The 57,671-nt window shown below is 42.2% G+C and carries 57 protein-coding genes and 1 tRNA gene (2 of these 58 running past the window's edge); 25 read left to right on the top strand and 33 right to left on the bottom strand.

Translation table 11 applies throughout. The features are described 5' to 3' along the window. Positions 1-850, top strand: the 3' end of a protein-coding gene (locus tag BFP75_RS00870) for an amidophosphoribosyltransferase (RefSeq protein WP_099542751.1). It extends 1,049 nt beyond the left edge of the window; only the last 850 of its 1,899 coding nucleotides appear in the window; its start codon lies off the left edge, out of view; it ends in the stop codon at positions 848-850. Between the two features lie 646 nt (positions 851-1,496). Here BFP75_RS00870 and BFP75_RS00875 read toward each other — a convergent pair. Then, the gene (locus tag BFP75_RS00875; protein ID WP_099542754.1) at positions 1,497-2,105 is read right to left on the bottom strand and encodes a superoxide dismutase; all 609 of its coding nucleotides are present in this window, start codon (positions 2,103-2,105) and stop codon (positions 1,497-1,499) included. 118 nt (positions 2,106-2,223) lie between these two features. Between BFP75_RS00875 and BFP75_RS00880 the strand changes: the two genes are divergently transcribed. The 4 genes from BFP75_RS00880 to BFP75_RS00895 all read left to right on the top strand — a co-directional run bounded on the left by BFP75_RS00880 (position 2,224) and on the right by BFP75_RS00895 (position 10,783). Then, on the top strand, positions 2,224-5,319 hold the full coding sequence (locus BFP75_RS00880; RefSeq protein WP_099542757.1) for a UvrD-helicase domain-containing protein: 3,096 nt from the start codon (positions 2,224-2,226) through the stop codon (positions 5,317-5,319). Between the two features lies 1 nt (position 5,320). Next, a complete protein-coding gene (gene kbl / locus BFP75_RS00885) occupies positions 5,321-6,514 on the top strand; it encodes a glycine C-acetyltransferase (protein ID WP_099542759.1) in 1,194 nt (397 codons plus the stop codon). A gap of 112 nt (positions 6,515-6,626) precedes the next feature. Next, positions 6,627-7,967, top strand: coding sequence for an OmpA family protein (locus tag BFP75_RS00890; RefSeq protein ID WP_099542761.1), 1,341 nt, complete (start codon positions 6,627-6,629; stop codon positions 7,965-7,967). 77 nt (positions 7,968-8,044) lie between these two features. Beyond that, complete coding sequence (locus BFP75_RS00895; RefSeq protein WP_099542763.1) at positions 8,045-10,783, top strand: PD-(D/E)XK nuclease family protein; 2,739 nt, start codon at positions 8,045-8,047, stop codon at positions 10,781-10,783. Position 10,784: 1 nt separating this feature from the next. Here BFP75_RS00895 and BFP75_RS00900 read toward each other — a convergent pair whose 3' ends face one another. Further along, positions 10,785-11,495, bottom strand: a complete 711-nt coding sequence (locus BFP75_RS00900; protein ID WP_099542766.1) for an SDR family oxidoreductase — start codon at positions 11,493-11,495, stop codon at positions 10,785-10,787. A 105-nt stretch (positions 11,496-11,600) separates the two neighbouring features. Between BFP75_RS00900 and BFP75_RS00905 the strand changes: the two genes are divergently transcribed. The 3 genes from BFP75_RS00905 (at position 11,601) to BFP75_RS22225 (ending at position 13,898) form a co-directional block, all read left to right on the top strand. Beyond that, complete coding sequence (locus BFP75_RS00905) at positions 11,601-12,920, top strand: sugar porter family MFS transporter (protein WP_099542768.1); 1,320 nt, start codon at positions 11,601-11,603, stop codon at positions 12,918-12,920. Positions 12,921-13,097: 177 nt separating this feature from the next. After that, the gene (locus tag BFP75_RS22220) at positions 13,098-13,598 is read left to right on the top strand and encodes an ion channel (protein ID WP_240531653.1); all 501 of its coding nucleotides are present in this window, start codon (positions 13,098-13,100) and stop codon (positions 13,596-13,598) included. Beyond that, positions 13,599-13,898, top strand: a complete 300-nt coding sequence (locus BFP75_RS22225) for a hypothetical protein (RefSeq protein WP_240531654.1) — start codon at positions 13,599-13,601, stop codon at positions 13,896-13,898. A 43-nt stretch (positions 13,899-13,941) separates the two neighbouring features. Here BFP75_RS22225 and BFP75_RS00915 read toward each other — a convergent pair. After that, positions 13,942-14,015 (bottom strand) — tRNA-Ala (locus BFP75_RS00915). Positions 14,016-14,066: 51 nt separating this feature from the next. Continuing rightward, positions 14,067-14,864 (bottom strand): universal stress protein, encoded by a 798-nt coding sequence (locus BFP75_RS00920; protein ID WP_099542770.1) that lies wholly within the window; start codon positions 14,862-14,864, stop codon positions 14,067-14,069. A 51-nt stretch (positions 14,865-14,915) separates the two neighbouring features. On the opposite strand from BFP75_RS00920, the gene BFP75_RS00925 reads away from it, so the two are divergent. From BFP75_RS00925 to BFP75_RS00935, 3 genes are read left to right on the top strand one after another with little or no spacing between them, the layout of a single operon-like run. Next, a complete protein-coding gene (locus BFP75_RS00925; RefSeq protein ID WP_099542772.1) occupies positions 14,916-15,416 on the top strand; it encodes a GNAT family N-acetyltransferase in 501 nt (166 codons plus the stop codon). Positions 15,417-15,422: 6 nt separating this feature from the next. Then, positions 15,423-16,757, top strand: a complete 1,335-nt coding sequence (locus BFP75_RS00930; protein ID WP_099542775.1) for an MATE family efflux transporter — start codon at positions 15,423-15,425, stop codon at positions 16,755-16,757. A gap of 21 nt (positions 16,758-16,778) precedes the next feature. Beyond that, positions 16,779-17,543 (top strand): enoyl-CoA hydratase/isomerase family protein, encoded by a 765-nt coding sequence (locus BFP75_RS00935; protein WP_099542777.1) that lies wholly within the window; start codon positions 16,779-16,781, stop codon positions 17,541-17,543. Positions 17,544-17,841: 298 nt separating this feature from the next. On the opposite strand, the gene BFP75_RS00940 is transcribed toward BFP75_RS00935, so the two are convergent. Continuing rightward, entirely contained in the window at positions 17,842-18,489 is a 648-nt protein-coding gene (locus BFP75_RS00940; RefSeq protein ID WP_099542780.1) for a 2OG-Fe(II) oxygenase, read from the bottom strand. A gap of 151 nt (positions 18,490-18,640) precedes the next feature. On the opposite strand from BFP75_RS00940, the gene BFP75_RS00945 reads away from it, so the two are divergent. The 4 genes from BFP75_RS00945 to BFP75_RS00960 are packed head-to-tail and all read left to right on the top strand — an operon-like array spanning position 18,641 to position 20,455. Further along, the gene (locus BFP75_RS00945; RefSeq protein WP_240531655.1) at positions 18,641-18,901 is read left to right on the top strand and encodes a hypothetical protein; all 261 of its coding nucleotides are present in this window, start codon (positions 18,641-18,643) and stop codon (positions 18,899-18,901) included. After that, positions 18,898-19,164, top strand: coding sequence for a type II toxin-antitoxin system RelE family toxin (locus BFP75_RS00950; RefSeq protein WP_099542782.1), 267 nt, complete (start codon positions 18,898-18,900; stop codon positions 19,162-19,164). Before BFP75_RS00945 ends, BFP75_RS00950 begins: the two co-directional genes overlap by 4 nt. A 50-nt stretch (positions 19,165-19,214) precedes the next feature. Further along, positions 19,215-19,664, top strand: a complete 450-nt coding sequence (locus BFP75_RS00955) for a 6-pyruvoyl trahydropterin synthase family protein (RefSeq protein WP_099542784.1) — start codon at positions 19,215-19,217, stop codon at positions 19,662-19,664. A gap of 29 nt (positions 19,665-19,693) precedes the next feature. After that, on the top strand, positions 19,694-20,455 hold the full coding sequence (locus tag BFP75_RS00960; protein ID WP_206073452.1) for a UDP-2,3-diacylglucosamine diphosphatase: 762 nt from the start codon (positions 19,694-19,696) through the stop codon (positions 20,453-20,455). A gap of 23 nt (positions 20,456-20,478) precedes the next feature. On the opposite strand, the gene BFP75_RS00965 is transcribed toward BFP75_RS00960, so the two are convergent. Genes BFP75_RS00965 through BFP75_RS00985 form a run of 5 tightly spaced genes read right to left on the bottom strand, consistent with a single transcriptional unit; the run spans position 20,479 to position 24,708 of the window. After that, positions 20,479-21,747 carry an MFS transporter gene (locus BFP75_RS00965; RefSeq protein WP_099542787.1) on the bottom strand — a complete coding sequence of 423 codons (1,269 nt, stop codon included), beginning with the start codon at positions 21,745-21,747 and terminating at the stop codon, positions 20,479-20,481. A 3-nt stretch (positions 21,748-21,750) separates the two neighbouring features. After that, positions 21,751-22,146 (bottom strand): VOC family protein, encoded by a 396-nt coding sequence (locus BFP75_RS00970; RefSeq protein ID WP_099542789.1) that lies wholly within the window; start codon positions 22,144-22,146, stop codon positions 21,751-21,753. Beyond that, positions 22,143-23,831, bottom strand: a complete 1,689-nt coding sequence (recJ, locus tag BFP75_RS00975) for a single-stranded-DNA-specific exonuclease RecJ (RefSeq protein WP_099542792.1) — start codon at positions 23,829-23,831, stop codon at positions 22,143-22,145. Before recJ ends, BFP75_RS00970 begins: the two co-directional genes overlap by 4 nt. 49 nt (positions 23,832-23,880) lie before the next feature. After that, positions 23,881-24,237 carry a four helix bundle protein gene (locus BFP75_RS00980; protein ID WP_099542794.1) on the bottom strand — a complete coding sequence of 119 codons (357 nt, stop codon included), beginning with the start codon at positions 24,235-24,237 and terminating at the stop codon, positions 23,881-23,883. A gap of 42 nt (positions 24,238-24,279) precedes the next feature. Further along, positions 24,280-24,708, bottom strand: coding sequence for an OsmC family protein (locus BFP75_RS00985; RefSeq protein ID WP_099542918.1), 429 nt, complete (start codon positions 24,706-24,708; stop codon positions 24,280-24,282). Between the two features lie 58 nt (positions 24,709-24,766). Here BFP75_RS00985 and BFP75_RS00990 point away from each other — a divergent pair, with 58 nt between their 5' ends. Then, positions 24,767-25,369 carry a carboxymuconolactone decarboxylase family protein gene (locus tag BFP75_RS00990; RefSeq protein ID WP_099542797.1) on the top strand — a complete coding sequence of 201 codons (603 nt, stop codon included), beginning with the start codon at positions 24,767-24,769 and terminating at the stop codon, positions 25,367-25,369. A 246-nt stretch (positions 25,370-25,615) separates the two neighbouring features. Here the strand turns inward: BFP75_RS00990 and BFP75_RS00995 are convergent, their stop codons facing one another. From BFP75_RS00995 to BFP75_RS01005, 3 genes are all read right to left on the bottom strand, one after another. Further along, positions 25,616-26,743, bottom strand: coding sequence for a DUF819 family protein (locus BFP75_RS00995; protein WP_099542799.1), 1,128 nt, complete (start codon positions 26,741-26,743; stop codon positions 25,616-25,618). Between the two features lie 37 nt (positions 26,744-26,780). Next, a complete protein-coding gene (gene rsmI, locus BFP75_RS01000; RefSeq protein ID WP_099542801.1) occupies positions 26,781-27,452 on the bottom strand; it encodes a 16S rRNA (cytidine(1402)-2'-O)-methyltransferase in 672 nt (223 codons plus the stop codon). A 61-nt stretch (positions 27,453-27,513) separates the two neighbouring features. Next, on the bottom strand, positions 27,514-28,197 hold the full coding sequence (locus tag BFP75_RS01005; protein ID WP_099542804.1) for a hypothetical protein: 684 nt from the start codon (positions 28,195-28,197) through the stop codon (positions 27,514-27,516). 106 nt (positions 28,198-28,303) lie between these two features. Here BFP75_RS01005 and BFP75_RS01010 point away from each other — a divergent pair, with 106 nt between their 5' ends. From BFP75_RS01010 to arfB, 7 genes are all read left to right on the top strand, one after another. After that, a complete protein-coding gene (locus tag BFP75_RS01010) occupies positions 28,304-28,948 on the top strand; it encodes a thymidine kinase (RefSeq protein WP_099542806.1) in 645 nt (214 codons plus the stop codon). Beyond that, positions 28,941-30,047, top strand: a complete 1,107-nt coding sequence (gene alr, locus BFP75_RS01015; protein ID WP_099542809.1) for an alanine racemase — start codon at positions 28,941-28,943, stop codon at positions 30,045-30,047. Before BFP75_RS01010 ends, alr begins: the two co-directional genes overlap by 8 nt. A gap of 78 nt (positions 30,048-30,125) precedes the next feature. Then, a complete protein-coding gene (gene mscL / locus BFP75_RS01020) occupies positions 30,126-30,533 on the top strand; it encodes a large conductance mechanosensitive channel protein MscL (protein WP_099542812.1) in 408 nt (135 codons plus the stop codon). A gap of 278 nt (positions 30,534-30,811) precedes the next feature. Continuing rightward, positions 30,812-31,801: an aspartate-semialdehyde dehydrogenase gene (locus BFP75_RS01025; RefSeq protein ID WP_099542919.1), complete on the top strand. Its 990-nt coding sequence runs from the start codon at positions 30,812-30,814 to the stop codon at positions 31,799-31,801. Between the two features lie 89 nt (positions 31,802-31,890). After that, positions 31,891-34,047 (top strand): prolyl oligopeptidase family serine peptidase, encoded by a 2,157-nt coding sequence (locus tag BFP75_RS01030; RefSeq protein ID WP_099542920.1) that lies wholly within the window; start codon positions 31,891-31,893, stop codon positions 34,045-34,047. A 180-nt stretch (positions 34,048-34,227) separates the two neighbouring features. After that, entirely contained in the window at positions 34,228-35,217 is a 990-nt protein-coding gene (locus BFP75_RS01035; protein ID WP_099542921.1) for an ABC transporter ATP-binding protein, read from the top strand. 305 nt (positions 35,218-35,522) lie between these two features. Then, positions 35,523-35,924 (top strand): alternative ribosome rescue aminoacyl-tRNA hydrolase ArfB, encoded by a 402-nt coding sequence (gene arfB, locus BFP75_RS01040; protein ID WP_099542814.1) that lies wholly within the window; start codon positions 35,523-35,525, stop codon positions 35,922-35,924. Positions 35,925-35,966: 42 nt separating this feature from the next. On the opposite strand, the gene BFP75_RS01045 is transcribed toward arfB, so the two are convergent. The 15 genes from BFP75_RS01045 to pdxA all read right to left on the bottom strand — a co-directional run bounded on the left by BFP75_RS01045 (position 35,967) and on the right by pdxA (position 50,209). After that, the gene (locus tag BFP75_RS01045) at positions 35,967-37,295 is read right to left on the bottom strand and encodes a GntP family permease (RefSeq protein WP_099542817.1); all 1,329 of its coding nucleotides are present in this window, start codon (positions 37,293-37,295) and stop codon (positions 35,967-35,969) included. A gap of 1 nt (position 37,296) precedes the next feature. Next, positions 37,297-39,018 carry an IlvD/Edd family dehydratase gene (locus BFP75_RS01050; protein ID WP_099542818.1) on the bottom strand — a complete coding sequence of 574 codons (1,722 nt, stop codon included), beginning with the start codon at positions 39,016-39,018 and terminating at the stop codon, positions 37,297-37,299. 59 nt (positions 39,019-39,077) lie between these two features. After that, positions 39,078-39,539 (bottom strand): GreA/GreB family elongation factor, encoded by a 462-nt coding sequence (locus tag BFP75_RS01055; protein WP_240531656.1) that lies wholly within the window; start codon positions 39,537-39,539, stop codon positions 39,078-39,080. Continuing rightward, on the bottom strand, positions 39,517-40,116 hold the full coding sequence (locus BFP75_RS01060; protein ID WP_099542820.1) for a hypothetical protein: 600 nt from the start codon (positions 40,114-40,116) through the stop codon (positions 39,517-39,519). Before BFP75_RS01060 ends, BFP75_RS01055 begins: the two co-directional genes overlap by 23 nt. A gap of 403 nt (positions 40,117-40,519) precedes the next feature. Continuing rightward, positions 40,520-41,632: an NAD(P)/FAD-dependent oxidoreductase gene (locus BFP75_RS01065; protein ID WP_099542821.1), complete on the bottom strand. Its 1,113-nt coding sequence runs from the start codon at positions 41,630-41,632 to the stop codon at positions 40,520-40,522. Beyond that, positions 41,629-43,020, bottom strand: coding sequence for an alpha/beta hydrolase family protein (locus tag BFP75_RS01070; RefSeq protein WP_099542822.1), 1,392 nt, complete (start codon positions 43,018-43,020; stop codon positions 41,629-41,631). Before BFP75_RS01070 ends, BFP75_RS01065 begins: the two co-directional genes overlap by 4 nt. Positions 43,021-43,114: 94 nt before the next feature. Further along, positions 43,115-43,519 (bottom strand): DUF3592 domain-containing protein, encoded by a 405-nt coding sequence (locus tag BFP75_RS01075; protein ID WP_165776512.1) that lies wholly within the window; start codon positions 43,517-43,519, stop codon positions 43,115-43,117. Between the two features lie 86 nt (positions 43,520-43,605). Beyond that, positions 43,606-43,929 (bottom strand): HNH endonuclease, encoded by a 324-nt coding sequence (locus BFP75_RS01080; RefSeq protein WP_099542824.1) that lies wholly within the window; start codon positions 43,927-43,929, stop codon positions 43,606-43,608. A 2-nt stretch (positions 43,930-43,931) separates the two neighbouring features. After that, entirely contained in the window at positions 43,932-44,828 is an 897-nt protein-coding gene (locus BFP75_RS01085; protein WP_099542825.1) for a restriction endonuclease, read from the bottom strand. 282 nt (positions 44,829-45,110) lie between these two features. After that, positions 45,111-46,463 (bottom strand): acetyl-CoA carboxylase biotin carboxylase subunit, encoded by a 1,353-nt coding sequence (accC, locus tag BFP75_RS01090; RefSeq protein ID WP_099542826.1) that lies wholly within the window; start codon positions 46,461-46,463, stop codon positions 45,111-45,113. 83 nt (positions 46,464-46,546) lie between these two features. Beyond that, positions 46,547-47,041, bottom strand: a complete 495-nt coding sequence (gene accB, locus BFP75_RS01095) for an acetyl-CoA carboxylase biotin carboxyl carrier protein (protein WP_099542827.1) — start codon at positions 47,039-47,041, stop codon at positions 46,547-46,549. Positions 47,042-47,073: 32 nt separating this feature from the next. After that, a complete protein-coding gene (locus BFP75_RS01100) occupies positions 47,074-48,066 on the bottom strand; it encodes a beta-ketoacyl-ACP synthase III (RefSeq protein ID WP_099542828.1) in 993 nt (330 codons plus the stop codon). Between the two features lie 239 nt (positions 48,067-48,305). After that, entirely contained in the window at positions 48,306-48,503 is a 198-nt protein-coding gene (gene rpmF / locus BFP75_RS01105; RefSeq protein WP_099542829.1) for a 50S ribosomal protein L32, read from the bottom strand. An 8-nt stretch (positions 48,504-48,511) separates the two neighbouring features. Further along, positions 48,512-49,039, bottom strand: a complete 528-nt coding sequence (locus tag BFP75_RS01110; RefSeq protein WP_099542830.1) for a YceD family protein — start codon at positions 49,037-49,039, stop codon at positions 48,512-48,514. 117 nt (positions 49,040-49,156) lie between these two features. Continuing rightward, positions 49,157-50,209, bottom strand: a complete 1,053-nt coding sequence (gene pdxA / locus BFP75_RS01115) for a 4-hydroxythreonine-4-phosphate dehydrogenase PdxA (RefSeq protein ID WP_099542831.1) — start codon at positions 50,207-50,209, stop codon at positions 49,157-49,159. Positions 50,210-50,267: 58 nt separating this feature from the next. Between pdxA and BFP75_RS01120 the strand changes: the two genes are divergently transcribed. Then, entirely contained in the window at positions 50,268-50,858 is a 591-nt protein-coding gene (locus BFP75_RS01120) for a riboflavin synthase (protein ID WP_099542832.1), read from the top strand. Positions 50,859-50,899: 41 nt separating this feature from the next. On the opposite strand, the gene BFP75_RS01125 is transcribed toward BFP75_RS01120, so the two are convergent. From BFP75_RS01125 to BFP75_RS01140, 4 genes are read right to left on the bottom strand one after another with little or no spacing between them, the layout of a single operon-like run. Then, positions 50,900-51,271, bottom strand: a complete 372-nt coding sequence (locus BFP75_RS01125) for a DUF2237 family protein (protein ID WP_099542833.1) — start codon at positions 51,269-51,271, stop codon at positions 50,900-50,902. Further along, positions 51,256-51,825 (bottom strand): hypothetical protein, encoded by a 570-nt coding sequence (locus BFP75_RS01130; RefSeq protein ID WP_099542834.1) that lies wholly within the window; start codon positions 51,823-51,825, stop codon positions 51,256-51,258. The genes BFP75_RS01125 and BFP75_RS01130 overlap by 16 nt, the downstream gene beginning before the upstream one ends. Next, positions 51,822-52,907: an acyltransferase family protein gene (locus BFP75_RS01135; RefSeq protein WP_099542835.1), complete on the bottom strand. Its 1,086-nt coding sequence runs from the start codon at positions 52,905-52,907 to the stop codon at positions 51,822-51,824. Before BFP75_RS01135 ends, BFP75_RS01130 begins: the two co-directional genes overlap by 4 nt. A 9-nt stretch (positions 52,908-52,916) precedes the next feature. Then, complete coding sequence (locus BFP75_RS01140) at positions 52,917-54,728, bottom strand: sodium:solute symporter family protein (RefSeq protein WP_099542836.1); 1,812 nt, start codon at positions 54,726-54,728, stop codon at positions 52,917-52,919. A gap of 69 nt (positions 54,729-54,797) precedes the next feature. Here BFP75_RS01140 and BFP75_RS01145 point away from each other — a divergent pair, with 69 nt between their 5' ends. Continuing rightward, positions 54,798-55,535: a sulfite exporter TauE/SafE family protein gene (locus BFP75_RS01145; RefSeq protein WP_099542837.1), complete on the top strand. Its 738-nt coding sequence runs from the start codon at positions 54,798-54,800 to the stop codon at positions 55,533-55,535. 527 nt (positions 55,536-56,062) lie between these two features. Here BFP75_RS01145 and BFP75_RS01150 read toward each other — a convergent pair. Further along, a protein-coding gene (locus BFP75_RS01150; RefSeq protein WP_240531657.1) for a M14 metallopeptidase family protein crosses the window boundary here: on the bottom strand, positions 56,063-57,671 show its 3' portion. Its footprint extends 971 nt past the window's final position; only the last 1,609 of its 2,580 coding nucleotides appear in the window; its start codon lies beyond the right edge, outside the window; the stop codon is at positions 56,063-56,065.

A 57,671-nucleotide genomic window follows, 5' to 3' on the forward strand; every position in this document is an offset into this window, starting at 1 on the left:
TCTTAAGGCCATAGACCATGATCTTAAAAATACCGTTTTCTCCTATATCCCTAACACAGCGGAAACATCTTTCTTTGGCATGGTCAAAGAAGCCCAAAATTATCTTAACAAGAAAAAAGAAGAACAGATTCTTTCCATAGGTGCCAATATTACAAGTGAAGAGTTACATGAAATTCTAGAGGTAAGGCCCAGAATTGAAAAAGTTGCCATTAAGGATGCCAAACTTAGAACCTTCATTACACAGGATGACAGTAGGGATGATTTAGTGGCCCATGTATATGATATCTCCTATGGGTCCGTCAAACAGGGCGATAATTTGGTGATTATAGACGATAGTATCGTTAGAGGTACAACTTTAAAGAAAAGTATCCTAAAAATCCTTGATAGGCTTTTACCTAAAAAAATAATTGTGGTTTCTTCGGCACCACAGATTAGATACCCGGACTGTTATGGGATCGATATGGCCAAACTTGAAGACTTTATAGCCTTTAGGGCGGCTTTGGCACTTCATGAAGAAAACAACACATGGCAAATTATAGAGGATGTCTATAAAAAATGTGTCGAACAGGTTACAACAAGGGACAAGGATATTATCAATTATGTAAAGGAAATTTATGCTCCCTTTAGCGCGGACCAGATTTCCAAGAAGATTGGTGAACTGTTAAGCCCCAGTGATATTAAAGCAGAAGTTCAAATAATCTATCAAGGTATTGGCAGTCTTCACCAAGCCTGTCCTAAAAATTTGGGTGATTGGTATTTCACCGGCAACTATCCAACACCGGGAGGTAATAGGGTCGTCAATAGAGCTTTTATAAATTTTTTCGAGGGAAAGAACGAAAGGGCTTATTGATGGAAAAGATTCTTTCAACCTAATAACTATGCGTTTCATCGACAAAAGATGTATTTCATCGATGTAATGATTGTTCAGGTAGCACTAACCTTACTTTTAAGCTTGCCATAGCATAAGTAGGTTAAGTTCATGGTAAGATTTGGGGCAAAAAAGGTGGAGGACTCTCCACCTTTTTTATTTCCTGCCATTTACAAATTATCCGACTTTCCCTTGCTGTAGGATAATAATACAACTTTGGCATTTCAACTAAGGTTTAGGCCGTTCAACCAATTCCTTTTTATTTGGACCTTCTTTAGATATATCTTTGGAGGACCATAGCATAAGTAGGTTAAGTTCATGGTAAGATTTGGGGAAAAAAGGTGGAGCTATGCTCCGCCTTTTTTATTTTGACCGCATATCAATTACATACCGTTCAAGAAATCAGGTCTCTAGTAAGGAGAAAAGAAAATTTTTTAACATTTCTTTTTTTATTTCCCACAATACCAGTAATTTAGTCTTGCCATAGCATAAGTAGGTTAAGTTTATGGTAAGATTTGGGACGAAAAGGGTGGAGGTTTCTCCGCCCTTTTCTATTATATGCACAAAAAAACCACTTACAGATCTCTCTATAAGTGGTTCTTGATTTAACTTCTGTATTCTTTTGAGACTATTTATTGGCTTCGTACAATTTTGAAACCTCGCCCCAATTGATGATATTGAAAAATGCATTGATATAATCCGGACGTTTGTTTTGGTAGTTTAGGTAATATGCATGTTCCCACACATCCAATCCCAAAATAGGATACCCCCCACAACCTACACCGGGCATTATGGGTGTATCCTGATTAGGTGTGGAACAAATTTCCACTTTACCACCTTTATGGACACATAGCCAGGCCCAACCAGATCCAAATCTAGATCCCGCCGCATCACTGAATTTATCTTTAAAACCTTCAAAGGAACCAAAAGCACCATCAATTGCTTTTGCTAAATCTCCAGAAGGTTTTCCCCCTCCGTTTGGGGAAAGTATAGTCCAAAATAAAGAGTGGTTAAAAAAACCTCCTCCATTATTGCGGACTCCCATATTGTTCATATCCAGATTGGATAAAATATCCTCGATTGATTTGCCATCCAGGTCTGTTCCTTCAATTGCTGCATTTAGCTTTGAAGTATACCCATTATGATGTTTGGTATGATGTATTTCCATTGTCCTAGCATCTATATGAGGTTCCAGGGCATCATATGCATAGGGCAAATTCGGTAATTGAAAAGCCATAATTTATTTGTTTTTAAGATTAATATTAATATCCCAAATTTAAGGATTTTAACATTTATATTAACCCAATTATTTGTTAAGAACTGTTTCATTATCCTTATTTTGCGGATAAAAATAGGTGCAAAAAAGTACGTTTAGGATATACAATGCCTCTGCAGGTTCTGGTAAGACCTATGCGCTCTCAAAGGCCTATCTTAAAATTGTTCTTTCCAGCCCCTATAGTTTTAAAAGAATTTTGGCCATTACGTTTACCAATAAGGCGGTAAACGAAATGAAATATAGAATTCTGGACAGCCTTGATTCCTTCTCCAGGGTCAGTTTATTGGATAATGCGCCCCCGCTCTTTCTTGAACTTAAGGAAGATCTGGATTTAAGTATGGAAGCTTTGAGGGATTTATCTAAGCTCCGTTTAAAGGAAATACTTCATAATTATGCTTTTTTTGATGTTTCAACCATTGATAAGTTTACGCACAGGGTTATTAGGACTTTTGCCAAAGACCTAAAACTATCCCAGAATTTTGAAGTGGTCCTTGATATGGACTTGTTGCTTTCCGAAGCGGTTGCCCGCGTTTTGTCAAAAGCCGGTGAAGACCCGGAACTCACCAAAATCCTAATGGATTTTGCCATGGAAAAAATAGACGAGGATAAAAGTTGGGACATTGGATATGACCTGTTGAAAATTGGAAAACTCCTAAAAGACGAAACCAACACCTATCACCTTCAACGATTTAAAGAAAAGAAACTGTCCGATTTTATTTCATTACAAAACCACATCCAATCGCTCATTTCAATCAGTGAAAAAGAAATTCGACGTATTGCTAAAGACACGCTTTCCTTTATAAGCGCTAGTGGAATTGAAGAATCCAATTTTCCAAGACAAACACTTCCTAACCATTTTAGAAAAATTCTGGACGGGATCCTTAGTCCCAATGTCCTTTACAACAATAAATTGGAGGAAAATTTGATAGAAGGCAAAATATTAAAAGTCGGTTTGGGGAATCCATCGGAAGAATTTGCAAAAACCATTTTACAGAAATTCTTGAATATTAAAGAAAATATCTTTCAAAGAGGTTTTCTGGCCAATATTTACGTCAACCTTGTTCCCCTAACGCTTTTAAACACTATTGAACAGGAGTTAAAGCAAATTCAAACCGAGAAGGACCAACTTTCCATTTCAGAATTTAACCAAATCATTTCAAAGGAAATTAAGAATCAACCTGCCCCGTTCATTTATGAGCGATTGGGCGAGAAATACAAACACTATTTTATAGACGAATTTCAGGACACTTCTGAAATGCAGTGGAACAATTTGATTCCCTTAATAGCAAATGCCCTGGAAGGTACGGATGACCAGGGAAGGTCAGGCTCCTTGTTCTTGGTGGGGGACGCCAAGCAGGCCATATATCGCTGGCGTGGTGGTCACGCTGAGCAATTTTTGGATCTGGCAACAAAAAAGAACAATCCCTTTTCAATTGAAGGGGAAACCCACCAATTGCCTAAAAATTATCGGAGTCAAGACGAAATCATCAGGTTCAACAATGAATTTTTCCAGAACGTTGGCGGTCTTTTGGATAATCCAACGTATCAAGCATTTTTTAAGGCAGGGAATCAACAGGAAACGAACAATAAATCAGGTGGATACGTCAAACTAAGTTTTTTACAGGAGGAGATGGACACAGCCTATGGTGAAAAGGTTCTGCAAGCCATCGAAAACTCGTTAAAAGCGGGATTCCTATATGGGGATATCTGCATCTTGGTTCGGAAAAAGAAACATGGTGTGGCCCTTACAAATTTTTTAATGGACAAAGAGGTTCCGGTCATATCTTCGGATTCCTTATTACTCTCCACCAGCCCTAAAGTTCAGTTTTTGATTTCATTGGTCAGGTTTATGTTAATATCAGATGACCCAGCAACCAATTATGGGATTCTGGATTATTTGTCCGGTTCAGAAGAGAACAAGCATGACTTTATCCGTTTTCACTTAAACGACCTACCACAGTTTTTAAGTACCGAGTATACGTTTGATATCGAAAAGATCAAAGGTCGGTCACTGTTGGATTCCATGGAACACGCCATTAAGGTTTTTGATTTGGCGAAAGAATCTGATGCACATCTTATGTCTTTCATGGATTTTGTTTTCGATATGGAACAGCAATACGGCACGGATGCCCAATCCTTATTGAACAATTGGGAACTTAAATCAAATACCTTAAGTATTGGCGCACCTGAGGATTCCAGGGCAGTGCAGGTCATGACCATCCATAAATCCAAGGGGTTGGAATTTCCAGTGGTCATTTTTCCCTATGCAAACACCAACATATATGAGGAAATAGACCCAAAACTTTGGATGCCGGTTAATCCTGAACTATTTCTAGGGTTTGATGAATTGTTGATCAGCAAAAAGCAGGAAGTCAAAAACTACGGGGAAATTGGGGCCAGACTCTTTGAGCAAGAGCACCAAAGGCTTCAATTGGATGCTTTGAACCTATTATATGTGGCCCTGACAAGAGGGGTAAACGCCCTCTACATCATCAGCTGTCAAGACTTAAAGAAAGATGGGGATTATAAACCCGAGTACTATTCCGGACTATTTATTAAATATCTGATGGATAAAGGTCTTTGGAACCAGGATGTACTTGAGTACGAATTTGGAAAAATGAACCCGCCCAAAAGGCGTCAAATTAGGGAAGGTAATACCAATACGGTTCCCTATCTTTATTCCTACAAAGATAGGGATTCCTTCAAAATAAATACCAAGGCCGGAATGCTTTGGGATACGGAAAGGGAAATCGCATTGGAACAAGGAAATGTATACCATCATATCCTACAGCATGTTAACTCCAAAAAAGACTTGGGAGCTGCTTTGGAAAAGGCCTTGCAGAAAGGAGTTTTAAGTGGGTCTTCCTTTGAATACGTACGTGAAACACTTATTAAACTAATAGGTCATCCGGATCTGAACGAATTTTATGGGGAGGATATCATCGCCTATAATGAAAAAGAACTACTATTATCAAATGGGTCCATCTTAATACCGGACCGCGTTGTCCTCATGGGAAATAGTATCAGTATCATTGACTATAAGACAGGGAAAAAAAGTCCCAAATACAAAGAACAATTGGAATCCTATGCAAATGCATATCAAGACATGGGATACAGGGTAAAAAATAAAATCATTGCTTATATTAACGAGAATATAATTGTAGAATTTATTTAATATGTACGGAAAAATAAAAGCACATTTAGAGGAGGAACTAAAACAAATAAAAGAAGACGGACTTTATAAAAAGGAACGAATTATAGTTTCCCCGCAGGACGCGGTAATCAAAATTTCCACTGGGGAGGAGGTCATTAATTTTTGCGCCAATAATTATTTGGGACTTTCATCCCATCCAGATGTAATTCAAGCGGCCAAGGATACTATGGACACCCACGGCTTTGGAATGTCATCCGTGAGGTTTATATGTGGTACACAGGATATTCACAAGGAGCTCGAACGTAAGATAGCAGAATTCTACGGGACAGAAGACACCATTTTATACGCTGCCGCCTTCGATGCCAATGGCGGGGTGTTTGAACCACTTTTGGGCCCCGAGGATGCCATCATATCAGATTCCTTAAACCATGCCTCCATTATTGACGGGGTCAGATTGTGCAAGGCCCAAAGATATAGATATGCCAACAGTGATATGGAAGACCTTGAATCGCAGTTAAAAAAAGCCAATCAAGAAGGAGCTCGTTTTAAAATAATTGTTACCGATGGTGTGTTTTCCATGGACGGTTTGGTAGCCCCATTGGATAAAATTTGTGATTTGGCCGATGCATATGATGCCATGGTCATGATAGACGAATGCCACGCTGCCGGATTTATAGGTCCAAAAGGGATTGGAACCTTAGAGGAAAAAAATGTAATGGGAAGAATCGATATCATAACCGGCACTCTAGGAAAGGCCTTGGGAGGGGCAATGGGTGGATACACAACCGGCAAAAAGGAAATCATTGAGATTTTAAGGCAGCGCTCCAGACCCTATCTTTTTTCGAATTCCCTTGCACCAGCCATTGTAGGTGCATCCATTAAGGTGTTCGACATGTTGGCCAATGACACCTCGTTGCGGGATAAGCTTCAATCCAATACCGATTATTTTAAACTAGGCATGAAAAAGGCGGGCTTTGACATTATAGACGGGGATTCAGCAATTGTTCCTGTAATGTTATATGACGCAAAGCTTTCGCAACAAATGGCGGAAAAACTGTTGAAAGAAGGCATTTACGTAATTGGCTTCTTCTATCCCGTTGTTCCAAAAGGAAAGGCCAGAATCAGGGTGCAGTTATCCGCTGCACATGAAAAGGGACACCTGGATACAGCAATTAATTCGTTTATTAAAGTAGGCAAGGAGTTGAATATCGTTTAAATGCGCGTTTTATACTATTAAATGAGTTAAAAAAACAAGAAATTGATTTTGTTAATAATATTTAACAACTTACATTTGCAGCTAATAAACACTTAAACTTAAAAATTTGAACATGAAACATCTTAGCAAATTATTGGTTGTTGCCCTACTTGTAGTAGGATTTAACAACATACAAGCGCAAGACGAGAATAATCCTTGGCAAGTGCAGTTCGGGGCAAACGCCATCGATGTATATCCAACTGGTGACGTAAGCTCTTTTGGTAATGAATTCTTTAATGTTACCGACCATTGGAACATTCTTCCTTCTATTTCGTATGTAGGAGTATCTAAAAGTATTGGTGATGGTTTTTCTATTGGAGCTAGAGGTTCCTTAAACAAAATCAGCAAACTAGGTGATGTTAGCGTTGATGATCTATCTCACTATGCTATAGATGGTACAATAAAATATAACCTGACGAAAGAAACCGTCATCCAACCTTTTATTGAAGTAGGTGGAGGTTATACTTGGGTTGATGAGATTGGTGCCGGTACCGTTAATGGTGGTTTGGGACTTAATTTCTGGTTTACAGAAAACCTTGGTCTAACTTTGCAATCAACGTACAAACATGCTTTCGAAGATTACGGAGTAAAACATTTCCAACACTTGGCCGGTATCTCTGTCAAATTTGGAGGTACTGATACTGACGGCGATGGAATATACGACAAAGACGATGCTTGTCCAGAAGTTGCTGGTCTAGAGGCGTTCAACGGATGTCCAGATGCTGATGGTGACGGTATAGAGGATAGCAAAGACAGTTGTCCTAATGAAGCTGGTTCCAAAGAAATGAACGGATGTCCAGATGCTGATGGTGACGGTGTTGCCGATAAAGATGATGCTTGTCCTAATGAGGCTGGCTTAGCAGCGTTGGCTGGTTGTCCAGATGCTGATGGTGACGGTGTTGCGGATAAAGACGATGAATGTCCAAACGAGGCAGGTCCATCTGAAAACAAAGGATGTCCATGGCCAGATTCTGATGGCGATAGCGTTCTTGACAAAGACGATCAGTGTCCAGAAGTTGCTGGTACTGTAGCAAACGCTGGATGTCCAGAAGTAACTGAGGAAGTTCAAAAGCAATTGAACGATTACGCCAGAACTATTTTGTTCGATACAGGTAAGTCTTCTATCAAGGCTGAGTCTACTTCAGTAATGGTGGATATAATCCAAATCTTGAACGAGTATCCAACTGCTAAATTTACAGTTGAAGGTCACACTGACAGTGTTGGTAGTGCTAAATTGAACCAAAGTCTTTCTGAGTCCAGAGCTCTTTCCGTAAAAGAATTCTTAGTAGACAAAGGAATTGAGGAGTTCAGATTATCAGCTATAGGATACGGTGAGGATAAGCCAATGGCAACTAACAATACAGCTGCTGGTAGAGCTCAAAACAGAAGGGTAGAAATTAACTTAGTAAAATAAGTTAGCCCAAATAAACATTAAGTGTTTTAATACATAAAAAGCTCCGCAATATGCGGAGCTTTTTTATTTTTATAACTATGGTTAGTTTTCTGGAAGAAGTAATTGAAGAACTATACAACGAAAAAGTTGAGATAGAAAAATGTATCTATGTACTTCCAAGTAAAAGAGCAGGTACATTTTTAAAAAAGATACTTTCTAGGAAAGTAGGTAAAACCATAATTTCTCCGGAAATATACAGTATTGAAAGGTTCATTGAAAAGATAGCTGGTTTGTCCTATGCTTCACAAACACAACAACTATTCGAATTATATAAAGCCTATCTCCAAGTTGGAACTTATGAAAAGGAAGCCTTTGAATCCTATTTAAACTGGGGGCAAACTTTACTGCAGGATATTAATGAGATAGATAGGTATCTTATCGACCCTAAAAAACTATTTTCTGGATTGGCCGCAATTCAAGAAGTGAATCATTGGTCACTTCGGGAAGATAAGACTGCCCTGATGAAAAATTACCTCCACTTTTGGAATCAGTTGCATGATATTTACCAGACATTCAATGCAAATCTTTTAGCAAAGCAATTAGGGCATCAGGGGCTTGTATATAGAAAAGCATCTGAAATGATGCCAAATTATCTGCAGAAAGAAGGTAGAGCCCATATTTTTATAGGGTTTAACGCACTAAATACGGCAGAAAGTAACATAATACAGGAAATTCTAACCGACCCTAAATCTAAAATCTTTTGGGACCTCGACGAATACTTTCTTAAGGACAAATTACATGATGCAGGACTTTTTCTAAGAAAGCACATAACCAATTGGAAGTATTTTAGTTCAAACTCGGTAAAAGGCACAAGTAATCATTACACGCAATCTAAAAGTATACATATAATAGGTACCCCTAAAAACATAGCCCAAACCAAATATGTGGGTAAAATTCTACATCAAATAGAGAATGAAAACCCCCAACAGTTACAAAAAACAGCCGTAGTCCTAGGGGACGAATCGCTACTAAATCCCCTTTTGAACAGTATCCCGGAAACAATCAACTCCGTCAATATAACCATGGGACAAAAATTGGAGTTATCGGGCTTATCCTCTTTTTTCTTGAACCTAATTGACCTACATCTTTCAAAATCAAACAAGGGCTGGTTCTATAAGGACTTTACGACACTTTTAAATAATCCGTTTACGGTAATTCTTTTTCAAGGCGAAACACTGGACGTGGGAGAATTGACATCCCTTATTTATGAAAAAAATTGGATCTATATTTCAGATAAGGAACTTTTAAAATTTCCTAGTTCCTCTCAGCAAACATTAAGCAAGTTATTTTTCAAATACCGATCACCGCTCTTATTTGTTGAACAATGTTCATCACTGATACTACATCTTAAAACGATTTTCGAAAAAAAAGAAGATTATTTAGCCCTTGAACAACTTTTCAAGATTCATACAATTCTGAATCAAATAAAAGAATTGATGGTTGAATATGAATATATGAATTCCTTAAAAAGCTTTAGGAACCTCTTTCGTCAATTAATTTCGTCCGAAACGCTAGATTTTCAAGGTGACCCTATGGATGGACTTCAAATCATGGGAATGTTGGAAAGCAGGAACCTGGATTTTGAAACGGTAATCCTGACCTCAGTCAATGAAGGAATACTACCATCAGGGAAATCGAACAACTCCTTTATACCATTCGATTTAAAAAATGAATTCGGGCTACCCACCTTTAAGGAAAAAGATGCCGTATATACATATCACTTTTACCGTCTTTTACAAAGGGCAAAGAATATTTATTTGATCTATAATACGGAACCAGATGTTCTAGAAGGAGGTGAAAAAAGTAGACTGATCACCCAATTGCTTACGGATGAAAACAGAACGGACATCACTGAAAAAATAGCGACACCAAAAATTCAGGAACTGGACAATCGTCCAAAATCAATACATAAGGGTCAACAACTTATTGACCTTTTGGACCAGTATGCCAGTAAGGGCTTTTCCCCCAGTTCACTAAGTAATTACATTCGAAATCCTGTCGATTTTTACAAACAGAATCTCCTAGGCATCAATGAAACGGAAGATGTTGAGGAGAATATTGCCGCCAATACGATGGGTACCGTAATTCATGATACGCTTGAGGAACTATACACCCCATTTTTAGATAAAGAAATAGACCATGAGCAACTTATAAAATCAAAGGAATCCATAAAAGCAATCGTGCATAAAAATTTTCAGAAAACCTACGTTTACGGAGCCTATGCCAGTGGCAAAAACCTAATTGCCTATAATGTTGTGGTACGCTACATCGAGAATTTTTTAAATAATGAAATTGAAGAACTTAAGACGCACAGCACAAAAATTATCGGTTTGGAAAAGAAACTTAATATTCAAATAGTCCTGCCCAATTCAAACAAACCAGTAATACTTAAGGGAAAACTTGACCGGATAGATATTTGTGATGGTGTGACCCGAATTATCGACTATAAAACCGGAAAAGTAGAAAAGCGACACCTTGAAATAATCGATTGGCAAAATCTAACCGAATCCTATGACTACAGCAAGGCCTTTCAATTACTCTGCTATTCCTATATGTTCCTTAACCAAACGCCTACGGAGGCAATAAATGCAGGAATATTCAGTATAAAGAATTTGAAAGAGGGATTGATGCTTTTTTACAAAAAATCATCTCCCCGTGACACAAAAAAGAACCCTGTCATAGACAGGGAAGTTATGCAGGAATTTGAAAAATTACTGTATGGTTTAATGGAAGAGATCCTAAATCCAACTATTCCCTTCCTGGAAAAGGAAATATAGCTTACTTTTTATCGGGTCTCGTAGGCCGTACCTCAATTTTACTGGGCAACGTCCTTGGATGCATTTTTAATAGATCCAACACAAGTTGCCCTATATCCTCCGGTTGTATCTTCCAAGCATCGGAATCATCAGGGATATGATTGTTGAAATGTGTAGCCACGGAACCTGGCATTATGGTCGTGACTTTTATATCGTATTTTCGTAAATCCAACATGGCGGCCTGTGTAAAACCAACCACCCCAAACTTGGAAGCATTGTATCCTGCCCCGGATGCAAAAAAATTGGTTCCTGCCAAACTGGCTAGGGTAATATAATACCCCTTGGTCTTTTTAAGTTCCTCGACAGAGGCTTTTAAGGTGTGAAATACCCCATTAAGATTGGTATCGATCATTTGATGCCATTGGTATTCTGTCATTTCATCTACTGGCGCAAAATTCCCAACACCTGCATTGGCAAGTACTATGTCCAGTTGGCCCCACTTTTCAACAATTTGGTTGACGGCATTTAACTCATCCTCAATCTTGCAAACATCGGAAACAATGCCAAATGCACGATCAATGTCAAGGCTTTTGAGGCCCTCTTCAACACTGGTATTCGATCTACCGCTTATGGCCACTCGCATGCCTGCGTCCAACAGGGTTTTAGCAACGCCCAATCCAATTCCTTTTGTTCCTCCGGTGATATAAGCCACCTTGCTTTTCAAGTCTTTCATCTTTTTTTTACAAAATTATAAATCCATTTGCTTTAAAGTAGCGGATATGGGTAAACATTTAACGATTTTGATTTACTATATTTAAAGGTTTTAAAATTTAAATACATGAACAAAATTGTACTGTGGTCCATTACCGCTGCCTTAGCGGGTTTTTTATTCGGTTTTGATACGGTAGTCATTTCGGGAGCCGATAAAAAATTGCAAGCCCTTTGGGAAAGTTCCGATGTCTTCCATGGATGGGTAGTTATGTCCAGTGCGCTTTGGGGAACCGTAATCGGTGCTATTTTCGCAGGAATCCCTACGGATAAATGGGGGAGAAAAAACACCTTGATAGCCATTGGATTATTGTACAGTATCTCGGCGATCGGGTCGGCCCTGTCTAATGACCCATTAACCTTTGCCATATTTAGATTTATAGGAGGGATAGGAGTGGGTGTTTCAACCATTGCGGCCCCTGCCTACATTTCAGAAATCTCACCGGCCAACAAGAGAGGGAAATTGGTAGGCTTCTATCAGTTTAGTCTCGTCTTTGGAATACTCATTGCATTTTTATCAAATTTCCTATTAAGTGGAATTGGAGAAAACGATTGGCGATGGATGGTGGGCGTAGAGGCGTTCCCAGCTATAATTTACACAATATTTATATTTACCGTACCAAAAAGTCCCAGATGGTTGTTGATGAATGGCAAAAAGGAGGAAGCAGGGAAAATACTTCAAGTAATCAACCCTAACCGAAGCGTTGAAGAAATGATTGAAGAAATTCAAAAAAACAATGTGAGGCCCGAAAGCCATGAACATATATTCATGAAGAAATATCGTTTCCCGCTAATTCTGGCTTTTCTTATTGCCTTTTTTAATCAAACGTCCGGTATTAATGCATTTTTATACTATGCCCCTAGAATATTCGAGGAAGCTGGTCTGGGTGAGAGTACGGCACTTCTTAGTAGTGTTGGAATTGGGGTAACCAATTTGATATTTACTTTAATCGGTATTAATCTTATTGACCGATTGGGAAGAAGGCAATTGATGTACATTGGGTCTATTGGCTACATAATTTCACTTTCCCTGGTTGCTTGTGCCTTTTTCTTTGGATGGGAAGGAATGGCAGTTCCCATTTTCCTATTCATTTTTATAGCTGCACATGCCATTGGACAAGGTGCCATCATCTGGGTTTTTATTTCTGAGATTTTTCCCAATCACTTACGAGGTAGTGGACAGTCTTTCGGATCATCCGTACATTGGGTATTGGCGGCGGCCATTCCAGCAGCGGTACCATTTCTTTTTTCCAGTATAGGAGCTGGAGCGGTATTTGCCTTTTTCGCTTTTATGATGGTCTTACAGCTCCTTTTCGTAAGATTCATGATGCCGGAAACAAAAGGCGCGACCTTAGAGGAATTAAGCAATATCCTTATTGGAAAGAAATAAACCAAGGATTCTAATATTTAACGGAAAAGGTATAACCTACGAAGATTGAAACTCTATAAAAAAGAAAAATATAGCGATCTAGGGCTGGATACCAAATCTCCTGCCAGTAGGTATAGGGCCCTTAACAAAGATGGTTGATTCAATGTTAGAAAAGAAAACGTATCCTTTTCTGAAGGAATGAACATTTTCCACTCGCTGGTTTCAATGTCATGGCTTCAATTTTTTTCTGTCCTAGGTCTGGGGTATTTCATCATCAATTTGGTCTTTGCTTCACTGTATCTAACCATTGGTACAGAGCATCTCACCGGAATTTATGGAACCACCAAAATGGACCAGTTCATTGAAGCTTTCTTTTTTAGTGCACAGACAATAACTACTTTGGGATATGGCCAGATAGCACCATTAAACCTAGCTGCGAACATTGTAGCTGCAACGGAATCTTTATTGGGGCTATTATTGTTTGCCCTGGCAACCGGACTTATGTACGGTAGGTTTTCCAAGCCCTTTGCCACAATTAAGTACAGCTCTATAGCTGTCATTGCACCATACAAGGATATCAACGGTTTTATGTTCAGGGTAGTGAACCCTAAAAAGAACCAATTACTGGAAGTAGAGGTGAACGTAAACCTTTCCCTAAAAAGGGAAAATTCGGATTTGCGCGATTTTTACTTCTTGTAATTGGAGCGTTCACAAGTAGTTTTCTTTCCTACCATGTGGACCATTGTGCATCCTATATCCGAAAAAAGTCCTTTACATAAATTTAAAAGCGAAGATCTTCTTGAAAAGGATACAGAGTTCATCGCTGTCATTAAAGCCTTTGACGAATCTTTTTCGCAATCCGTCTATTCCCGTTCTTCCTATAAAGCCTATGAAATTAAATGGGGAGAGAAGTTCACCTATCTGGCCAAAAGGGATCTCAAAGGAATATCCATTTATGTTGGAAGGATTGATGAAACCTTTGAAGTGGATTTAAACTAAACCATCTTTATATAAAAAAAGCCACACCATAGTGTGGCTTTTGTGGAGAATACCGGATTCGAACCGGTGGCCTCTTGCCTGCCAGGCAAGCGCTCTAGCCAACTGAGCTAATCCCCCTTTTTGAGCGTCGCAAAGGAAATACTTTTTCGCAACGTATCAAAATACATCTTAATCTTTCTTGGTACTCAGGATCAATACTGGAATGGGTACGGAAAATTCCGATTTTAAAATGGTGCTTTTTTCCCATAATTTCTTAAAAAAGCCACGCTTTCTTCTAAAAACACAGAGCAGATCTGGATGTTTGGACTGAAAATGCTCTAAAACTCCCAAGTATGTAGTGGCGTTTTCAGTTATGGTCAAATGGGAGCTAATATCCATCAGAGCAGTATTGATTTTGAGGTCGTCATCAGTATAGCCCGGTGTCTTTACCAATAACAAATTGACTTTCGACCTATGCTTTTCAGAAATAGTGATCAAGGAATTCAAAATTCTCTTACGCTTTAGTATGCCAGACCTAAAAGCCACCAAAATACTTCCAAAAGGCTTGTATTTTGTGCCTTTTGGGACTACCAAAGTTGGAATATTGGTCTGTTTAATGATTTTTCCGGAAGTAGGTCCAAGATAAACCTCCTCCTGAATATCGTTACTTCTAGGAGCCAGAATAATTAGATCTATGCCCAGTTCATTATCTATTTCCAAAAGCCCGTCTACCAAATCTCCTTTGAACGAGGCTATTTTTATATCTATTTGTTTAGTATCTATCTGGGCAATGACCCCTTTCAGTCGCTCCTTACCGCTCTCCGCAACAATTTCAGATACATTTGCCAAGGTGCCGGCCTTTGACATCACATTAAACACTTCCATCACATAGACCTCCGCTCCAAAATCTGTGGCAAAGTCTACGGCATATTGTAAGGTTTCGCTGGCATCAGGAGATGTGCCTATGGGAACAAGGATATTCTTCATGGTTGTTTTGTTGTTTATTCCTCTAAATTTACAATTTTAATATTTCGAATGATGATTCAGAAAGCAAAGATATCTGAAATTCCCGATATTCTTTCCATGACAAAAGCCTGTAGACTGGACATGGAATCCAAAAATATTTTTCAATGGACAACGGAATATCCGTCCGAAGAAAATTTCCTTACAGATATAGAAAGGAAGGAGTTATATGTATTAAAAAAGAAAGATGAAATCATTGGATGCATTGTCATTTCCAGCCTTATGGATGAGGAGTACCGGCACGTAGCCTGGCAGTCCCCAAATACCAAAAACCTGTACATACATAGATTGGCGGTTCATCCTGCTCAGCAACGAAAGGGATATGCCCAACAACTCATGGATTTTGCAGAGGACTTTGCAAGACAACACAATTTTATATCGATCAGGTTGGATACCTTTAGTCAAAATAACAGGAACCAAAGGTTCTATGAGGCAAGAGGCTATAAAAAATTGGAGGATATTTACTTCCCAAAACAGAGTTCCCATCCCTTCCATTGTTATGAACTTGTAGTATAAACCATTTTGAAATCTAACGTCTCCTTAAAACGAATCAATAGTTTGGCCATCCCTGCCACCGTTGCCGGGATTGCAGAACCTTTACTTTCCATAACCGACACGGCCATTGTGGGCAATATACCTGTAGACGGACTGGAATCACTCGCCGCGGCCGGAATCGTAGGATCCTTTTTATCCATGCTTATATGGGTGTTGGGGCAGACCAGAAGTGCCATTTCCGCCATTATCTCCCAATATCTTGGGGCGGGAAGATTGGAAGAGGTAAAAACCTTGCCCGTTCAGGCTATTTTTTTAAATATCGCCTTGAGCGTTCTAATTTTATTGTCCACTGTTTTTGTGATTCGTGAAATTTTTGAGCTTCTAAATGCATCGGGGAAAATCCTCGAATATTGTATCAGCTATTATTCCATACGGGTTTGGGGCTTTCCCCTTACCCTGTTCGTATTTGCGGTAATGGGTATCTTTAGGGGCCTTCAGAACACCTATTGGCCCATGGTCATTGCCATTACAGGGGCGGTACTCAATGTAATCCTGGACTTTTTGTTGGTCTACGGGGTTGAAGGAATCCTTGACCCTATGTATTTGGACGGAGCGGCATGGGCGAGCCTTATCGCACAATCCGTTATGGCCATAATGGCCCTTTGGCTTCTTTGGAAAAAGACCGAAATAAGTCTGGTGCTGAAATTTCCAATACATCCGGAACTGGGGCGTTTGGTGGTTATGAGCCTCAATCTTTTTGTACGTGCCTTGGCATTGAACACCGCCCTTATTTTGGCGGTACGGGAGGCGACCGCTTTAGGCGATAAATTCATCGGTGCACATACGATTGCCATCAATCTTTGGCTTTTTTCGGCATTTTTTATCGATGGATATGGTGCCGCCGGTAACATTATGGGTGGCAGGCTTTTGGGAGAAAAGAACTATGCCGACTTATGGCTTTTGGCAAAGAAAATTGTGAAATATGGAATCTATGTAAGCTTGGTCCTTATGGCAGTATCCTTCTTGTTCTATAAACCTATAGGCCGACTCTTCTCCAACGAGGAGCTGGTTTTGAACGCTTTCTATGGGGTATTTTACATCATCATAGTAGGATTGCCGATAAATACAATCGCCTTTGTTCTTGATGGCGTGTTCAAGGGGTTGGGCGAAATGAAATACCTGCGAAATACCTTGCTCATTGCCACTTTTTTGGGATTTGTGCCGATGTTGTTCCTGGGAAGGTTTCTAAATTGGGGCCTTGCGGGCATTTGGATAGCATTTACGGTTTGGATGTTGATCCGGGGAGGGGCCTTGGCCCTTAAATTCCGAAGAAAGTTTCGACCCCTATTACAAAACCATTAATTTTGACATAAACAGTATATCATGGGAACCGTTAGGCAAAATGGAAGTTTATATACCAGTATCAACGGCAAGGTGGCTACCATTGAGTTTGGACATCCGGCAAGTAACTCTTTTGTAGCCGAATTGTTGGATAGGCTTGCCAAGGAGTTCAGTAAACTTTCTGGGGACAAGAATATCCATGTAATCATCTTAAGATCCGAAGGGGAAAAGGCCTTTTGTGCCGGGGCTTCCTTTGATGAACTAATGGCCGTTTCCAACTTGGAGGAAGGGAAGGAGTTCTTTAGCGGATTTGCCCATGTAATCAATGCCATGCGAACCTGTAAAAAAGTAATCGTTGGTAGGGTACAGGGCAAAACCGTGGGCGGGGGCGTTGGGCTGGCGGCGGCTTGTGATTATGTCTTCGCACATGAGAATGCCTCTATAAAACTTTCTGAATTGAGTATAGGAATTGCGCCTTTGGTCATAGAACCTGCCGTGGAACGAAAAATTGGTGCAGGAGCATTGACGGAATTATCATTAGCTCCAACCGAATGGAAAAACGCATATTGGGCACAGGACAAAGGACTGTTTGCAAAAGTTTTCGATTCATTTCCCGAAATGGACAAGGAACTCGACTTTTTTACCCAAAAATTGGCTTCTTACAACCCAGATGGGCTAATGGAATGGAAAAAGGTCTTGTGGAAAGGGACCGATCACTGGGGCCGGTTATTGATTGATCGTGCTGCCATTACCGGTAGTTTGGTGCTTTCTAATTTTACTCGAAACGCACTTTCAAAATTCAAATAATAAGCAATATGTTAAAGTATACTCCGTTGTTGTCCTTAACAATTTAACTTCATGGAAATTCTACAGTTTTTAAACGGGGACCTTATCTTTCCCACTCTTGCCCTCTTTGTCGTAGTTGTATATTTTGTGAACAGAATACGGACAAGGCGCAGGTTCAAACGATAGCCCTGGCTAATCCTCAATTCCAGTATTCCTGGAAAAATTCCCAATCAACCAGGAACAGGCCCGCGGTTTTTCATCAAAAACAGCACATAACCAATTTTGAACTTGTATTGGAACTTGAATTTGAAACTTGAGCTTACGAACGTGTCTTCAGCCAGCCCGTTATGCTTAACCTTTGTCTGGTGGCCGGCTTAACTTCGTGTTCTATTTTTTGGCTCTCGAATATGACCGTCCTTCCCGGCATGGGATAAATGGATTTGGCATATTCCTTTCCGTTTTCATCCTGTAGGTACAGTACCAGCTCCCCTCCATGTTCGGGCAACCAGTCATCCTCGTTTAGATAACAAACCACGGAAAGCCTTCGGCAGTCGTCATTTTGAAAGGTATCCAAATGTCTTTTGTAAAACTTGCCTTCCGGATAGACCGCATAATGAAATTCCTTTTTTAGGATTCCCAGGAAACAGGTTTTGTTCAAATACGTTGAAAGCTCGTTGATCCTATTAAAAAATCCGGATTGGACGGTGTTAAGTTTGGCTTCGTCCATCCAAAGAATAAAATCGCCCCGTATTTCCGTTTTAATGACCTCATTGATTCGGTTACCAATAGCGGCCTTTTTAAAATGGTCCTCTTCGTATTTATGGAGAAGATCTGTCCTTAAATCTAAAATGGTCTCTTGGGGAAAGAAATTATCCAGAATACTATAGCCATCCTTTAAGATATCTTCGATCAACTGCTCGAAAAGCGGATTCTCCTCAAAATCAAGTTGTTCCACCAAGCTGGCCATTTCAAAATTTTTTAAAAGCCGACAAATGTAGTTCTAAAAGCGATCGGTTTTACAAATTGATTAATTGCTATTTTCAAAATAGTATCGAAAAATATTTTATATTAAATATATATGATATATATTTGAATAACCCGATTAACGCCACCACATTATGAGTAGTATTAAGAAACTTATTGAAGTTGATAAGTCTCTTGTTACAAAATTGAAGATTTTATCAGCTTTTGAAAACCTTAGTGTTAAAGCTCTTATGGAAAAAGCCATAAAAGAGTTTGTCTCAAAAAAGGAACTTGAAAGAATTGATAATCTTTCAGAAGAAGAAAAGGAGGATTTAGGTCTTTTATTCTTGATGCAACAAGCAGACAATGAAGATTTCGCCACAGAAGAGGCATTTTTTAAAGCTCTTGATGAATGAGAATTAAATATTTAAAGTCCGCAGAGAAAGATGTCAGAAAAATTAACTCAAAGAAAGTTCGTGCCTCAATAAAAAAAATTCTACTTCTAATTAAAGAAGTAGAATCATTAAAAGAAATACCGAGCCTAAAGAAAATTTCAGGACATCCAAGTGCCTTTCGAATAAGGGTTGGAGATTATAGAATTGGACTTTATTACTTGGAAGAAACCATTATTATAGCCAGAATCGTAAAGAGAAACGATATTTATAAAGTGTTTCCATAAACAAAAATCCTTGTTTTGATTCGTTACTTTTGTAATCAAGTTATTGAAAAATGTCTGCAATAAGGATTACCAAACAGTTCAATTTTGAGACCGGTCACGCGCTGTATGGCTACGATGGCAAATGCCGAAATGTGCACGGTCATAGTTACAAACTTTCCGTGACGGTCATAGGAAAACCCATTACGGATACCTCCCATGTAAAATTGGGCATGGTGATTGATTTTGGTGATCTTAAAAAAATCGTGAAAGAGGAAATAGTGGATAAGTTTGACCACGCCACGGTTTTCAACAAAAACACGCCGCATGTAGATCTGGCCAATGAGCTTACGGAAAGGGGGCATAACGTGATTTTAGCCGATTATCAGCCTACCAGTGAAAATATGGTCATGGACTTTGCAAAAAAAATTAAGGCCAGACTTCCCAAAAACATCGAACTATTCTCCCTGAAGCTTCAGGAAACGGAGACCTCCTTTGCGGAATGGTACGCCAGTGACAATTAAGGGGCAAACATTTCCTATCTTTATCTGCGATGACCAGTATACATCTACCCAAAGGCAAAAAAGTTTACTTCGCAAGCGATAATCATTTGGGTGCCCCCAATACCGAAACGAGCTTTCCAAGGGAGCAAAGATTCGTGAAATGGCTGGATGGGATTAAAACCGATGCCGGTGCCATTTTTTTGCTTGGCGACCTATTCGATTTTTGGTTCGAGTATAAAACGGTAGTACCAAGAGGTTTTACAAGAACTTTGGGGAAACTGGCAGAACTTTCGGACTCCGGGATTCCCATCTACTATTTTGTGGGAAACCATGATCTTTGGATGAATGGTTACTTTGAGGAAGAACTCAATATACCCGTGTATCATAAACCCAAACAATACCTCATCAACGATGTGTCTTTTTTTATTGGTCATGGGGATGGTTTGGGGCCCCATGATAAAGGGTACAAGCGTATGAAAAAGGTTTTTACAAACCCTATCGCCAAATGGTTTTTTAGATGGTTGCATCCCGATTTGGGTGTGAAGGTCGCCCAATACTTTTCCGTAAAGAATAAATTGATATCGGGTGATGATGATGCCAAATTCTTAGGGGAGGACAAGGAATGGTTGGTACAGTATGCCAAACGTAAACTGGAAACCCAACATTACGACCATTTTATTTTTGGACATCGGCATTTACCTTTGGAAATTAAGTTGAACGAAACTTCAAAATATACCAATATTGGGGATTGGATCAATTATTTTACATATGCGGTTTTTGATGGACATGAATTGGAACTTAAGAAATTCTAGTAACCATTTTCTATCTTGGCCCATCAATCATTTTCATGCTCCTCTACATCTTTTGAAAGATCCAGTTTTCTAAAGGATGGCCATGCGAAAGCGGTAATTCCCACGGTCAATAAGGTCATACTACCACCAAAAATTACAGCAGTGACCGTTCCCATGAGCTTGGCGGTAACTCCGCTTTCAAAAGCTCCAAGTTCGTTGGAAGAGCCTACGAACATAGAGTTTACGGAGGCTACCCTGCCACGCATATTATCAGGTGTTTTTAATTGTAATATCGTTTGGCGGATAATCATCGAAATTCCATCTACGGCGCCACTCACAAAAAGGGCAATCACGGAAAGCCAAAAATAGGTAGACATTCCAAAAACAATAATACATATTCCAAAACCGAAGACTGCCCACAACAATTTCTTACCGGCATTTTTATGCAGGGGAAACCTGGTGGACCCCAACATAGTAATCGAAGCTCCCACAGCGGGTGCGGCCCTAAGAATACCAAATCCCTCCGATCCCACATTTAGAATATCTTGGGCAAAAATAGGCAACAGGGCCACCGCACCTCCAAAGAGTACCGCAATCATATCCAAGGTCAAGGCGCCCAAAATTGCCTTGGTATTGAATACAAACTTTAAACCCTCCTTTAGACTTTGAAATACAGGCTCTCCAATCTTCGGGTTCATGATCGGTTTTCTGGAAATTTGCAACAAGGTTATCAAAGCCAGCACGGAAAAACCGAAAATGACGCACATAGACCAATGCACCCCTATAAAACTAATGGAAAAACCAGCCAATGCGGGTCCTAAAACGGATGCCAATTGCCATGTAGAACTACTCCATGTGGCCGCATTTGGATAGATTTTCTTGGGCACGATAAGCGCGATAAGTGAGAAAATCGTAGGGCCCAAAAAAGCCCGCACCAAACCGCCCATAAAAACAAGGGCATAGATTCCATACAAAATGGTCTTGGTTTCCCACGTTTCTTCCAAACCGGGCCAACTCAATACGAATAATCCAAAACTGATTACCGAAAAGCCCAAAATACACTTCACCAAAAGGTTCCGTTTTTCTTTCTGATCTACGATATGCCCGGCAAACAATGCCATTCCCACAGCGGGAATTACCTCCATTAAACCAATAATGCCCAAGGACAACGGGTCTTTGGTCAAGGAATAGACTTGCCATTCGATAACGATGAATTGCATGGACCATGCAAAAACCATGGCAAAACGCACTAGTAAGAAAATATTGAATTCCTTAAACCGTAAGGCTGCGTAAGGGTCAATGTTTTTGTTCATACCCTAAACCGTAATTTCTATTTTATTTCCTTCTGGGTCCACTACCAAACTTTCGTAATATCCATCCCCGGTAGTTCGTGGCTCTCCAAGCACCTGTATTCCAGTTTGTTTCAAATGTTCGGTAAGGCTATCCACTTTTTCCTTGGAACCAACGGAAATCGCAAAGTGTATCAACCCTAAGGATTCCTCTGTCACATCGTGTTTCAATATTTTCTCAGATACATCAGGTCGATGCATTAACTCCAATCTTGGACCGCCATGAAAACTCAAAAAATAGGATGAAAAGCCCTTTCTTTCATTGACATATTTGCTCCCAGAAGTAGCACCGAAAAAATCCTCATAAAAATTTCGCATACGCTCAAGATCCATTACCCAAATGGCCAAATGTTCTATCCTCATTGAATATCACGAAGTTTAAGTTGTAAACTAATATTTCCCTGCCACTCGTTTTCATCGATGGAAAATACCGCATTAAAAGGTCTTCTACCGGTAACTTTTGAAAGTTTATCCCCCAAATTAAAACCGATCCCATCAATCTTATAACTATCCTCTTGCGTCACCGAAACCTTTAAATGTGCCCCTTCCTGTCCTACTGTTCTCGCATATCCTGTGTCCGTTAATTTTTCACCCATAAAAACGGGTGCCATGTTTCCAGGGCCAAATGGCGCAAACTGTTTTAAAATGCGCATGAGTTTAGGTGTGATGTCCTTTAATTCAATAATGGTATCGACCAAGATTTCCGGCGTTAATAAGGTGGGATCTATACTATTCTTGACCACTCGCTCAAACTGTTCCTTAAAAGCCTCGTATTGTTCCTCTAATAGGGTAAGACCTGCAGCATATTTATGACCACCGAATTGCTCGATACAATCAGAACAGCTTTCCAAGGCATTGTACACATCGAAACCTTTAACCGATCGGGCTGATGCAGCCAATTTATTACCACTCTTGGTAAAGACCAACGTAGGTCTATAATAGGTTTCTGTCAATCGGGAAGCTACAATTCCAATAACCCCTTTGTGCCAATGCTCTTGAAAGACCACTGATGTGAACCGGTCTTCCTCCTTGTTGTTCTGAATCTGAAGAATGGCTTCCTGGGTAATTTCCTGGTCCAAACCTTTTCTATCGGAATTATACTTTTCTATTTCCGAAGCAAATTTGCTCGCCTTGGAAATATCCGTTTCGGTAAGAAGGTTTACGGCATGTTGGCCATGCTCCATTCTACCGGCGGCATTGATTCTAGGGGCAATGATGAATACGACATCGGTAATGGTAAGTGTCGATTTGTTTAGATGTTGAATAATGGCCTTAAAACCCTCCCGTGGGTTTTGGTTGATAACCTGTAGGCCATAAAATGCCAAAATCCGATTCTCTCCAGTTATCGGTACGATATCGGCACCAATCGCAGTAGCCACTAAATCAAGATAATACGCTAAATCATCTATAGTTTCACCTCGTTGGGAACCTAAAGCCTGTACAAGTTTAAATCCTACCCCGCAGCCACAAAGTTCATCATAAGGGTAGGTACAGTCCTCCCTTTTGGGATCCAATACCGCAACCGCAGGGGGTAAAACCGAATCTGGTCTGTGGTGGTCACAGATGATAAAATCGATTCCTTTTTTGGAGGCATATTCAACCTTCTCAATCGCCTTGATGCCACAATCCAAGGCAATGATCAAGGAGAATCCGTTATCCTCGGCAAAGTCGATGCCCTTATAAGAAACCCCGTAACCCTCATCGTATCTATCGGGAATATAGGTGGCCACATTTGGATAGTAGGAAAGTAGATAGGAAGAGACAAGCGCCACAGCCGTTGTTCCGTCCACATCATAATCCCCATAAATTAGAATATTCTCGTTTTCGGAAATGGCGTTTTCTATTCGGGCCACGGCCAAGTCCATATCCTTCATCAAAAAAGGATCGTGCAAATCCTCCAATTGCGGGCGGAAAAATTTTTTGGCCTCCTCAAACGTGGAGATTCCGCGCTGAAGCAATAAATGTGCGACAATATCATCCACCCCCAAAGCCTCGGCTAAAGAGTCGATTTTAGATTGTTCGGGTTTTGGTTTTATTCTCCAGCGCATTTTCTTAAGCTCAAGTTCAAACTCAAATATTAAGTTCAATAGGGTCTTGTTATTGTTTTTTGTTCTTGATAATAGTAGCAATAATTCTTACAAGTTGCTCTACTTCGTTCAACAATTTACTCCTCATGGAGTTGTCTCCGTATTTCACCCTGTCCAAGATTTTTAAATTAACTCGGGATTCCTTCAATTCCTTTAGAGTAATCGATACTTTGTCGATATAATCTTTATCTGAGTTTGTTCCCTGTGCTTCGCCAAAATTCAATGCAGAACTACCACCAGATCTCAACAGTTGGTTACCATAATATTGACCTGTCATATCTGAGGGCATATCTTTGCAGAAGAAAACGATATCCGCCGCAAAACATACAAGTCTATCTTCCAAATCAAACTTTTTATCGGGATTCATGTAAATTCAGTTGAGCTTGAACTTGAATCTTGCACTTGATATTCAACTATGGTGAAATATAGTTTTAATATCCAATACAGCAAACCTCCGGAACATCTCCATTACCCCACAATATTTCTCCACCGAAAGATCTACCGCGCGTTGTAGTTTTTTCTCATCAAGGTTAGGGCCGTGAAAATGGTATTCAATAACGACCTTGTCATAGTATTTGGGATGTTCGTCAGTAAGGTTGGCGATGGTTTCGATGTGAAAATCGATTACCTCCAGTTTCATTTTTTTGATAAGTGCGGCAACATCCAGGCCCGAACACCCGGCCAATCCGGATAGCATCAGCGCCTTGGGTCTTACCCCACTACCATCGCCGCCGTCTTCCTTGGCGATATCTATCCGTATAGTTTGCCCTGAGGGATTATTGCTCTCAAAGGCCATGTTTCCCAACCATTTGGTGGTGATGTGATTTGTTGTACCCATAATTTTTTGTTTCTTGTGGAATACAAAAATACCATAATTAACCTCCAAAAAATAGCCTATGGCACTTGTAAATCCCTTAGACCCCAACCACGACCCCGAAACAAAAAAATTGGCCGAATTCTTCAATGAAACCTTGGGGTTTTGCCCTAATTCCGTATTGACCATGCAGCACCGGCCTGCGATATCAAAAGCCTTCATAAACCTCAATAAAGCGGTGATGGCGAATGAAGGCAGGGTCACTTCTGCCCTAAAACGGATGATTGCATGGGTCAGCAGCAATGCCACAGGTTGCAGGTATTGTCAGGCCCATGCCATTAGGGCCGCCGAACGTTATGGCGCAGAACAGGAACAACTAGACAATATATGGGAATACCGTACCCATTCCGCTTTCTCCGATGCAGAACGGGCCGCATTGGATTTTTCACTGCAAGCCTCCCAAGTACCCAATGCCGTGGATGCCAAAATAAAAGAACGACTTTACAAATATTGGGACGAAGGCGAAATTGTGGAAATGCTAGGGGTGATTTCCCTGTTTGGCTACCTCAACCGATGGAACGATTCCATGGGAACCTCCATTGAGGATGGAGCCGTGGATAGTGCTGACCAATATTTGGGAAAACACGGTTGGGAAAAGGGTAAGCACGATGGGTCAAGGTATTAGTTGTTGGTTGTTGGTTGTTGGTTGTTGGTTGTTGGTTGTTGGTTGTTGGTTGTTGGTTGTTGGTTGTTGGTTGTTGGTTGTTGGTTGTTGGTTGTTGGTTGTTGGTTGTTGGTTGTTGGTTGTTGGTTGTTGGTAAAAGATATGGATTTTCTGTCTCTTCTATTAGCTTTTCATAAATATTACTAATAAGTGAATCCACTGATAAAGGCAATCGACAAGTCTATCTATAAATCGAAGGTTCCCAAATTACACCACAAACCTCTTAAACAACCAAATTGTCAACATCCCCCAAAAGGTGCCCGTGGCCATACTTAAAATGGCCAATACAATGGCATGGGGCATCCACTTAAGGTTATAGGCGGCCGTAACAGCGGGCGCCGTGGCGATACCCCCTACGTTGGCCATACTGGCAATGGGCACCCAGGCCATATTCACGTTCAATGCTTTGGCCACCAGGACCATAATAATAAAATGACCCAAAAGCCACACGCATAAAAAACCGAAAAAAGGAAGATTAAAACCTAGCGTGGCAATCTGTAATTTCAATCCCAATACCGCCATCACCACGATAATCAAGATTCCCCCCGCCTTTAGGGCGAATCTATAGTTCCATTTCAGTATAAAATTGCTCAACGCCAACCCTATAAAGGAAAGTAGCACCACTTTTACAATGAAGCTGTCAATAAGGTAATTGTTTACAACCACAATGATTAACAGCACCAAGGCACATAACCATGGGTTCCATTTGCTTCCCTTTTCCAAACGGATATCTTCAGGAATGGCAACATCCGATACCCGAAACCACTTATTTAACCAATCGCTTTTTTTAATGGTTTGGAACATGAGAATTGTCCAAACGTTCACTAGAATATTATCCATCACAAGAACGGTCAAAAAGATATTCTCCGGGCATTCTACCAATTCCTTCAATACGAGCTGACTCGTACTTCCCCCGATCCAGCTACCCACGATGGGCGGTATGCCCATCCAATAGTTTTCCGTTACCAAGGTCTTTGAAATCAAGTCGGTTTCAGAAAAAAGTAACATAAAGACTATCGGGAAAATGGCAATGAAAAAGGAGCCCGCTAGAAAAACCAATATTGGCTTATAGCCTATGGACTTCAACTGTCCCAAGGACAAACTACTCATCACGGCGATGATGGCCAAGGGAATGAAATAATCCCTACTAAAGTCATGGATATCGGCCTGGGAATAGTCTACGTTGAAGATATACGAAATAACGGCTGGGATAATGTAGGCTAGCAAAATGGCAGGAACCCAATCGAACAAGGATTTTATATGCCTATTTTCCCATCGGTCCAAAAAATAGACTGCAATTACGGTTAAACCGGAAATAACCCATGGTGCCCACATGGGTTCAATTTAAGCTAAATTTTTATGTATTATATGATTATTTTCTACCCCCCACCACAATCACTATTTCTCCCTTTGGAGGCTTTTCGGTATAATGTTTTAGAACTTCTTCCGCTGTTCCCCTCACCGTTTCCTCGTACATTTTAGTAAGTTCCCGGGATACGGAAACCGGCCTATCCGCCCCAAAGTATTCCACAAAATTGGTCAATGTCTTTTGGAGTTTATGTGGGGATTCATAAAAAATAAGGGTACGTGGTTCCTCGGCCAAAAGGGTCAATCGAGTTTGTCTTCCCTTTTTGACCGGTAAAAAGCCTTCAAAAACAAACTTGTCATTGGGCAAGCCACTATTCACCAAAGCAGGTACAAAGGCCGTTGCTCCTGGAAGACAATCCACTTCCACATGGGCTTCTATACAAGCCCTGGTCAATAAAAAACCGGGGTCCGAAATGGCCGGGGTGCCGGCATCGGAAATCAAGGCAATGGAATCCTCTCCCTTTAATCTGTTAACGATCGCTGTTACCGTTTTGTGCTCATTGTGCATGTGATGACTTTGCATGGGCGTGGAAACCCCAAGATGCTGTAAAAGCTTTCCACTGGTACGGGTATCTTCGGCCAAAACCAAGTCAACCTCCTTTAAAACCCGAATGGCCCTTAGGGTAATATCCTCCAAGTTGCCAATGGGAGTTGGCACAATATATAGTTTTCCCATAGTCCCAAAATTAAAGACCCAACACCAAGTGTTGGGCCTCTTCAATAAATAAATTCCGTATTTATGAAAATCTGCGTTCTATCAGTTCCATAAAACGTATTTCATATTCTTCCTTTCCTTCCCAATTATCATAATCTGGCTTTACCATATTTTTAATGAAGGAAATCGATCGCTCATGGCTGTCTATAGTACTCAATTGGGACAATACCCTATTGTAGTCCTCCGTACTTCCATGGAAAAGATGCTTTATAAACCCAAGCTTGCTGTTCAAGTCCACTTTGAGCTCCTTGGTTACCAAACTATCGTTCAAGGATTTAGGTATATCCTGTTTCTTGGTGCTTGCGGGGGGCATAAACAGTTCTTTATCGTTCTTCATCAGGTCAGGTCTGGCCATAAACTCCGTTAGCACCTCTTCCAAGCTATCTGAGTTGGGCATTTCAGAAACCATATCTTTTATGGTATCCATCCCTGGAGTCATGATGTCTTCCTCATGTGGGTTACTTTCAGGAACAGAGGTATTGGCACTCATCACTGCCTTGGCCATTTTTTCAAACTTTTCCGCAATAACGTTTTTTGAAACGTCTACTTGAATATCGTTCAGTTCCTCCTCGATAAACTTAAGTACTGCAATTTTCTCGTAAAGCTTTTTGGCGGCCTCATACAAACCCGTGATGTCCTTAACCTCCCTGGAAGTAATAATGTCCGTGGACATTCTGATAAGATCTTCCCTTAATTTTTCCTTCATAACTACAAATTAGGTTATTCCGCGCTAATCCCGCGCCTTTTTTTAATAACTTTAAGATTCTATGAATAGAACGGAAAAACCTCTTATTTTCGTTTAAAAATACAAAATGTTTCTCGAAAACACCGTTAATCACCAAGAACAATTCGGCTGGATCGAGGTCATTGCCGGCTCCATGTTTTCGGGTAAAACCGAGGAATTGATACGCAGGCTAAAAAGGGCCCAGTTCGCCAAGTTGAAAGTAGAGATTTTTAAGCCCATGGTAGATACGCGGTATGATGACGACATGGTGGTTTCCCACGATGCCAACGAAATTAGGTCTACCCCGGTGCCAGCCGCCGCCAACATTCGTATTTTGGCTGACACCTGTGATGTGATTGGTATTGACGAGGCACAGTTTTTTGACGATGAGATCGTAACGGTTTGCAACGACCTTGCCAATAAAGGCATTCGGGTAATCGTTGCCGGATTGGACATGGATTTTAAGGGAAACCCGTTTGGCCCAATGCCGGCACTTATGGCCACGGCCGAATATGTGACCAAAGTACACGCCATCTGTACGAGAACGGGCAATTTGGCCCATTACAGTTTTCGTAAATCCAACAACGACAAGCTTGTTCTGTTAGGCGAAACAAACGAATATGAACCCTTAAGCCGTGGTGCCTTTTATAAGGCCATGCTCAAGGAAAAAGTGAGGCATATGCAGGTGGATTCAGAGGAAATTAAAAATTCTAATAAAAAACCGAATGCCTAAGGCCCAAGAGACCGTTCTGGAAATAGACTTGAAGTCGCTGGAACATAATTATCGTTTTTTGCGCTCCCAATTAAAACCGGAAACGAAATTTTTGTCCGTGGTGAAGGCCTTTGCCTATGGCAACGATGCGGACCAAATCGCATTGAAATTACAGGAGTTGGGTACGGATTATTTTGCTGTGGCCTATGTAAAAGAGGGCGTTGCCCTGCGTAAAGCGGGGATTACGAAACCGATTTTGGTACTCCACCCGCAGGCCGTTAATTTTGAGACGCTTATCGCGTACCAGTTGGAACCAAGTATTTATTCTTTTGGGGTCCTAAAGCAGTTCATTTCGGTCTTGGAGCAGAAAGAAAGCGCTCCGTATCCTGTTCATATCAAGTTCAATACCGGATTGAACCGATTGGGATTTGGAGAAAAGGACCTTAAATCCCTTTTGGAGCTATTGGAAAATCAGGATACTTTGGAAATTGTTTCCCTATTTTCCCATTTAGCCGCTACGGAAGACCCTAAAGAAGAAGTGTTCACCAGGAACCAAATTGCGCTGTTTGAGAAAATCAGTACGGAAGTATCCAATCAACTTAAAATACAACCTATACGACATATCCTAAACACTTCCGGAATCCTTAATTATACGGAATCCCAGTATTATATGGTTCGTAGTGGCATAGGATTGTACGGTTATGGAAATGACCCCAAGTTTGATACAAAATTGAAGCCTATCGCTAGCTTAAAAACCATTGTTTCCCAAATACATAAACTGGACCCATATGAAAGTGTAGGCTATAACCGGGCCTTTATCTCCAGTAAACCTAGGGTAACAGCCACCTTGCCCATTGGCCATGCAGATGGTATTGGAAGACAATACGGAAAAGGCAAAACCTTGGTGTTGGTCAATGGCCAAATGGCGCCCATCATTGGAAATGTCTGTATGGATATGATTATGGTGGATATTACGAATATCCCCTGCAAGGAAGGGGATGAGGTAATTTTATTCGGACCTCAGCTATCGGCACATGAAGTGGCAAAAACCGCGGGTACCATTTCCTATGAATTGATTACAGGTATTTCACAAAGGGTAAAAAGAGTTTATTCTTATTAAAAAATGATTTATTTCACATTTTATTAAGAATTATTTTATCTTACATTGCATCCCTATAAACCAATAAAACACTAAATCATGCTTAAAGAATTTAAGAATTTTATTATGACCGGAAATGTCATTGACTTGGCAGTTGCGGTAATTCTGGCCGTGGCCGTTGGTCTTGTTGTCAATGGATTTGTCTCCGATATAATGATGCCTATAGTAGGTCATTTTGCGGGTGGACTGGACTTCGCCGATATGAAAGTTGTATTGGACGAAGCCGTTGTAGGCGCAGATGGGACTGTAACAAAACCTGAAAATGCAATTATGTACGGTAAATGGGTCAACGCCATAATCAACTTGATTACCGTAGGCTTTGTATTGTTTATGATGGTTAAGGCCTATAATAAAACCAAAAAGAAAGAGGAGCCCGCTCCAGAAGCACCAAAGGGCCCAACGGCCGAGGAGTTGCTTACGGAAATTAGGGATGCCTTAAAAAAGTAATTATCCGTTTTAAGGATATACCGCTGCACCGCAGTCTAACTTTAAAAACCGCCAACATTGCTTCGCTAGCAGTTTGGCGGTATTTTTTTTTCGATATTCAGGATTAAAAATGCTCCAACGTTTAAGAGCCTTCGTAAATAGAATTTCTAAAATTTTAGGTTTTACACAGAATGTTGTTTCTGTAACTTTTTGTTATATTTTAATTATTAATGGCAAATTCCCTTGCCCAACTTAAGGTATTACCTATTTTTGCGCCAGAAATTCAAAATCATACAAGTATGAAGGTAGCTTTAGTGGGTGCCACGGGAATGGTAGGTGAGGTGATGCTAAAAGTATTGGCAGAACGTAATTTTCCTATTAGTGAACTAATGTTGGTAGCCTCGGAACGCTCCGTGGGCAAAAAGCTCTCCTACAGGGGTCAGGAATATACGGTCATTGGATTGGCCGAAGCCGTTGCGGCAAAACCGGACATCGCCATATTTTCGGCAGGGGGTGACACTTCCCTGGAATGGGCCCCAAAGTTCGCGGAGGCCGGAACTACCGTTGTGGACAATTCATCCGCTTGGCGCATGGACCCAGATAAGAAATTGGTCGTTCCAGAAATCAATGCCGATGTATTGACGGCCAACGATAAAATCATTGCCAACCCAAATTGCTCTACCATACAATTGGTGATGGCCCTTGCCCCGCTTCATAAAAAATATAAAATGAGAAGGGTCATTGTATCCACGTATCAATCGGTTTCCGGAACCGGGCTCAAGGCCGTCAAACAGTTGGAAAATGAAATTGTCGGAGTACCTGGTGAAATGGCCTACCCGTATCCCATCGGCAGAAATGCATTGCCGCATTGCGATGTCTTCCTTGAAAACGGTTATACCAAAGAAGAAATGAAACTGGCACGCGAGCCCCAAAAAATATTGGACGACAGAACATTTTCGGTCACGGCCACGGCCGTAAGGATCCCTACTTCGGGTGGGCATTCGGAATCGGTCAATGTGGAATTCCACAATGATTTTGACCTCAATGAAGTAAGACAAATTCTAAACGATACGCCCGGGGTTACGGTACAGGACAATCCAGATACCAACACCTATCCTATGCCAATTTATGCACACGATAAAGATGAGGTCTTCGTGGGAAGAATCCGTAGGGACGAAACAAATCGCAACACTTTAAATATGTGGGTCGTTGCGGACAACCTAAGAAAGGGCGCTGCGACGAATGCGGTTCAAATTGCGGAATATTTAGTGGAAAAAGGCTTGGTTTAAACCCACCATAAAGAATGTTAAAACCTTCAAAACACGCCCGTTTTGGAGGTTTTTTTGTGGTATTTTTAGTCCGACTAATTTTAAAAACCATGCGAAAGATCCTTTTCTTTTCCTGCGTTGCCCTAGCTTTGCTGGCCTGCAAGACAGAAACCAAAAAAGAACCGATTGTTGTGAACTATCCAGAAACTGCCAAAGTCGATACCGTAGACACCTATTTTGGAACCGAAGTAAAAGACCCCTTCCGTTGGCTCGAGGATGACCGAAGCCCAGAAACCGAAGGTTGGGTCAAAAAACAGAACGAGACGACCTTTGGTTATTTGGAAAACATCCCGTACAGAAACGACCTAAAAAAACGGTTGGAAAAACTTTGGAACTATGAAAAAGTAAGTGCCCCTTTCAAGGAAGGTGACTATACCTATTTTTATAAAAACAATGGCCTACAGAACCAATATGTGGTCTATAGGAAAAAAGGGGACGCCGAAGCCGAGGTGTTCCTAGATCCCAATACCTTTTCAGAGGACGGCACCACCTCCTTGGCCGGTTTGGAATTTACCAAGGACGGATCCATGGCCGCCTACCTAATTTCCGAAGGGGGAAGCGATTGGCGCAAGGCCATCGTGTTGAATACGGAAACCAAGGAGGTTGTTGAGGACACTTTGGTCGATATCAAGTTCAGCGGTATTTCCTGGAAAGGGAACGACGGATTTTATTATTCCAGTTACGATAAGCCCGAAGGCAGCGAGCTTTCCGCTAAAACGGACCAGCATAAAGTATACTACCATACGTTGGGAACCCCGCAATCACAAGACGAATTGGTTTTTGGAGGCATCCCTACAGAAAAGCACCGCTATGTGGGGGCCAGTGTTACGGAGGACGAGAAGTATCTCGTCATTTCCGCGTCCATTTCCACCTCCGGAAACAAATTGTTTATTCGCGATTTACAGGACCCCAACGGACTTTTAATACCCATTGTGGACGATACGGAATCCGATAATTACATCCTTGAAAATGTAGGGTCCAAACTTTATATTGTAACCAATAGAAACGCCCCTAACCAAAAAATCGTCACGGCGGATGCCAAAAATCCATCCTCGGAGAATTGGACGGATTTTATTCCCGAAACTGAAAATGTATTAAGCCCCAATTCCAGAGGCGGTTACTTCTTTGCCGAGTATATGGTAGATGCCATTTCCAAGGTTTTTCAGTACGATTACGATGGAAACTTGGTGCGCGAGGTACAGCTTCCCGGCGTAGGAAGTGCTAGTGGTTTTGGAGGCAAAAAGGATGAAAAGGAATTCTATTTTTCCTTTACCAATTATAATACTCCGGGTTCTTCCTATAAATACAACGTGGAAACCGGGGAATACGAGATGTATTGGAAACCGGACATTGATTTCGATCCTAATGATTACGAATCCAAACAAGTATTCTATCCTTCCAAGGATGGTACTAAAATACCCATGATCATCACTTACAAAAAGGGCGTGGAGTTAAACGGAAAAAATCCTACGATTCTATATGGGTATGGGGGTTTTAACGTAAGCCTTACCCCTTCATTCAGTATCGTTAACGCTGTTTGGATGGAGCAACGGGGTGTCTATGCCGTTCCCAATCTTAGAGGTGGTGGGGAATATGGTAAAAAATGGCATAATGCGGGTATCAAGACCAAAAAGCAGAACGTGTTTGACGACTTTATCGCAGCTGCGGAATATTTGATTGGGAATAAATACACTTCCAAGGAGTATTTGGCCATCCGTGGAGGGTCCAATGGCGGATTGTTGGTGGGCGCAACAATGACCCAAAGACCGGATTTGATGCAGGTAGCCTTGCCTGCCGTTGGTGTGATGGATATGCTACGCTACCATACCTTTACTGCCGGTGCAGGGTGGGCCTATGATTATGGTACGGCTGAGGATGACGTGGAAATGTTCAACTACCTAAAGGGTTATTCCCCGGTACATAATGTGAAGGAAGGAACGGCCTATCCCGCTACTTTGGTAACAACAGGGGATCATGATGACCGTGTAGTACCTGCACACAGCTTTAAGTTCGCGGCGGAACTTCAGGAAAAACAGGCTGGGGACCACCCAACCCTAATCCGAATCGAGACAAATGCCGGTCACGGTGCTGGAACTCCGGTAAGCAAGACCATTGAACAATACGCCGATATTTTTGGGTTTACCCTCTTTAATATGGGGTTTGAGGAATTGCCCAATCAATCCGTTTTAAAGGAATTCAAGGAGTAACGGATTGTAGTATCAGTAAACTACCTCGGGGCAAGCCCACGAGGCATTCGCAGGAAACAAATTTTTAATTTCGAGGCAAGCCTCGGAGTATTAAACCCTTTGGCGGTGCCAATAAAAAAAGAGAAAATCCGTTTTATTTTAGGGCGGATTTTTTATAATTCCGATTTAAAATATTGCATCATGCTTCGCATAGAAAACGTTTCCTTTAGTTATGAAAAGGCTTCCGTTTTGGAAGATATCGACCTTCGTATCCAACGAGGGGAGCATGTGGCCCTCATAGGCGAGAGCGGGTGTGGGAAAAGCACCCTTTTAAAAATTATATATGGCCTGATGGATTTGGAACAGGGCCAGATCTTTTGGGAAGATGAACCTGTTCTGGGACCTGCCTACAATTTGGTGCCAGGCGCACCATTTATGAAATACCTGTCCCAAGATTTTGATTTGATGCCATTCACCTCCGTATCGGAGAATATTAGCGAATACCTTTCCGTTTTTTATCCCAAGGAACTAAAGGAACGTACCCAAGAACTATTGGAGATGATCCAACTTACGGATTTTGCCGATACCAAGGTGAAAAAACTAAGTGGTGGACAACAGCAACGGGTCGCATTGGCAAGGGTTTTGGCCCAAAAACCAGAAATACTCCTTCTAGACGAGCCCTTTAGCCATATCGACAATTTTCTAAAGAATGGCCTCAGAAGAAACATCTTTAAATACTTAAGGGAAAACGGTATCACCTGTATTGTGGCCACCCATGATTATCAGGATGTGCTACCATTTACGGACAGGGCGGTAGTGCTCAAGGATAAAACCGTTTTGGCGAAAGGAAAACCCTTGGACCTATATAAAAACCCAAAAAGTCTTTATATAGCTTCCTTATTTGGCGAAGCAAACAATATATCCATTGATGTCCTGAAATCCTATGCCAATACCAAACGGAAAATCATCGTATACGCCCATGAGTTCCGGGTTTCAGAAAACTCGGGGATTCCAGTAAACGTAAAGGAGGCCTACCCCATGGGCGCCTACTATTTGATACAGGGAGATACGGAAGAAGGGGAAGCGTTGTTTTTTCATGCGCCCCAAGAAATACAAAAAGGCAAACAGGTGTTTCTTAATGTGTCCCTGGAAACCATCAATCAACGATTGCAGCAGCCACCCTCTCCATAACCGGAAATTAGCACAGTTCATCTAATATTTAAAAAAAAGATAGTTTCTAATAAACTAAACCCTAACCCCTTACGTTAGTGGGTAAATTATATTTTTTACAACCATGAAATGAGCCAAAACAAATCTTTGTAACCAAAGACATGTTTATTGGCAAATTTCAACTGACCAATAAAAATCAATAAATAATTACACATGAAAAGATTTCACCTAATTCTGACTATCGTAGTTTTTTCCCTATTGTTGATTCCCATTTTCATCAATTAATCCAATAGATTAGGATATAGTACCTTTGTTCAAAAGCAGTTTTGAACAAGGAGATTATTTTAAGGGAACTTGAGTTTAAGGCCATAAGAAGTAGTGGGCCCGGTGGGCAGCATGCCAATAAAGTTTCTTCCAAGGTGGAACTTACCTTTGATTTGCACACGTCTGAAGGACTTTCAGATACCGAAAAAGCCCGAATCTTGAGGAAACTAGGTTCCAAACTTACCAAGGAAGGAAACATACTCCTACAATGTGATGAATCCAGAAGTCAGCATAAGAACAAGGATTTGGTCATCCAGCGATTTTTTGGAATCCTGGAAGCTGCCTTGACCATCCCCAAGAAAAGAAAGGCCAGTAAACCTTCAAAATCGGCCATTGAAAAACGATTGAAGGGCAAGAAGATTGCCTCGCTCAAAAAAGCCAATCGGGGTAAACCGGAATTATAGAAAATCAGCTCTATCCCATTGAAGAAGCGGTCTTATTGGATGTTACGCAAACAGCGTATACAAAACAAAAACGGCCAGCGCCCCGGTAAAACCCAGTATCCCGCTTCCCAAACTGAATAATCGATAGCCATTTTTTACGTTCATCCCGCTCATTTGGGTAACCACCCAGAAAAAACTATCATTGGCGTGGGACACTACGGCCGATCCTGCACCTATAACGATCACCAACAACGCTTTTTGTATTTCCGTCTCAAAGCCCAAGGACGACATCATAGGAAAAATGATGGAGGCGGAGGTCACCAACGCTACGGTGGAAGATCCCTGCGCCGATTTTATGGCAGCGGCAATAACAAAGGGAAGAAAAATACCCAGATTATAACCGCTCAATAAATCTCCCAAGGTTTCCGCAATACCGGAGTTCTGAAGAATTTTTCCAAAAATTCCGCCGGCACCTGTAATTAGGATAATGGAAGCGGCGTCCATAATGGCTTTTCCGATCCATCCAGAGGAAGAAACCATATCGTATTCCAGCTTTTTAGGCAACAACAGACATAAAAACACACCAATCAATAAAGCAATAACCGGCTCTCCGACAAAATTTAGGAAGTCCACAAATCCATTGTCAATACCTGTTCGCTCCGGGTTGAGTATAGAGCGTAAGACAATGAGCAAAATAGGAATAATGATGGGAATGGACGATTTTAGGGCACTTGGCTGTTCCTTGTACATCCTTTCGGAATCCGCACCCCCGATCAACTCGGGTTCAATATAGGTTTTGGAGGCATACTTCGACGCAAAAACGAGCCCTGCAATCAAGGCAATGATACTTACCGGAAAGCCAAAGGCAATGACCAAGCCCAAATCGGCCCCCAAAATTCCTGCCGCAGCAATGGGTCCCGGTGTTGGCGGCACCATGGTATGCGATGCCATAAGACCCAATCCCAGGGCAATGGCAGGACCGGCAATGGAAATCTTTGCTTTTTTGGACAAGCTTTTGGACAATGGATGCAACAAGAGAAATCCACTATCCGCAAAAACCGGAATGGAAACAATATAGCCCAAAACCCCCATGGCGGTAATGATCCGTTTCTTACCGATAAACTTCAAGACCTTTTCCGCAATGGCAAAGGCGCCTCCCGTATTTTCCAAAAAGGCACCGATGATAACGCCAAGAACAATGATCAGACCAATTTTGCCCAATGTACCTCCAAAACCGTCGTTTATAGATGTAATAATATCTGAATAGGACATGCCGGAAAATAGACCGTAGGCCAAGGAAACGATCAACAGGGCCATAAAGGCATGGACCTTCAAACGGGTGGTGAGAAAAATGATGGCCACAATGGCCAGAAGCAAGTAAATCAGTACCATATCAGTGTAAATCCCGTTCTACTTTGGACCCTGAGCCTCCGACCAAAAAGTCCAAATCGGCCCCTTGATCGGCTTGTTCTACATGGTCAATATACATTTTCACGTACCCCCTATCTGCCACAGGTTTCGGTGGTATCCAAGCTTTTTTTCGTTTGTCCAGCTCGGCCTGATCAATATCCAAATGCAAGGTTCTTTTGTTTACGTCGAGTTCTATCCAATCCCCGTTCTGTACAACGGCCAAGGTACCGCCCACCGTTGATTCCGGTGAAACGTGAAGGACTACGGTTCCGGCTGCGGTACCGCTCATTCGGCCATCGGAGATACGGACCATATCCGTAATGCCCTTGGCCAACAATTTTTTGGGCAAATCCACATTACCCACTTCCGGCATTCCTGGATAGCCTTTAGGACCTACCCCTTTTAAAACAATGACGCTGTTCTCGTCGATATCCAAATTAGGGTCGTCTATGCGTTCGTGGTAGTCTTCCATCGTTTCAAAGACAACGGCCTTCCCCCGATGTTTCATCAGTTTGGGCAAAGCAGCCGAAGGTTTGATAACAGCCCCTTTTTCACAAAGATTTCCCTTGAGTACGGCGATGCCCGATTTCTCCTGAAAAGGTTTTTCAAGCTTCGCAATGACATCCGTATCATAACAGACCGCATCGTTATAATTGGCCGTCAAGGCCTTTCCGTTGATAGTTATGGTTTCTTTATGCAAAAGTGGCGTTAATTCCTTCATCACCACGGGAAGACCTCCAGCATAATAGAAATCCTCCATCAAATATTTTCCGGAAGGCTTCATATTCACCAACAAAGGAATCTTACTTCCAATGGTATCAAAATCCTCCAATTTTAAATCGACCCCGATCCTACGGGCTATGGCGGTGAGGTGAATGATCAGGTTCGTAGAACCTCCCACGGCCGCATTGACGATGATAGCGTTTTCAAAGGCATTGCGCGTCAAGACTTTGGACATCGTCAAATCCTCTTTTACCATCTCCACGATCCTACGCCCGGAAAGTTGTGCGTACATTTTCTTTCTGGAATCCGCTGCAGGAATGGAGGAATACCCCGGAAGCGTCAATCCCAAGGCTTCGGTCATGGTAGCCATGGTCGATGCCGTTCCCATTGTGTTACAGTGGCCGATACTCCGTGCTACACAGACTTCGGCTTCGCGAATATCGGCTGCGGAATACCCTTGGTTTTCCTGCCGTTCCTTGATCATCCAATTCATGGATCCGGAACCTACCTTTTCTCCGCGAAAACGTCCGCTTAACATAGGTCCGCCCGGCACTACAAGCGTAGGAAGATCCACACTACACGCCCCCATAATCGTCGAAGGAGTGGTTTTATCACAACCCGTCAATAAAACAATGCCATCCAACGGATTGGCCCTAATGGATTCCTCCGTGTCCATGCTCGCCAGGTTTCGGAACAACATGGTCGTAGGCTTCATTATGGTTTCCCCCAGGGACATGACGGGAAACTCCATAGGTACGCCTCCCGCTTCTAAAATGCCTTTTTTGACCACTTCGGCGAAATCACGAAGGTGTCCATTACAGGGGGTAAGTTCAGACCAGGTGTTGCAAATCCCTATAACGGGCCTACCTTCAAAATAATCATCGGGATATCCTTGGTTTCTCAACCAAGAACGGTGTACAAATCCCATTTTACCATCATCCCCAAACCATTCAGAACTTCGAAGCTTTTTCTTTTTATCCATAGGAAAGTCGCAACAAATATTAATTTGGTGTCAAGATAGGTAAAAAATCCACGGATTATTTAGGATATCGATAAAACGGAAAAAGCGTTCCCGTTAAATAAAAAAGTTTCCCCGGCAGTTTTTCCCAGCAACAATTTGCCTATAGGTGTTGCGGGTGAAATGCAGTAAATAGGAACACCTTCAGTAGTAATCGCTCCTGCCGAAATTGCTATATAGTAATACCGATCTTCAGTTTCTACCAAGGCCCCCAAGCCTCCCTTGGAATTCTGGAAATCCGGCCGTACCCTATGGAGCAATTCCTGCATTTTTTCACATTCGGCCAGTTGATTGCCCAGTTTTTCTCGTTCCAACTGAACCATGGCCCTACCCGTTTCATGCTTGTCCCCGGCACTGCTTTTGGTCTCCGAGGTCAAGGATTCCTGAACTTCCTGGATTTGTTTGGATATTCTGGACATACGATTGGATACAAATTCCCTGCAGTGTTCGTAGGCCTGTTTTTTAATTTGCTGATGCTTCTTCAACGTGATATAAATCGGCTAATTTGTAGATCAGGAAGTTAATCATTTGGTCCGAACCTTTGCCTTCCTGTACCATTTTTTGGATGGCTTCCCTGTTTTCCCTTTTAAAATAATCCAGGTCGCCCGAACGCTCTTCGCTAAAGATTTTCCAGGAGCGCAAACCGCTCAGCATGGCCCTATGCGCCTGAAACTTCCGTTCCGCTTCCTCCCGATCCTTCTTGGAAACACTTTCAGGGTGGTTCTGTATCTGTGTATGTTCCGCTGTAATACGGGCATCCAGCTTCTCGGCTTCCGTAATGATCTTAAAATAGGCCCTAGAAACGAGCGATATGTATTGATCCTCGAAAGCCATTTCGTAATTTGCGGTAGATTCGTCATCCAAAACCTCATCGTCATCCAAACTGGCATACAGCCCCACGGGCACCTCAGCATCTTTGCCTTTTAACGATTCCATCCAAGCTTGGGATTGAATCATCTCCCGCCAAATCTCATTATATCTATCCTGATATTTAGTCTGGTTCACCGCACAGGACGAAAACAGACCTGCAAAAAGTACTGTAAAAAGGAAGCTTCTTCCCATATAACGGAGTTCTCTTTTTAAAAAAAGCAAAAAGGTAGGAAGACATTATAAAGGCTTGGGGCACTTTATTCCCGGAAACGGGAACGTGCAATATAAAAAGAATTCCTGCGCCAAGTAAGGCTTGTGGATAAGATGGATTAAAAATAGTTGAACGGTAGTTTTATTTTCATTTAAGTTGGATAGCAAACTGATAATTTAGGGTTTAATTTAAAAAAGACGACTAATGTCACTTCGAAAAGCCTGTCCTGAGCGTAGTCGAAGGGCAGTCGAGAAGTCCTAATAAAATGGCATGTTGGAGAAGGTCTCGCATCTCGACTCCGCTCGATATGACAGCTCGACCAGACAATTACAGGAATATCATGAGTACAATTGATAATTACTTCCTATGTAGAACTCACATTACTTAAAACAGGTCACCCAATTGCCTTCCCACAGAGGTTCCAATGGCGATGCCCATACCGCCCAGACGGACGCCGCAGGCCACGTTTTCCGAGAGGTGTTTGATGATGGGTCGCTTTTGGGGCCCCACGCCCATGATACCGCTCCACCCGTAGTCGATTTCAACGTCCTGATCGGGTAAAATCACGGTTTGTAATAGCTCCTTCAATTTATTTTGCACTATGGCAGTAGAACCAAATTCCGTGGTTTCCTCCGTGTTGAAATCCAAATTTCTGCCCCCGCCAAAGAGGATTCTGTCATCGATGTTCCGGAAGTAGTAATAGCCCTCATCCAAATGGAAGGTTCCCTTTATTTTTAGTCCGGGAATTGGTTTTGTGATAATGACCTGGGCGCGGGCGGGTTGTACTTCCTCTTTTATTAATTGTTGGGCAAAGCCATTCGTGGCGACCAAAAGTTTTCTGGTTTTGAACTCAAAATCGGTACACTTCATCAAAACCGAAGTACCCAAGTCTTCTATTTGGGTGACCTCTGTGGCATTCAAGATTTGAATCCCCGAATTTTGCGCTTTCTGCAACAGCGATCGCATCATCTTTCCGGTATCGATTTGCCCCTCAAAACGATGGGTGATGTAGTTGTCCCGTATGCCCTTAAACCCAAAGGTATTCTTGGTCAACTGAAAAGGAGCCTCCTTAAAAACAGGTTTTAGCAAATGGTTGACAGCATCCATGCCATCCACGCAACTTTCATACAGGGTCCTGTCCCTTTCCAAAAAGACCTCATGCCCTCCATAGTTGTAATACCCAATGTTTTCATCGCCCAAGAGTTCCCGAAGGGACTGAATGCCCAAATAGCGTTGTTCCACCAAACCTAGCAGTTCGGCCTCAGTGTGGGATTTTAGGTCGGACAAGATTTCCGAGATACTGCCGAAACAAGCAAACCCCGCATTTTTTGTGCTGGCGCCTTGGGGCAAAACGCCCCGTTCCAACACCAGAATATTAGATTTGGGATGTTTTTCCCGAAGTCGCAACGCACAGGTAAGGCCGACTATTCCGCTCCCGATGATGGCGAAATCCACCTCGGAAAACCAGGATTTTCGTTCCCAATAGCTTAGGTTCATGAGCCCGCCTGTTTTTGGATCCATAACAGCATCGTATCAAGTGCTTCCGGGGCCAAGGTTTGGGAAATCTGCCCGTATTCGGCAGGGGAACCTGTGGTGCTTTCCTGAAAAAGATGATTCAACTTCGGAAGTTCTTTAGTGGTCACTTCGGTGTTCCCGCCACGCTCCAAAGCTTCTTGGATGGCGGTAAGGTTTTCTTTGGGAGGCACCTGTACATCCTTTTCCCCGTTGATGGCCAACACGGGACACACTACTTCCCCAAGCGTACCCGCCGGGTCATAGCGGATAAAATGCAACCACCAGGGGTTGAGCAATTGGTCTACCCTCAATTGGGCATACGTATCTACATCAACCCCAGGGGGTTTGCTCGGCCCCGGATGTTCCTTAAGATATTGGGTAAGGTCTGAACTTAACTGCGTCAGGTCTGTGGATTCCTTTATCATTGCAAATACGGTCCTGTTGGCCGTTTCAACGTCCGTTAACATAGATTCGCTGAGACCCGAAATCTTCCCCACGGCCCGTTGCTGCAATAACAGCAACTCATCACCCGGAATCCCTACACCAGCCATGAGCACAATAAAGGCGATGTCCTTATCCCGACTCGCCACCATGGGCGCGATCATACCCCCTTCGCTGTGGCCAATAAGTCCGATGTTGTTTTTATCGATTTCCGTTCGCGTTCGTAAATAGGCCACGGCAGCTTCCACATCTTCCGCAAAATCTTCACTGGTGGCCGATTCAAAATTTCCTGTGGACAGGGCCGTACCGCGGTCGTCATAGCGAAGGACGGCAATACCGTTACGGGTGAGGTAATCTGCCAAGACCAAAAAAGGCCGATGCCCTAGCAATTCCTCGTCCCGGTTTTGGGGGCCGCTCCCACTGATCAAGACCACTACGGGAAAAACACCCTCTTCTAGTGGCAGACTCAAGGTCCCTGCTAGCTCAATATTCGCTTTTTCGTTAGTAAACGTGACTTCCTCCGTGTAATAGGGATAAGGCTTTACAGGTTCTTGGGGTCTCAGCACCGTTTCTTTTTGTACAACTTCCCGGCTCAGTTCCAAGGGCATGATTTGCCCATATTGGTTAAAGTCGCCGGTGATGGTGCCCGCTGCGTTTAAAGTGCCCTCATAGACAACGCCCAAATTGGGCATTCCTATTTTTAAAACCGAACTTTCAAAAGAAGTGGACGTTACCGGAATACCCTTGGCTCCCTGATCGGGGCTGTCCATAGTAGCGGTATAGCCCTCCCCCTCATCTTGAATATGAAAAACCAACCTTAGCTGTATGCCCTGTACTTTTAAAACCCCATGCCAGTCGCCGGTAATGTCTTGGGCATTTAATGTGAGTGCCGAAAGGAATAAAATTAAAAGTAAAGGGAGGGTTTTCATAGATGCATCAACTTCTTGATTAAAGATATATGTTTGAAGTGATTAATAAATGATATTTAGCATCCTATAACTTTTACAAGGCGAACAAAATATTCTACCATTTTGAATATAATATATAACCCCCTCCAATAATTAATAGAGGAGAAGCCAAAGATAGAAGAATTATCGTCCATCGATACAAGCCCCAAAATGATATGATTCTTCTGTGATCACTAGTCTTAGAGTAAACTATTTTAACCTTATCCCCTACCTTGTACGGGGCTGGATTGGAACTTACCTCGCTTTCAAAGGTGACCCTATTATTCCCTCTGTCATAATATTCAAAAACAGGTTTATAGGTGTACCCGTCATCACTACTAACTCTTAGTAAATCAATGACGGTGGCATTGGTTTTAATTCCATCGGCCATCAATTCTTTAGAAACATTGTATTGTTTAAAGGCAAAATAGATGAGTACACCTGAAATCAATAGCAGACTAGCGTACAAATATTCAATCATTTTCATTTTGATTTAACAAGAGTTAAAGTAATGGTTAGAAGTGCCTTTCCGATAACTTCCATCGGTAAAAGATTAGTTATAGATGTTTATTTTAATTCTGGCGGTTTCTTAACTGCCTCTTTTACTACCATTGCTACTGAATCCTCGTTAATATTATTTCGCTTGCAATAATCACTTTGAAACCATTCTTCCAAAAGCTTGGCTCCCTTACTTGCATTACAGGATATGCAACATAGGGAAATATTATCTGTTCCGGTAATTCTGATATCATTTTCAATATGTTCCCAAGATGGTTTATGTTTCCTTGATACAGGTTGCCCAAAAAATTCCTGACCACAATAAACACAATTTTTATCTCTTTGCTTAACGAAGTCCTCAACATCTTTCGGTATTCCCCAACGATTTGCCATTACTAATCTTCTTCAAAAAAATCGTTATCAATTTCTTTTACTTCATAAACCGTTTTGACCTGAACTCCAACATTATATTGGTGCATTAGGTCAACCAACTTTGCTCCGTCAATTAGAATTATCGAATGGTGAGCTTCTCTTGCTTTTTTAATTGCAGAATTATCAAAAGTGGAAGTTGTTATGAATACACCTTTACTTGTATCACCACTCATGGCACCAATGAAATTTCTTATATCCTTTTCTCTTATTTTATTTTCATTGTAGCGTTTTGCTTGGGTATAAATTTTTTCAAGGCCTAATTTATCTTCATTTATTATTCCATCAATACCACCATCATTTGATTTAGTAGTTTCAACGAAATCTCCATACCCCATTTTTTTTAAAAGTATAAGTATTACTTTCTCAAAATAATATGGGTCAATTTCTTTAAGCCTTTCTAAAAGATTGGTTTTTACTTCTGTTTCAATTGAAGAAAACCCAGAATCAATTAAGTCTTGAGGAGAGGCATTCTCTACATTGACATTATCAAGTTCAATATCGTTTTCTTTTTCGCTTTTTACAGACTCTCGGTGATTTATAAAATCTTTATCATTCTGAAGGTCATGCAATGGTAAATTACCTTTGGCAAGTCTAGATTTCCCTTTTTCAGTTATTTGAACATACCCACGTTGAGGATAAGAAACAAATTTGGCCATCTTCAAATATGATTTGCCCCATAAGATTCTATCGAGAAGAACATTAGCGCCAGAACTAGTCTTTTGATTAAGTAGTTCTACAGGTAAATAAGAATAATACGTATCACGTACCCTTGATGCTAATTCACGGCTTTTTAGTGAATTGACGGAACTTAATATCTCTAGAATTGGAATAAAGGTTTCATGATATTTTGGTAGTTCCATATTCAAAACTTATAAAAGTGGATTACAATTCTAAGTAATAATTGATTATATATACTTGCATCTAAGATAACCAAATCCCTATTAGAAATAGGATTACAGGTTTATGGGTAGTGGGTTTTTGATGGTGTTTGGGTAAAAATCTATTATCGATGATTCTTTTAGGAGATTGGCATTTCGACTACGCTCAATGCCCGGACAGACTTATTTGGGTCACTGATCGGAGCCGAAGTGACCAGTACGTAGCAAAAAAAAACTCCAACATCGCTGTTGGAGTTTTGGACTTTAATTTTCCTTTGGAGGATCCATCTTAAAATCGTTCATAAAGGCGGTGGTATAGTTCCCCGCCAAATAATCTGGATGGTCCATCAATTGCCTATGGAAGGGTATCGTGGTCTTGATGCCCTCGATCACAAACTCGTCCAAGGCCCTTTTCATCTTGTTGATCGCTTCTTCCCGCGTCTGTGCCGTGGTAATCAACTTGGCAATCATGGAATCGTAGTTGGGCGGTATGCTATAGCCGCTGTATACGTGGGTATCCATACGTACGCCATGGCCTCCGGGTATGTGCAAGGTAGTAATCTTGCCGGGCGACGGCCTAAAATTGTTGTACGGGTCCTCTGCATTGATCCTACATTCTATGGAGTGCAGTTTTGGGAAATAGTTCTTTCCGGAGATAGGTACCCCGGCCGCAACTAAAATCTGCTCACGGATCAAATCGTAATCGATCACCTGCTCCGTAATGGGATGTTCCACCTGGATACGCGTATTCATTTCCATAAAGTAGAATTTTCTGTGTTTGTCCACCAAAAACTCTACCGTACCGGCCCCTTCGTATTTTATGTATTCCGCCGCCTTTACCGCCGCTTTTCCCATTTCGTCACGGAGTTTGTCCGTCATAAATGGGGATGGGGTTTCCTCCGTCAATTTTTGATGGCGACGCTGTACGGAACAGTCGCGCTCGGATAGATGACAGGCCTTACCGTATTGATCGCCCACCACTTGGATTTCAATATGCCTGGGTTCCTCGATTAGTTTTTCCATATACATCCCTCCGTTCCCAAAGGCTGCCGTGGCCTCTTTTACCGCACTTTCAAAGTGCGCCTCCATCTCGTCCTCGCTCCAAACGGCACGCATTCCTTTGCCACCGCCTCCGGCAGTAGCTTTGATCATGACGGGATACCCCATTTTTTTGGCCGTCTTTTTGGCATCGGCCAAATCTTTCAATAATCCGTCAGATCCGGGTACGCAAGGTACACCGGCGGCCTTCATGGTCGCCTTGGCCGTGGCCTTATCGCCCATACGGTCAATCTGCTCCGCGGAGGCCCCAATGAACTTTATATCGTGCTCCGCACATATCTTAGAGAACTTGGAGTTTTCCGAAAGGAAACCATAGCCCGGGTGAATAGCGTCCGCATTGGTGATTTCGGCCGCCGCAATGATATTGGGTATTTTCAGGTAGGACTCGCTACTAGGAGCCGGACCTATACAGACAGCTTCATCGGCAAAACGCACGTGCAAGCTTTCCTCATCGGCCTTACTGTAAACGGCCACCGTTTTTATACCCATTTCCTTACAGGTACGTATAACGCGCAACGCGATTTCTCCCCTATTGGCAATCAATATTTTTTTAAACATAACAGTTTCGAATTCCAAACGTCAAATTCCAAATTCCAAAATAACATTTTGGGCATTAAGGACTTGATGCTTGCGGTTTAACCTTATGATGGATCTACTAAGAAGAGTGGTTGATCAAACTCCACAGGTGAGGAGTCGTCTACCAATACCTTTACAATGGTACCGGATACTTCAGATTCGATGTCGTTGAACAATTTCATGGCCTCTATAACGCAAAGTACGTCACCGGCGGAAATCTTGTCACCTACCTCTACAAAGGCCGGTTTATCCGGCGATGGTTTTCTATAGAAGGTTCCAATAATAGGCGACTTGATTGTAATATATTTGGAATCGTCCCCTTTCGTGTCCACTTCCTTGGCTGGGGCCACGGGAGCCGCTGGGGCCTCTTGCTGTGCAGGAGCGGCCGTGGGTGTCACAGGTGCTTGGGCCATAGGAATGGACTGTACAAAGGTAGTCTCACCACTGCCTGGGCTACCTGTCCGTATGGTGATCTTGATGTCATCCGTCTCCAATTTTACTTCACTGGCTCCGGATTTTGCTACGAACTTGATAAGGCTTTGAATTTCTTTAATATCCATAGTTGTAAATATATGTTAGTTTGGTCTTCCAATTAATAGGCCCACTTCAAATAAATGGATCCCCATGTAAATCCGCCCCCAAAGGCGGCAAAAACTAAATTATCTCCTTTTTTTAATTTGTCCTCGTAATCGCTTAACAGCAAGGGCAGGGTTGCCGATGTTGTATTGCCATACCGTTGTATGTTCATCAATACCTTGGATTGATCCAAGCCCATTCTATTGGCCGTGGCATCAATGATCCGTTTATTGGCCTGATGCGGTACCAACCAAGATACATCGGTATCGGCGAGGTTGTTACGTTTCATGATACGCTCCGCTACATCCGCCATGTTGGAGACCGCAAATTTGAATACGGTCTTCCCGTCCTGAAATATAAAATGTTTCCTATCCCGTACCGTCTGTTCCGTGGCAGGCAACAAGGAGCCTCCCCCTTCCATGCCCAGAAACTGACGGCCAGAGCCATCGGCCCTAAGATATTCGTCCTTTAGCCCCAAACCTTCGGTATTGGGTTCGAACAACACGGCCCCGGCACCGTCCCCAAAGATGATACAGGTGGTACGATCGGTGTAATCGATAATGGAGGACATCTTATCGGCACCTATCAACAATACTTTTTTATACCTGCCGGATTCAATATACCTAGCCGCGGTGGACATTCCAAACAAAAAGCTGGAACATGCCGCCAACAAATCATAGGCAAAGGCATTTTTAGCGCCAATTTCAGAAGCTACAAAAGCTGCGGTGGATGCGACCATGCTATCTGGGGTGGCCGTTGCCACAATGACCAGATCTATTTCGGCAGGGTCCAGGTGCTGCTTTTCAAGTATTTTTTTCGCCGCTTGAATGGCCAAATAGGAAGAGCCTTCCCCTTCCTCCTTTTTTAATATACGACGTTCCTTTATTCCTGTTCTGCTAGTAATCCACTCGTCATTGGTTTCTACCATTTCTTCCAACATTTTATTGGTGAGGACAAATTGGGGAACATAGCCTCCCACAGCGGTTATGGCTGCTGTAATCTTGGTCATATTTTAATTGCTTTCGTGTGAAAAACTTTCAAAAACACGTCAAAAGTTGTGAAAATTAGTGAATTTAGTCGACTTTTTGTGTCAAAACAACCTGTTTTTGAAAAAATTCATGGCTCTAAACCAAATCAAATCTTAATTATCATGTTGTCCGTTACCGATACTTAATAGTAAGTTTTTGACTAAAAAAAACTCCCGCTTCAAATGAAGTGGGAGTTATTCCTTAGTATATTAAAAGCACATTATGCCTCTACCTCTTCGGTTTTGTCCATCAAAATCTGGCCCCTGTAATACAATTTACCTTCGTGCCAGTGGGCCCTGTGGTACAAATGCATCTCTCCAGTTGTAGAATCTGTAGCCAATGTAGGTGCAACCGCTTTGTAATGTGTTCTTCTCTTGTCTCTCCTGGTTTTGGAAGTTTTTCTTTTAGGATGTGCCATTTGTAACCTTATTTATCCGTTAATAGTTTTTTTAATTCATCCCAACGGGGATCGCTTTCATTATCGTTTTTTTTGTCCTTTGGTTGAAGTTCCTGAAGTTTTTCCAAGGCTTCCGATTTCAATGTGCCATCCGCGATACCTGGGTGTACCCTTTTCTGGGGCACGGCCAAGATTATCAGCTCGTAAATGTACTGCGCCACGTTGACCTGATGTTCCCCGTGGGGCAAAATGAGGATTTCATCATCGTTATCGTCATATTCCTCACCAAACTTTACCACCAACTCCAAATGTCCCTCAATGGTCTGATCATAGGGTTCGCTGGTCATATCGCAATCTACGTTCACGGTTCCCGTCGCCTCAAAATCAAGTTCCAGCATGGTACTCGTTTTGTTCAGTTCAACAGTTAGGTCAACAGCTACTTCATTAAATTCGTCGTAACCAAAAGATTCAAAGAACGTGTTGTCGATTTCATACTTAAAGTCGTGCTTTCCTTGTTTCAACCCTGAAAAAGGAATATTAAACTCCTTTTGCTTCATCACGTACAACTCTTAATATTAAAATCCTTGCCTTAAAAGGCGGGTGCAAAGATACTATTATTTTGATAACGGGCAATAGTTATCAACTATTTATCTACATAACTTTTGGCCGAAAAACTAACGCTCCCGCTTAATGCGCTGCTTTTTTAAAACATTTTCAGTAAGCTCCAAGTATTCCGTTCTGTTCCTGAAAATCTTGATGGCCATAAACACGGCTTCCTTGAAGGAACTATGGTCCGCCTGCCCTTTGCCTGCGATTTCATAGGCCGTACCATGATCGGGGGAAGTGCGCACCTTGCTAAGTCCCGCCGTAAAATTGACCCCCCTTCCAAAGGAAAGGGTCTTAAAAGGAATCAGTCCCTGGTCGTGATACGCGGCCAATATGGCATCAAAATTCTTGTAATTGTCAGAACCAAAGAAACTATCGGCGGAGTAGGGACCGTATATCAAATGTCCGTTATTTGTCATTTCATTGATGACAGGTCTCAATACCTCATCGTCTTCCTTTCCAATGACCCCATTATCACCACTGTGCGGATTGATGCCCAACAGTGCGATTTTAGGTTTCCGGATGCCAAAATCCATTTTTAGGGATTTCTCGATCGTATTCACCTTATCGCGAATCAATCTGGGTATGATGGCAGATGATACGTCCTTGACCGCTACATGGTCTGTCAACAATCCTATTTTAAGGTCGTCCGTTACCATGAACATCAGGCTTTCACCATCCAGTTCCTGGGCCAGATAATCCGTATGCCCTGGAAACTTAAAATCTTCGGCCTGAATGTTATTTTTATTGATCGGGGCGGTTACCAACACGTCTATATCCCCTTGCTTAAGCGAGGCAACGGCCGCTTTAAGGGATTGCAGGGCAAAATTACCCGCCTCCTTCGTCGCCTCCCCAAATTTTATTTCAGGCACCTGCTTCCAAACATTGACGATGTTCAGTTTACCGTCCACAGCTTTGGATGCCTCCTGTACGCCGTTGAAGGGTATGGAAATACCCAATGCCTTTTGCTGGCCAGAAATGGTCTTGTTGGACGCGAAAATGACGGGAGTACAAAAATCGAGCATGCGGCTGTCCTCAAAAGTCTTTAGGACCACTTCACACCCTATTCCGTTTAAATCACCGATGGATATCCCTAACTTTATGTTCCCGTTTTCCTCCATTATATCTGTATCTTTGTAAGCTATTTTAGGATTCAAAATTACTTAAATAAAACGACACATGTTCACCGGAATCATTGAAACATTAGGTACTGTCACCCAATTGGAAACCAAGGGCGGCAACTTGGATATAACGGTCTCTTCCAACATTACTTCTGAACTGCAGATAGACCAAAGCGTGGCCCACAACGGTGTGTGTTTGACCGTGGTGGCCATTTCCGGAGATACTTACAGGGTTACAGCCATTGCAGAGACTTTAAAAAAGACCAATTTGGGCGAATTAGGAATGGGTGACACGGTGAACTTGGAGCGCGCCATGATCATGGGGTCCCGGTTGGACGGCCATATCGTCCAAGGACATGTGGACCAAACTGGCGTTTGCACAAACATCCTAGAAGAAAACGGGAGTTGGATATTCTCCTTTGAATATGACCCGGCCACCGGAAACCCTACCATAGAAAAAGGCTCCATCACCATTGATGGAACAAGTCTAACGGTCGTCAATTCTAGAAAGACCACTTTTGATGTTGCCATCATACCCTACACCTATGAACATACCCGGTTCAATACTTACAAAGTGGGTACGGTGGTAAATCTTGAGTTCGATGTAATTGGGAAATACGTGGCGAAATTGATGCAGCAAGCGAAGTAGCTGGGTTTGTTAAAGAGACCTGGAAATCCCTGTTTCTCACATTAGTTTTTTACCTCATACTTGCTTAGCACCTCCAATGTTGTAAATTTGAGCGCATTCATATGGGTCGCCTCCAATATAACTTTAGGTGCTACACCGGCCTTTTCCGCCTGTATCCAGCGTGAAATGCACAAACACCACTTGTCTCCTTCTTGAAGTCCTGGGAAGTTCCATTGGGGTATTGGAGTTGACAGATCGTTACCCTTTGATTTGGTAAATTCCAGGAATTCCTCAGTCATTACAGCACATACCACGTGGGTACCAACATCTTCGCCACCTGTTTTACAAAATCCGTCCCTATAAAAACCGGTCATAGGAACAAAGCAACAGGAACATAGCTCAGTTCCCAAGACATTCTTTACTTGTTTATCCATTCGTTATAATAATCAACCAGTTGATAGGGATATTTAAACTCCTTACTGCGGATTTTTTCGACCAAGGGAGGACAATCCTGAAAAAATTGCATCAAACGTTGCCGTTTTAAGCCAAATATACCTTGGTCTGCACGTACAAGTTCTTGATTCCTCTCTCTCTTAAGATAGGCAATGTCCAACACCATTTCTTCCCCTTGCTCTTGCAATTCATACTTGTAAAGTGAAACCGGCCCTTCTGATACCACACGTAAAAATGTGGCTTTTCCATCCAAAAGAAATGACCTGTAAACAGAATCGCCTTTTCGATAGGATAGGATTTTATTTGGGGGAAAACGTTTCTTACGCCCCTTACCTCTGAATTTAATTTTATCATGTATGCCACCAAAGGGTCCTGTTCTTCGATCACTTATTTTACCATACAAGGTATCTCCTGCCTTAATGATGACATAGCCCGGACGATAATTTTCCTGTGCCATTATCTGATGGACATTGCCAAAAACAACGCATAGCAATACCATGGAGTATTTAAAGTGCCCAAGGAGTTTTATGATCATACCTTTATAAAAATCTTCCTTTGGTAGAGTACATACCCTAAAAGAGCATAAAACGCCAGTACGGTAAGTCCGTATAACAAAGAGGACATTTCAAGGGAAATGGCATCGTGGACGTAAATCTTTTGGAACAACCATCCATGAAGGGAAGTATCGCCCACTTGGATCTGTCCCATTACCTTGGCAATGAAACTGGAAAGAAAATAGATGATTATGGCATTGGCCCCCGCATACCTAAATATGCTACCGAACCTAATTTGCTTTACGTCCGTCAAATAATAGATCATGGCCAAGATCAAATTGGCCCAACCTGCCGTAACCAACACAAAACTGCTGGTCCATAAGGCTTTATTGATGGGGAAAAACAAATCCCATAAATGACCTATAATCAATAAACTTCCGCCAATACCCATTAAAATAGTGGCTTTCCTTTCCTGTTTCGAAACCAGGATCAGCCCGGTGAAAATTCCCAACAAGGAGCTGGCAATGGAGGGAATGGTACTCAAGAGCCCCTCTGGATCGTAATCTGGCTTATAGTTGTGTGTACCAAAAACCTGTACGTCCAGCCAATTGGCAAAATTGTTTGGCGCACGCTCCAAAGTAGAGGCCACACCTTCAACGGGTATCAAGATCATCATCAACCAATAGCCGATTAATAGTGCAATGGCAATACCCACTAAAGTTTTCCATTTAAAATTGATGAACAGAATGGAAGCGAAAAAGAAGACTACGCCAATACGCTGAAGTACACCGGGAAAACGGATGTTCTCCCATGCCTTGAAAAACGGAAATTTGATCAAAAAGGCACCAAGAAATAATCCCAGTCCAATTAGTTTTAAGGTCCGAACGATGATTTTCTTGTACGTATTGGAATTAACTTCCTTGTTTTTATACGAAAAAACAATAGAGGTCCCTACGATAAACAGAAAGAAAGGAAATACCAAATCGGTTGGGGTATAGCCGTGCCATTCGGCATGCAAAAATGGTGCATATACATTGGACCACGTTCCTGGGGTATTCACCAAGACCATCAATAAAATAGTTGCTCCCCTAAAAATATCGACCGAAAGAATTCTATTTTTCATTTTTCCGGTTTAAAGGATATTATCTTTCATCCTATTCCATGCCTTTATCAAAAGGAAGCCAGTAACCAAGGCAACTCCCGTTAAGATGAGGGCACTGGTGGTCCTGCCATAGATCCAATAACCGGTGGCGAACATAATCGAATAGATTAAGGCGATGCCCAACAACATAGCGGTAACACCTTGCGGAACGCTCCATTTTTCACCAGCTTTCACTATTTCCACATTTTCCGCTTCGGATTTGGCAACCACTTTCTTCCAACCTGGTCCGCCCGGTTGTATTTTCTTGTAAAAAGACCGTAAGGTGGCATCGGACTCAGGAGGCGTCAAAAAGGTGACCAAAAGCCAGATAGCGGTGGTGACAACTACTATAAAAGGGTAGTTGGCCCACTCTGGGAATATACCTGTTTCAGGTGCGAAAAACATTTCGCCCAAACTGGTTTTCGCCAACAAAATGACCAAAATCCCAGAGGCGAACATGGCGGTAATCTCACTCCATGCATTGATACGCCACCAAAACCATCGAAGGATAAAAACGAGCCCCGTTCCTGCACCAAACTGAATCAAAAGATCGAACACTTCAAAAGCGTTTTGAAGGGTCAATGCAAAAAGGGCACTTACTACCATTAAGATTACCGTAGAAATTCTTCCAACGGCCACCATTTGCTTTTCGGTAGCATCGGGGTTTATCTGTCGTTTGTAAAAGTCAAAAACGATATAAGAGGAACCCCAATTCAACTGTGTGGAAATGGTACTCATATAGGCCGCGATCAAGGAGGCCAAAACCACTCCCAAAAGACCGCTTGGCAGTTTGGTCAGCATAGCGGAATAGGCCAGGTCATGGCCCAGCTTGCTTTCGTCCATGTTGGGAAATGCCTCCGCAATACTGGCAATATCGGGGTATACCACCAAGGAAGCCAAGGCCACCAAAATCCAGGGCCAAGGGCGCAAGGCATAGTGCATGATATTAAAAAAGAAAGTGGCCCCAATGGCATGGTTTTCATCCTTGGCCGCCAACATTCTTTGGGCAATGTACCCACCACCACCTGGTTCAGCACCAGGATACCAAGAACTCCACCATTGCACGGCAATGGGTATTATGAACAAGGTAATTAGGACTTGGGTATTATCAAAATCCGGTAGGATATTTAGCTTGCTTACCACATTCTCGTTCTCCAATAATGCAGCTACCCCTCCAACCTCTGGAATGTTCACCAAATAATAGGCCGCTCCAATAGCACCGGACATGGCCACAAAAAACAGGAGAAAATCGGTATAAACCACACCCTTAAATCCTCCAAGGGCACTGAATATTACGGTAATCAAGCCTGCGCCCACAACGGTTTCCCAAGGTTCCAGTCCTAGCATGATACCGCCAATCTTTATGGCCGCCAAGGTCACGGAAGCCATAGTGATGATATTGAACAGCGCGCCAAGATAGATGGCCCTGAACTTTCGCAAAAAACTTGCAGGTTTCCCGCCATACCGCATTTCATAAAATTCCAAATCCGTATTTACATTGGATTTACGCCATAATTTGGCATACACAAAAACCGTAAGCATTCCCGTAATCAGGAAACACCACCAGACCCAGTTTCCCGAAACACCGTTGGTACGGACGATGTCCGTAACCAGGTTTGGGGTATCGGTTGAAAAGGTCGTGGCTACCATAGACAAACCAAGTAACCACCAGGGCATGGTGCGCCCAGAAAGAAAAAACTCCGAGGAATCCTTTCCTGATTTCTTTGAAACATAAATTCCTATTCCTAAAACGATTGAGAAAAAGACCACTATAAAACTGTAGTCGAGGGTGCTTAATTCCATAGTTTGGTTGTTAGTTAGCTACTAAAGATAAAATAATTTAAGATACTTTTGTGATTTGCCCGATAAACCATGGAAATCTCTTTAACGTCTTGGATTTTGGCCACGTTGGCCGCCTTCGTGATCGGAATGTCCAAGGCAGGAATAAAGGGGATTGCGGTTATCAACGTGACTTTCATGGCTTTGGCCTTTGGTGCCAAGGAGTCCACGGGTATGGTAGTTCCACTTCTCATTTTGGCAGATATTTTTGCCGTTATCTATTACAACCGACATACACAGTGGAATTATGTTTTTAAAGTATTGCCTTGGATGGTCTTTGGATTGGTCATTGGGGTTTTTGTTGGTAAAGATCTTCCAGAGTCACTATTTAGGATAGGGATGGCCATCATTATAATTATCACGGTTTTTATGATGTATTGGTGGGACCGAAAAAAGGAAAAAACCGTACCCACACATTGGGCATTTTCCAGCTCCATAGGTACACTTGCGGGGATTACAACCATGGTGGGAAATTTAGCGGGAGCCTTTTCCAATATTTACTTTTTGGCGATGCGCCTGCCTAAAAATCATTTTATAGGAACGGCAGCTTGGTTGTTTTTGATCGTCAATGTTTTAAAGTTGCCCTTTCACTTTTTTGTCTGGAAAACCATCACGTGGGAATCCCTGATACTTAATGTAAAACTATTGCCCGGCATATTTCTGGGTTTCTTTGTTGGGATTCGCATTATTAAATTAATCAATGAGGAATTTTTCCGTAAAATGATCTTGGTGCTTACCGCACTAGGGGCACTCTTAATTATGGTGGGATAGAATATAGAAAATCCAATTATAAAATTCCAAAAACCAATTTAATGTTCGGGTATTACTAATGATGCGTTAAAATTTTTAATATCCGAATAGTGGATTATTTTAAAAGCTCCCCTCTTCAGACGAAGAGGGGTGGCCCGCTTGCGGGACGGGGAGATTGACCCGGCCCAAAATTTGATAACTATCCCTGTGCCTTTGGTCCTATCATTGTGGTCGGTGCTTTCTAACCCTCCGCCGCGACTTAGGTCGCGCCACCTCCCTTTATCAAAAGGAAGGAGCCCATAATCCTACCCAAAATCAAACGGAAAAACTAAAAACAAGAGACAATTACCTTATATTCAATAATTCCAAAAATTAACGCATCATCAATAGTTCGGATATAAAAAAGCCTGTCGAAATATCGACAGGCCTTTACTCGATGATCGAGATTTATATGCTCTGACGCTTGCGTCGAAATAAAACTTGAATTTCCTTTCAATGCCTCGTGGGTTTGCCCCGAGGTTGTTTACTGTTAATTTTTATGGTGTTGCCTATTCTGATGCGCCCTCGTACAAAGCGTTGAAAATAAGCTTATAGGTGCCCCTGGGTTGTGCCCGGAATTGGGGCCTGAATGCAAACAAAATAACATTGCCGTCACCATAGCCCACTTTAACCATGGCCGGTTTTTTAGCGATGTATTTTTCCTCGCCCATGGCCCAACCGCTCATCAACAGGTTCTTGGATGCATATGTCGCTATTACCTCAACATTTGGTGCGGGGGCATCGGCAATTTTTTCCTCGCCACCTTCTCCTTTTTTACTTTGCTTGTCTATGGTAAACGCCCTGCTTTTATTGAAGGAAACGGACACCGTATCCTTCATTCCGAATGCCAAGGGGTGTTTGGTGTCTATGCCCGTTTTAATCAAAGAACCGGGAATAAAAAAATCCTTACTGTCCGCACCTGCGGTAGCGTCCTTCAGCGGTAATCCAAACTGTTCGATGACATAATTGCTCGCTTCGTCAAAAGCCAACAAGGTGCCTCCGTTCTTAACGTATTTACTAAGAGCGACCGTACCTTCCAGTCCAATGCCGCCGGTAAATTTTTGGGGCATTTCCAAATTGGAGTGGCCGTGTAATATAGCACTTGGCCTCTGCGAAGGGATGATCAGGGCATCGTATTTGGATAGGTCGGCTGTTTGGATATCCCTATCGTGTAAGGTATCCATTTCAAACGCATATTCATCCATGACAAATCGTGTCCAACCCTCATCCATGTTGGCCACCCATGATTTGTAGAGTCCAACTTTAGGTAGGTGGATTTTTGTCAATCCGATTTCCGGTTTTTCAGAAATCCCTATAACTTCCAGACCGTACTTTGCAGCCATTTCATCAACCGATACAGTTCCTCCCGATACAATGTAGGACCCTGCCGGCAAAGTTGCTTTGCCAAGCTTCAATTCTTCCTTCGTCTTATAGGCCGTTCCTCCAGCCTTCAATATTTTGTTGGTGGCCACAACAGAGGCATTGCTGTTTGCACTGAACGCAAAACCAAAGGAACCCTTGCCATCTACGTCACCCTCCTTGTAGGTTGCCCTATCGGCTACTTTTTCCGTGGAAGCTTCAAAAGAATCCTTGATTTTGTCGACGGTCACGCCCATTTGCATGGGCAATGTCCAACCTGCCAAATCGTATGGGGTGTCCGGTGGTCCACCTGGATATTGGAAGCGGGTAGGATAGTTTTGCTTTTCCATCAAATCCAACAAATAAGGCCTAAAGGCCTGTCCCCCGTAAATTATGTAAGACCCCTTTTCATATTTCGTATCGCCAATGGTAAAACTTTTGGTAGCCCTTTCGATTTCAATCCCACCTTTAAGCAGGATGTTCACCAAATTGACTGCTTCAAAATGATCCCATTGGTCAGTTCCAATGACATAGGCAAAGGGTCCTTCTGTCTTGGACTTTTCAATAGCGGAAGCACCCATTTTGTAGATATTGTACAGGTAGTTGCTTTTTCTGTCCGCAGCAAGGTCCAAGGTCGCCCAAGTGGCCGTCAACATATAATCCACAGCGTCCCTAAAGTGGGATTCCCCACCTTTCCAAGGGTCTGGATACATGATGTCCGTGCCATCGGTAGGGGTTGTTCCCGCCACGGTTTTGGGT

It is taken from the genome of Maribacter sp. 4G9, from assembly GCF_002742265.1.
In the GTDB taxonomy this organism is placed as follows: Bacteria; Bacteroidota; Bacteroidia; order Flavobacteriales; family Flavobacteriaceae; genus Maribacter.

Bases quoted from the DNA above. Each gene is read 5' to 3' on its own strand.
- BFP75_RS01035 (WP_099542921.1), top strand. From the start codon at position 34,228: ATGCTTCGCATAGAAAACGTTTCCTTTAGTTATGAAAAGGCTTCCGTT.
- BFP75_RS01075 (WP_165776512.1), bottom strand. From the start codon at position 43,519: ATGATTGAATATTTGTACGCTAGTCTGCTATTGATTTCAGGTGTACTC.
- rsmI (WP_099542801.1), bottom strand. From the start codon at position 27,452: ATGGGAAAACTATATATTGTGCCAACTCCCATTGGCAACTTGGAGGAT.
- BFP75_RS01130 (WP_099542834.1), bottom strand. From the start codon at position 51,825: ATGATCATAAAACTCCTTGGGCACTTTAAATACTCCATGGTATTGCTA.
- BFP75_RS00980 (WP_099542794.1), bottom strand. From the start codon at position 24,237: ATGAATCCCGATAAAAAGTTTGATTTGGAAGATAGACTTGTATGTTTT.
- BFP75_RS01025 (WP_099542919.1), top strand. From the start codon at position 30,812: ATGAAGGTAGCTTTAGTGGGTGCCACGGGAATGGTAGGTGAGGTGATG.
- mscL (WP_099542812.1), top strand. From the start codon at position 30,126: ATGCTTAAAGAATTTAAGAATTTTATTATGACCGGAAATGTCATTGAC.
- BFP75_RS00960 (WP_206073452.1), top strand. From the start codon at position 19,694: ATGACCAGTATACATCTACCCAAAGGCAAAAAAGTTTACTTCGCAAGC.
- BFP75_RS01085 (WP_099542825.1), bottom strand. From the start codon at position 44,828: ATGGAACTACCAAAATATCATGAAACCTTTATTCCAATTCTAGAGATA.
- BFP75_RS01005 (WP_099542804.1), bottom strand. From the start codon at position 28,197: ATGAAGGAAAAATTAAGGGAAGATCTTATCAGAATGTCCACGGACATT.
- recJ (WP_099542792.1), bottom strand. From the start codon at position 23,831: ATGCGCTGGAGAATAAAACCAAAACCCGAACAATCTAAAATCGACTCT.
- BFP75_RS00935 (WP_099542777.1), top strand. From the start codon at position 16,779: ATGGGAACCGTTAGGCAAAATGGAAGTTTATATACCAGTATCAACGGC.
- BFP75_RS01070 (WP_099542822.1), bottom strand. From the start codon at position 43,020: ATGAAAACCCTCCCTTTACTTTTAATTTTATTCCTTTCGGCACTCACA.
- BFP75_RS01010 (WP_099542806.1), top strand. From the start codon at position 28,304: ATGTTTCTCGAAAACACCGTTAATCACCAAGAACAATTCGGCTGGATC.
- BFP75_RS00875 (WP_099542754.1), bottom strand. From the start codon at position 2,105: ATGGCTTTTCAATTACCGAATTTGCCCTATGCATATGATGCCCTGGAA.
- BFP75_RS00900 (WP_099542766.1), bottom strand. From the start codon at position 11,495: ATGAAAGACTTGAAAAGCAAGGTGGCTTATATCACCGGAGGAACAAAA.
- BFP75_RS00955 (WP_099542784.1), top strand. From the start codon at position 19,215: ATGTCTGCAATAAGGATTACCAAACAGTTCAATTTTGAGACCGGTCAC.
- rpmF (WP_099542829.1), bottom strand. From the start codon at position 48,503: ATGGCACATCCTAAAAGAAAAACTTCCAAAACCAGGAGAGACAAGAGA.
- accC (WP_099542826.1), bottom strand. From the start codon at position 46,463: ATGTTTAAAAAAATATTGATTGCCAATAGGGGAGAAATCGCGTTGCGC.
- BFP75_RS01030 (WP_099542920.1), top strand. From the start codon at position 31,891: ATGCGAAAGATCCTTTTCTTTTCCTGCGTTGCCCTAGCTTTGCTGGCC.
- BFP75_RS00990 (WP_099542797.1), top strand. From the start codon at position 24,767: ATGGCACTTGTAAATCCCTTAGACCCCAACCACGACCCCGAAACAAAA.
- BFP75_RS00985 (WP_099542918.1), bottom strand. From the start codon at position 24,708: ATGGGTACAACAAATCACATCACCACCAAATGGTTGGGAAACATGGCC.
- BFP75_RS01050 (WP_099542818.1), bottom strand. From the start codon at position 39,018: ATGGATAAAAAGAAAAAGCTTCGAAGTTCTGAATGGTTTGGGGATGAT.
- BFP75_RS00970 (WP_099542789.1), bottom strand. From the start codon at position 22,146: ATGAGGATAGAACATTTGGCCATTTGGGTAATGGATCTTGAGCGTATG.
- BFP75_RS01065 (WP_099542821.1), bottom strand. From the start codon at position 41,632: ATGAACCTAAGCTATTGGGAACGAAAATCCTGGTTTTCCGAGGTGGAT.
- BFP75_RS01080 (WP_099542824.1), bottom strand. From the start codon at position 43,929: ATGGCAAATCGTTGGGGAATACCGAAAGATGTTGAGGACTTCGTTAAG.
- BFP75_RS00905 (WP_099542768.1), top strand. From the start codon at position 11,601: ATGAACAAAATTGTACTGTGGTCCATTACCGCTGCCTTAGCGGGTTTT.
- BFP75_RS00925 (WP_099542772.1), top strand. From the start codon at position 14,916: ATGATTCAGAAAGCAAAGATATCTGAAATTCCCGATATTCTTTCCATG.
- BFP75_RS00945 (WP_240531655.1), top strand. From the start codon at position 18,641: ATGAGTAGTATTAAGAAACTTATTGAAGTTGATAAGTCTCTTGTTACA.
- kbl (WP_099542759.1), top strand. From the start codon at position 5,321: ATGTACGGAAAAATAAAAGCACATTTAGAGGAGGAACTAAAACAAATA.
- BFP75_RS01060 (WP_099542820.1), bottom strand. From the start codon at position 40,116: ATGGGAAGAAGCTTCCTTTTTACAGTACTTTTTGCAGGTCTGTTTTCG.
- BFP75_RS01135 (WP_099542835.1), bottom strand. From the start codon at position 52,907: ATGAAAAATAGAATTCTTTCGGTCGATATTTTTAGGGGAGCAACTATT.
- BFP75_RS00890 (WP_099542761.1), top strand. From the start codon at position 6,627: ATGAAACATCTTAGCAAATTATTGGTTGTTGCCCTACTTGTAGTAGGA.
- BFP75_RS01125 (WP_099542833.1), bottom strand. From the start codon at position 51,271: ATGGATAAACAAGTAAAGAATGTCTTGGGAACTGAGCTATGTTCCTGT.
- pdxA (WP_099542831.1), bottom strand. From the start codon at position 50,209: ATGGAGGAAAACGGGAACATAAAGTTAGGGATATCCATCGGTGATTTA.
- BFP75_RS01140 (WP_099542836.1), bottom strand. From the start codon at position 54,728: ATGGAATTAAGCACCCTCGACTACAGTTTTATAGTGGTCTTTTTCTCA.
- BFP75_RS00940 (WP_099542780.1), bottom strand. From the start codon at position 18,489: ATGGCCAGCTTGGTGGAACAACTTGATTTTGAGGAGAATCCGCTTTTC.
- BFP75_RS00965 (WP_099542787.1), bottom strand. From the start codon at position 21,747: ATGAACAAAAACATTGACCCTTACGCAGCCTTACGGTTTAAGGAATTC.
- BFP75_RS00920 (WP_099542770.1), bottom strand. From the start codon at position 14,864: ATGAAGAATATCCTTGTTCCCATAGGCACATCTCCTGATGCCAGCGAA.
- BFP75_RS00895 (WP_099542763.1), top strand. From the start codon at position 8,045: ATGGTTAGTTTTCTGGAAGAAGTAATTGAAGAACTATACAACGAAAAA.
- BFP75_RS00995 (WP_099542799.1), bottom strand. From the start codon at position 26,743: ATGTGGGCACCATGGGTTATTTCCGGTTTAACCGTAATTGCAGTCTAT.
- BFP75_RS01045 (WP_099542817.1), bottom strand. From the start codon at position 37,295: ATGGTACTGATTTACTTGCTTCTGGCCATTGTGGCCATCATTTTTCTC.
- BFP75_RS00950 (WP_099542782.1), top strand. From the start codon at position 18,898: ATGAGAATTAAATATTTAAAGTCCGCAGAGAAAGATGTCAGAAAAATT.
- BFP75_RS01100 (WP_099542828.1), bottom strand. From the start codon at position 48,066: ATGACCAAGATTACAGCAGCCATAACCGCTGTGGGAGGCTATGTTCCC.
- BFP75_RS01145 (WP_099542837.1), top strand. From the start codon at position 54,798: ATGGAAATCTCTTTAACGTCTTGGATTTTGGCCACGTTGGCCGCCTTC.
- accB (WP_099542827.1), bottom strand. From the start codon at position 47,041: ATGGATATTAAAGAAATTCAAAGCCTTATCAAGTTCGTAGCAAAATCC.
- BFP75_RS01120 (WP_099542832.1), top strand. From the start codon at position 50,268: ATGTTCACCGGAATCATTGAAACATTAGGTACTGTCACCCAATTGGAA.
- BFP75_RS22220 (WP_240531653.1), top strand. From the start codon at position 13,098: ATGAACATTTTCCACTCGCTGGTTTCAATGTCATGGCTTCAATTTTTT.
- BFP75_RS01110 (WP_099542830.1), bottom strand. From the start codon at position 49,039: ATGAAGCAAAAGGAGTTTAATATTCCTTTTTCAGGGTTGAAACAAGGA.
- alr (WP_099542809.1), top strand. From the start codon at position 28,941: ATGCCTAAGGCCCAAGAGACCGTTCTGGAAATAGACTTGAAGTCGCTG.